The sequence below is a fragment of the Xenophilus azovorans DSM 13620 genome (assembly GCF_000745855.1).
Lineage (GTDB): Bacteria > Pseudomonadota > Gammaproteobacteria > Burkholderiales > Burkholderiaceae_C > Xenophilus > Xenophilus azovorans.
Genome location: NZ_JQKD01000004.1, coordinates 56,092 through 112,701, shown reverse-complemented (window position 1 = coordinate 112,701; position 56,610 = coordinate 56,092). Strand labels below are relative to the sequence as shown.

Annotated in this window: 50 protein-coding genes (2 of these 50 cut by a window edge); 19 read left to right on the top strand and 31 right to left on the bottom strand. The window is 70.1% G+C overall.

Going from position 1 to position 56,610, the window contains the following annotated elements; all coding sequences use genetic code 11:
- The 3 genes from badI to Q392_RS01925 form a co-directional block, all read right to left on the bottom strand.
- Window positions 1-746 carry the 5' portion of a 2-ketocyclohexanecarboxyl-CoA hydrolase gene (gene badI, locus Q392_RS01935; protein WP_038200712.1) on the bottom strand. The gene continues 40 nt to the left of window position 1, outside the view, so only the first 746 of its 786 coding nucleotides appear in the window; the start codon lies at window positions 744-746; its stop codon lies beyond the left edge, outside the window.
- A 14-nt stretch (window positions 747-760) separates the two neighbouring features.
- Complete coding sequence (locus tag Q392_RS01930) at window positions 761-1,555, bottom strand: SDR family NAD(P)-dependent oxidoreductase (RefSeq protein WP_038200711.1); 795 nt, start codon at window positions 1,553-1,555, stop codon at window positions 761-763.
- A gap of 116 nt (window positions 1,556-1,671) precedes the next feature.
- Window positions 1,672-2,643, bottom strand: a complete 972-nt coding sequence (locus Q392_RS01925; protein WP_038200710.1) for a Bug family tripartite tricarboxylate transporter substrate binding protein — start codon at window positions 2,641-2,643, stop codon at window positions 1,672-1,674.
- Between the two features lie 165 nt (window positions 2,644-2,808).
- Between Q392_RS01925 and Q392_RS01920 the strand changes: the two genes are divergently transcribed.
- Window positions 2,809-4,728 (top strand): flavin-containing monooxygenase, encoded by a 1,920-nt coding sequence (locus tag Q392_RS01920; protein ID WP_051952699.1) that lies wholly within the window; start codon window positions 2,809-2,811, stop codon window positions 4,726-4,728.
- On the opposite strand, the gene Q392_RS01915 is transcribed toward Q392_RS01920, so the two are convergent.
- Genes Q392_RS01915 through Q392_RS01905 form a run of 3 tightly spaced genes read right to left on the bottom strand, consistent with a single transcriptional unit; the run spans window position 4,718 to window position 8,462 of the window.
- Entirely contained in the window at window positions 4,718-5,902 is a 1,185-nt protein-coding gene (locus Q392_RS01915) for an MFS transporter (protein WP_051952697.1), read from the bottom strand. The genes Q392_RS01920 and Q392_RS01915 overlap by 11 nt on opposite strands.
- On the bottom strand, window positions 5,899-7,050 hold the full coding sequence (locus Q392_RS01910; protein WP_137949715.1) for an acyl-CoA dehydrogenase family protein: 1,152 nt from the start codon (window positions 7,048-7,050) through the stop codon (window positions 5,899-5,901). Before Q392_RS01910 ends, Q392_RS01915 begins: the two co-directional genes overlap by 4 nt.
- Window positions 7,051-7,058: 8 nt before the next feature.
- Window positions 7,059-8,462 (bottom strand): MmgE/PrpD family protein, encoded by a 1,404-nt coding sequence (locus Q392_RS01905; protein WP_051952695.1) that lies wholly within the window; start codon window positions 8,460-8,462, stop codon window positions 7,059-7,061.
- Between the two features lie 122 nt (window positions 8,463-8,584).
- On the opposite strand from Q392_RS01905, the gene Q392_RS01900 reads away from it, so the two are divergent.
- A complete protein-coding gene (locus Q392_RS01900) occupies window positions 8,585-9,373 on the top strand; it encodes an enoyl-CoA hydratase/isomerase family protein (RefSeq protein WP_038200707.1) in 789 nt (262 codons plus the stop codon).
- Between the two features lie 76 nt (window positions 9,374-9,449).
- Here the strand turns inward: Q392_RS01900 and Q392_RS01895 are convergent, their stop codons facing one another.
- From Q392_RS01895 to Q392_RS01860, 8 genes are all read right to left on the bottom strand, one after another.
- Window positions 9,450-10,427 (bottom strand): Bug family tripartite tricarboxylate transporter substrate binding protein, encoded by a 978-nt coding sequence (locus Q392_RS01895; protein WP_038200706.1) that lies wholly within the window; start codon window positions 10,425-10,427, stop codon window positions 9,450-9,452.
- Window positions 10,428-10,449: 22 nt separating this feature from the next.
- Window positions 10,450-11,616, bottom strand: a complete 1,167-nt coding sequence (locus tag Q392_RS01890; RefSeq protein WP_038200705.1) for an acyl-CoA dehydrogenase family protein — start codon at window positions 11,614-11,616, stop codon at window positions 10,450-10,452.
- Window positions 11,617-11,635: 19 nt separating this feature from the next.
- On the bottom strand, window positions 11,636-12,439 hold the full coding sequence (locus Q392_RS01885) for an enoyl-CoA hydratase/isomerase family protein (protein WP_038200704.1): 804 nt from the start codon (window positions 12,437-12,439) through the stop codon (window positions 11,636-11,638).
- Window positions 12,440-12,483: 44 nt separating this feature from the next.
- A complete protein-coding gene (locus tag Q392_RS01880) occupies window positions 12,484-13,389 on the bottom strand; it encodes an SDR family NAD(P)-dependent oxidoreductase (protein ID WP_038200882.1) in 906 nt (301 codons plus the stop codon).
- A 66-nt stretch (window positions 13,390-13,455) separates the two neighbouring features.
- Window positions 13,456-14,607, bottom strand: coding sequence for an acyl-CoA dehydrogenase family protein (locus Q392_RS01875; protein WP_038200881.1), 1,152 nt, complete (start codon window positions 14,605-14,607; stop codon window positions 13,456-13,458).
- 11 nt (window positions 14,608-14,618) lie between these two features.
- Window positions 14,619-15,827, bottom strand: coding sequence for an acyl-CoA dehydrogenase family protein (locus Q392_RS01870; RefSeq protein WP_051952694.1), 1,209 nt, complete (start codon window positions 15,825-15,827; stop codon window positions 14,619-14,621).
- 18 nt (window positions 15,828-15,845) lie between these two features.
- Window positions 15,846-17,012, bottom strand: coding sequence for an acyl-CoA dehydrogenase family protein (locus Q392_RS01865; protein ID WP_038200703.1), 1,167 nt, complete (start codon window positions 17,010-17,012; stop codon window positions 15,846-15,848).
- Window positions 17,013-17,030: 18 nt separating this feature from the next.
- On the bottom strand, window positions 17,031-19,115 hold the full coding sequence (locus Q392_RS01860) for an NADPH-dependent 2,4-dienoyl-CoA reductase (RefSeq protein ID WP_038200701.1): 2,085 nt from the start codon (window positions 19,113-19,115) through the stop codon (window positions 17,031-17,033).
- Between the two features lie 171 nt (window positions 19,116-19,286).
- Here Q392_RS01860 and Q392_RS01855 point away from each other — a divergent pair, with 171 nt between their 5' ends.
- Genes Q392_RS01855 through Q392_RS01845 form a run of 3 tightly spaced genes read left to right on the top strand, consistent with a single transcriptional unit; the run spans window position 19,287 to window position 22,388 of the window.
- Window positions 19,287-19,979: a transglutaminase-like domain-containing protein gene (locus Q392_RS01855; protein WP_038200700.1), complete on the top strand. Its 693-nt coding sequence runs from the start codon at window positions 19,287-19,289 to the stop codon at window positions 19,977-19,979.
- 58 nt (window positions 19,980-20,037) lie between these two features.
- Window positions 20,038-20,886 carry an alpha/beta fold hydrolase gene (locus tag Q392_RS01850; RefSeq protein WP_051952692.1) on the top strand — a complete coding sequence of 283 codons (849 nt, stop codon included), beginning with the start codon at window positions 20,038-20,040 and terminating at the stop codon, window positions 20,884-20,886.
- Window positions 20,883-22,388, top strand: a complete 1,506-nt coding sequence (locus Q392_RS01845; RefSeq protein WP_038200699.1) for an AMP-binding protein — start codon at window positions 20,883-20,885, stop codon at window positions 22,386-22,388. Before Q392_RS01850 ends, Q392_RS01845 begins: the two co-directional genes overlap by 4 nt.
- A gap of 33 nt (window positions 22,389-22,421) precedes the next feature.
- Here the strand turns inward: Q392_RS01845 and Q392_RS01840 are convergent, their stop codons facing one another.
- Window positions 22,422-23,243, bottom strand: coding sequence for an SDR family NAD(P)-dependent oxidoreductase (locus Q392_RS01840; protein WP_038200698.1), 822 nt, complete (start codon window positions 23,241-23,243; stop codon window positions 22,422-22,424).
- 56 nt (window positions 23,244-23,299) lie between these two features.
- Between Q392_RS01840 and Q392_RS01835 the strand changes: the two genes are divergently transcribed.
- The 4 genes from Q392_RS01835 to Q392_RS01820 are packed head-to-tail and all read left to right on the top strand — an operon-like array spanning window position 23,300 to window position 27,017.
- The gene (locus tag Q392_RS01835) at window positions 23,300-24,472 is read left to right on the top strand and encodes an acetyl-CoA acetyltransferase (protein WP_038200696.1); all 1,173 of its coding nucleotides are present in this window, start codon (window positions 23,300-23,302) and stop codon (window positions 24,470-24,472) included.
- A 16-nt stretch (window positions 24,473-24,488) separates the two neighbouring features.
- On the top strand, window positions 24,489-24,890 hold the full coding sequence (locus Q392_RS01830; protein WP_038200694.1) for a Zn-ribbon domain-containing OB-fold protein: 402 nt from the start codon (window positions 24,489-24,491) through the stop codon (window positions 24,888-24,890).
- Window positions 24,891-24,904: 14 nt separating this feature from the next.
- Entirely contained in the window at window positions 24,905-26,140 is a 1,236-nt protein-coding gene (locus tag Q392_RS01825) for an acyl-CoA dehydrogenase family protein (protein ID WP_038200690.1), read from the top strand.
- Between the two features lie 49 nt (window positions 26,141-26,189).
- Entirely contained in the window at window positions 26,190-27,017 is an 828-nt protein-coding gene (locus Q392_RS01820) for a TauD/TfdA dioxygenase family protein (protein WP_239656135.1), read from the top strand.
- A 22-nt stretch (window positions 27,018-27,039) separates the two neighbouring features.
- On the opposite strand, the gene Q392_RS01815 is transcribed toward Q392_RS01820, so the two are convergent.
- The 15 genes from Q392_RS01815 to Q392_RS01745 all read right to left on the bottom strand — a co-directional run bounded on the left by Q392_RS01815 (window position 27,040) and on the right by Q392_RS01745 (window position 46,462).
- Window positions 27,040-27,828, bottom strand: coding sequence for an alpha/beta fold hydrolase (locus Q392_RS01815; protein WP_038200688.1), 789 nt, complete (start codon window positions 27,826-27,828; stop codon window positions 27,040-27,042).
- 14 nt (window positions 27,829-27,842) lie between these two features.
- Complete coding sequence (locus Q392_RS31150; protein WP_057595079.1) at window positions 27,843-28,265, bottom strand: MerR family transcriptional regulator; 423 nt, start codon at window positions 28,263-28,265, stop codon at window positions 27,843-27,845.
- Complete coding sequence (locus Q392_RS01805) at window positions 28,266-29,462, bottom strand: acyl-CoA dehydrogenase family protein (RefSeq protein ID WP_051952688.1); 1,197 nt, start codon at window positions 29,460-29,462, stop codon at window positions 28,266-28,268.
- A gap of 38 nt (window positions 29,463-29,500) precedes the next feature.
- Complete coding sequence (locus tag Q392_RS01800; RefSeq protein ID WP_038200687.1) at window positions 29,501-31,282, bottom strand: acyclic terpene utilization AtuA family protein; 1,782 nt, start codon at window positions 31,280-31,282, stop codon at window positions 29,501-29,503.
- Window positions 31,283-31,331: 49 nt separating this feature from the next.
- Window positions 31,332-31,823, bottom strand: coding sequence for a PaaI family thioesterase (locus Q392_RS01795; protein ID WP_038200686.1), 492 nt, complete (start codon window positions 31,821-31,823; stop codon window positions 31,332-31,334).
- A 34-nt stretch (window positions 31,824-31,857) separates the two neighbouring features.
- A complete protein-coding gene (locus Q392_RS01790) occupies window positions 31,858-33,507 on the bottom strand; it encodes an MBL fold metallo-hydrolase (RefSeq protein WP_038200680.1) in 1,650 nt (549 codons plus the stop codon).
- 13 nt (window positions 33,508-33,520) lie between these two features.
- Window positions 33,521-34,927: a vWA domain-containing protein gene (locus Q392_RS01785; protein WP_038200679.1), complete on the bottom strand. Its 1,407-nt coding sequence runs from the start codon at window positions 34,925-34,927 to the stop codon at window positions 33,521-33,523.
- Window positions 34,911-35,879 (bottom strand): AAA family ATPase, encoded by a 969-nt coding sequence (locus Q392_RS01780; protein WP_137949714.1) that lies wholly within the window; start codon window positions 35,877-35,879, stop codon window positions 34,911-34,913. Before Q392_RS01780 ends, Q392_RS01785 begins: the two co-directional genes overlap by 17 nt.
- A complete protein-coding gene (locus Q392_RS31145) occupies window positions 35,863-37,053 on the bottom strand; it encodes an acyl-CoA dehydrogenase family protein (RefSeq protein ID WP_051952686.1) in 1,191 nt (396 codons plus the stop codon). Before Q392_RS31145 ends, Q392_RS01780 begins: the two co-directional genes overlap by 17 nt.
- A complete protein-coding gene (locus Q392_RS01770; RefSeq protein ID WP_038200678.1) occupies window positions 37,050-38,198 on the bottom strand; it encodes an acyl-CoA dehydrogenase family protein in 1,149 nt (382 codons plus the stop codon). Before Q392_RS01770 ends, Q392_RS31145 begins: the two co-directional genes overlap by 4 nt.
- A 37-nt stretch (window positions 38,199-38,235) precedes the next feature.
- A complete protein-coding gene (locus Q392_RS01765; protein WP_038200677.1) occupies window positions 38,236-40,206 on the bottom strand; it encodes an acetyl/propionyl/methylcrotonyl-CoA carboxylase subunit alpha in 1,971 nt (656 codons plus the stop codon).
- 11 nt (window positions 40,207-40,217) lie between these two features.
- Window positions 40,218-41,837 carry an acyl-CoA carboxylase subunit beta gene (locus tag Q392_RS01760; RefSeq protein ID WP_038200674.1) on the bottom strand — a complete coding sequence of 540 codons (1,620 nt, stop codon included), beginning with the start codon at window positions 41,835-41,837 and terminating at the stop codon, window positions 40,218-40,220.
- 55 nt (window positions 41,838-41,892) lie between these two features.
- Complete coding sequence (locus Q392_RS01755; protein WP_038200660.1) at window positions 41,893-44,028, bottom strand: 3-hydroxyacyl-CoA dehydrogenase NAD-binding domain-containing protein; 2,136 nt, start codon at window positions 44,026-44,028, stop codon at window positions 41,893-41,895.
- 25 nt (window positions 44,029-44,053) lie between these two features.
- Entirely contained in the window at window positions 44,054-45,262 is a 1,209-nt protein-coding gene (locus Q392_RS01750; RefSeq protein ID WP_038200658.1) for an acetyl-CoA C-acetyltransferase, read from the bottom strand.
- A 63-nt stretch (window positions 45,263-45,325) separates the two neighbouring features.
- Window positions 45,326-46,462: an acyl-CoA dehydrogenase family protein gene (locus Q392_RS01745; protein WP_038200655.1), complete on the bottom strand. Its 1,137-nt coding sequence runs from the start codon at window positions 46,460-46,462 to the stop codon at window positions 45,326-45,328.
- Between the two features lie 81 nt (window positions 46,463-46,543).
- Between Q392_RS01745 and Q392_RS01740 the strand changes: the two genes are divergently transcribed.
- From Q392_RS01740 to Q392_RS34120, 9 genes are all read left to right on the top strand, one after another.
- The gene (locus Q392_RS01740; RefSeq protein WP_057594928.1) at window positions 46,544-47,215 is read left to right on the top strand and encodes a TetR/AcrR family transcriptional regulator; all 672 of its coding nucleotides are present in this window, start codon (window positions 46,544-46,546) and stop codon (window positions 47,213-47,215) included.
- A complete protein-coding gene (locus Q392_RS01735; protein WP_038200653.1) occupies window positions 47,212-47,961 on the top strand; it encodes an electron transfer flavoprotein subunit beta/FixA family protein in 750 nt (249 codons plus the stop codon). The genes Q392_RS01740 and Q392_RS01735 overlap by 4 nt, the downstream gene beginning before the upstream one ends.
- A gap of 2 nt (window positions 47,962-47,963) precedes the next feature.
- On the top strand, window positions 47,964-48,905 hold the full coding sequence (locus Q392_RS01730) for an electron transfer flavoprotein subunit alpha/FixB family protein (protein ID WP_038200650.1): 942 nt from the start codon (window positions 47,964-47,966) through the stop codon (window positions 48,903-48,905).
- Window positions 48,906-49,007: 102 nt separating this feature from the next.
- On the top strand, window positions 49,008-50,168 hold the full coding sequence (locus Q392_RS01725) for an acyl-CoA dehydrogenase family protein (RefSeq protein ID WP_038200649.1): 1,161 nt from the start codon (window positions 49,008-49,010) through the stop codon (window positions 50,166-50,168).
- Window positions 50,169-50,179: 11 nt separating this feature from the next.
- Window positions 50,180-51,355 carry a CaiB/BaiF CoA transferase family protein gene (locus Q392_RS01720; protein WP_038200646.1) on the top strand — a complete coding sequence of 392 codons (1,176 nt, stop codon included), beginning with the start codon at window positions 50,180-50,182 and terminating at the stop codon, window positions 51,353-51,355.
- Window positions 51,356-51,395: 40 nt separating this feature from the next.
- On the top strand, window positions 51,396-52,766 hold the full coding sequence (locus Q392_RS01715) for an MmgE/PrpD family protein (protein WP_038200644.1): 1,371 nt from the start codon (window positions 51,396-51,398) through the stop codon (window positions 52,764-52,766).
- Window positions 52,763-53,590 (top strand): HpcH/HpaI aldolase/citrate lyase family protein, encoded by an 828-nt coding sequence (locus Q392_RS01710; protein WP_038200642.1) that lies wholly within the window; start codon window positions 52,763-52,765, stop codon window positions 53,588-53,590. Before Q392_RS01715 ends, Q392_RS01710 begins: the two co-directional genes overlap by 4 nt.
- A gap of 45 nt (window positions 53,591-53,635) precedes the next feature.
- Complete coding sequence (locus Q392_RS01705) at window positions 53,636-54,424, top strand: citryl-CoA lyase (RefSeq protein ID WP_038200640.1); 789 nt, start codon at window positions 53,636-53,638, stop codon at window positions 54,422-54,424.
- The gene (locus Q392_RS34120; protein WP_137949713.1) at window positions 54,324-54,695 is read left to right on the top strand and encodes a pantoate--beta-alanine ligase; all 372 of its coding nucleotides are present in this window, start codon (window positions 54,324-54,326) and stop codon (window positions 54,693-54,695) included. Before Q392_RS01705 ends, Q392_RS34120 begins: the two co-directional genes overlap by 101 nt.
- Before the next feature lie 158 nt (window positions 54,696-54,853).
- On the opposite strand, the gene Q392_RS01700 is transcribed toward Q392_RS34120, so the two are convergent.
- Window positions 54,854-55,957 (bottom strand): DNA-binding protein, encoded by a 1,104-nt coding sequence (locus Q392_RS01700; protein ID WP_038200637.1) that lies wholly within the window; start codon window positions 55,955-55,957, stop codon window positions 54,854-54,856.
- A 365-nt stretch (window positions 55,958-56,322) separates the two neighbouring features.
- Between Q392_RS01700 and Q392_RS01695 the strand changes: the two genes are divergently transcribed.
- On the top strand, window positions 56,323-56,610 hold the 5' end (the start) of the coding sequence (locus Q392_RS01695; protein WP_157007717.1) for a tyrosine-type recombinase/integrase. 927 nt of this gene lie beyond the right edge of the window; 288 of the gene's 1,215 nt are visible here — the first part of the coding sequence; the start codon lies at window positions 56,323-56,325; the stop codon falls past the right edge of the window.

The window sequence follows — 56,610 nt, the reverse complement described above, 5'->3', positions numbered from 1 at the left end:
TCGAGGAAGGCGCGCACGCCTTCCTTCGACTCGTCGGTGTCGTAGTACAGGCTCAGCGCCTGCATGCCCAGGCTGCCGATGCCGCGGATGTGCTCGGTGGAGGCGTTGAACGAGCGCTTGGCGATGGCGATCGCGGTGGGGCTCTTCTCGACCAGTTCGCGGCCCCACCTGGCCACTTCGGCGTCGAGCTGCTCGTGCGGCACCACCACGTTGCACAGGCCCATGGCCAGCGCCTCCTGCGCGCTGTAGCGGCGGCACATGTACCAGATCTCGCGCGCCTTCTTCTCGCCGACCACGGCGGCCAGGTAGGCCGTGCCCCAGCCGGGGTCGACCGAGCCGACCTTGGGGCCGACCTGGCCGAACACCGCCTTGTCGGAGGCGATGGTCATGTCGCACAGCGTGGCGATGACGTTGCCGCCGCCGATGGCGAAGCCCTGCACGCGGGCGATCACGGGCTTGGGCACGTCGCGGATGGCGCTGTGCAGTTCCTCGATCGGCAGGCCGGCGGTGCCACGGCCGTCGTACTGGCCGGAGTGCGCCGACTGGTCGCCGCCGGTGCAGAAGGCGCGGTCCCCGGTGCCGGTGATCACGATGGCAGCGATCTTCTTGTCCCAGCCCGCCTTCATCATCGCGTGCAGCATCTCCTCGATCGTCTGGCCGCGGAAGGCGTTCATCACCGAGGGCCGGTTGATGGCGATGGTCGCGATCTGGTCGCGCTCCTCGTAGAGGATGTCCGTGTAGTTCATCGTCGCAGTCCCCCTCAGCCGATCATGCTGTAACCGCCCGAGACGCTGAGCACTTGGCCGGTCACGTGGCCGGCCTTGCCCGAGGCGAGAAACACCACGGCATTGGCCACATCCTGCGGGCGGCCGACCTTGCGCAGCGGCATGGCCTTGGCGGCCTTCTCGATCTGCTCGGGCGAGAACATGCTGTCGGCGTTGGTCCACATGCTGCTGCCGCCCACCTCGTCGGCGCTGGAGGGGATCGTCACGCCCGGGCAGACCACGTTGCAGCGGATGCCGAAGCGGCCGTTCTCCTTGGCGATGGTCTTCATGAAGCTGTTGACCGCGGCCTTCACGCCGCCATAGACGGCCTCGCGCGGCTCGCCCTGGCGGCTGGCGTCGGAGCTGATCGAGACAATGGCGCCGCTGTTCTGCTTGACCATGACGTCCAGCGCGGTCTTGGTGCAGTTCAGCACCCCCACGTAGTTGATGTCGATGACCTTGCGCCAGAACTCGGGCGTGGTCTGGGTGAAGAACATCAGGTTGTCCCAGCCGACGTTGTTGACCAGCACGTCGACGCGGCCGTGCTTGTCGGTGGCGGCCTTGAACATCGCCTGCACCTGATCGAGCTGCGTGACGTCGGTCTTCACCACCTGGGCCGAGGCGGCGCCGAGCTTCTTCGCGAACTCGGCCGTTTTCTCGGCCTGCGCGATGTCGATGTCGCCGATGGTCAGATGTGCGCCTTCGGCGGCGAAGGCCAGCACGATGGCGCGGCCGATGTTCGAGCCGCCGCCGGTCACGATGACCGACTTGTCCTTGAGTTCGAGATCCATGTCGTCAACCTTTCGCTGTTTGTTTCTGCCGCGCACGCGGGGCGCAGTCCTGGAAGTATATCGACCAAACGCTTGGTAGGGAAATGTCCATTGACGAAATGGCCAGTGGCCGGGCGCTACTCGATCTTGATGCCCGCCGAGCTGATGAGCTTGCCGAAGCGCTCGTGGTCGGTCCGCAGCAGCGCATCGAATTCGGCCGATGGCCGGTACGCGGTGTCCAGGCCCTGCTCGGCCAACTGCTGCTTCACATCGGGCATGGCGAGGATGCGCGCGATCTCGGCCGACAGCTTCTCGATGATCGGGCGCGGCGTGCCCGCGGGCGCGAGCACGCCGAACCAGAGCTGGAAGTCGTACGCCGGCAGCCCGGCCTCGGCGAAGGTGGGCACGTCGGGCAGGGTGGCAAGCCGCCTGGTTCCGGTGATCGCCAGGGCGCGCAGGCGCCCCGCCTTGACGTGCGGAATCGAGGTCACCGGCGTGTCGAAATTGAGCTGGATCTGGCCACCGATCAGGTCGGTCAGAGCCGGCGCAGTACCTTTGTACGGCACATGTTGCATCTTCACCCCGGCCACGCTCTTGAAGTACTCGCCGGCGAGGTGGGTCGAACTGCCGGTGCCCACTGCCGCGAAGTTCAGCTCGTTCGGCCTGGCCTTGGCCAGCGCGATGAACTCCGACACATTGGATGCGGGCACCGACGGGTGCACCACCAGCACGAGCTGCGTCGTCACCAGGTTCGCCACCGGCGTGAAGTCGCGCAGCACATCAAAGGGCAGGCTGGACACGAGGTGCGGCACCGTCACGTGCGTCGAGGCGGCCAGCGAGATGGTGTAGCCGTCGGGCGCCGACCTGGCCAGCGCCTCCGTGCCGATGACGGTGTTCGCGCCGGGCTTGTTGTCGATCAGCACCTGCTGCCCCCAGGCCTCGGTCAGCTTCGCGCCCACCAGGCGCGCCACGTAGCTGGTGCTGCCGCCCGGGGCGTAGGGCACGATGAAGCGGATCGGCTTGCTGGGGTAGCTCACGGCTGCCGTCTGGGCGAGCGACGGGCCGGCGAGCGTCAGCGCAACGACGAAGGCGAGCAGGGCTCTGATCATGGTGGACCGCTCCTGGAGTCGACCCGCGCCGACCGTCGGGCGCATGCCGGCGCAATGTACGGAGCGCGCGCGCGGAGCTCCATGCGGAAATGTCCTAACGGCTGTTAGTTGGAATTAGAATGTGCCGCCACATACCTACCGTGACCGAAGGGGCTTGGGAGCACCATGACCGGAGCACGAATCGACCATCAGCAGCTCGAAGGCGCCGTGGCGGCTGCCGATCTGCGCGTGCTGCTCATGGTGCTGGTTCACGCCAGCGGCGATCTGGGCTGGCTTGAACCACCGTTCTGCCCGCGACGCGACGTGAACCTGGTCGCTGACCCGGCCGCGGGGCTGCCGCCGGACGTGCAGCAGCGCATCCGGCAGGCGGCGGTGGAGATGCTTGCAGTCGGCACCCCGCCCGCCATCCACGACCCTGGCGACACGCTGATGCAACGCATGATGTCCGTCTGCCTGGGCGAGAGCGTGCCGCCGGAGTACGCGCGCCTGACGCGCGAAGAGATGGCGCTGGTGCCGCGGCGTCTCGGCTGGCCGGCGAGCGTGACGCGCCCCGCGGGACGAGATGACCATGTGTTGATCGTTGGCGCTGGCGTCAGTGGCATCGCCCTGGGCGCCAGCCTGATCGAGCTGGGGGTGCCGTTCACCATCGTCGAGAAGGCCGGCGACGTGGGCGGTGCGTGGTTCGTCAACCGCTATCCAGGCTGCGGGGTCGATACCCCCAACCACGCCTATTCATTCTCGTTCGGGCCTCGCTTCCTGTGGCCGCGCCACTTCTCGCGCCGCGAGGAAGTGCTGGCGTACCTGCGGCAGGTTGTCGAGGCTGTGGGCTTGCGATGGCACATCCGCCTTTCGACCCAGTTGATGGGCGCCACCTGGGACGAGGAGGCGCAGCAGTGGGTCGCGCGCCTGCGCGGGCCGGAAGGCGACAGCGAGCTGCGCTCTCGCGTCCTCGTCAGCGCCATCGGCCAGCTGAGCGATCCGCAGCTGCCGCACATCGAGGGCGCCGGCACGTTCGCGGGCGAGAGCTTCCACTCGGCGAACTGGCCCCAGGGCTTGAAGGTCGAGGGCCGGCGCGTGGCCATCATCGGCACCGGCGCCACCGTGATGCAGCTCGCGCCGGAGATCGCCGACACGGTGCGCTCGCTGGCCATCTACCAGCGCTCGCCGCAATGGGCGCGCCCGATTCCCGGTTATCGTGATCCGATCGGGCCCGAGGCGCAGTGGCTGCTGGCGCACGTGCCGTACTACGCCGAGTGGTTCCGCTTCACGATGTTCTGGCGCTACGGCGACGGTTTGCTCAAGACGCTGAAAAAGGACCCGGATTGGCCGCACCCGCAGCGCGCCGTCAACGCAGTCAACGACCGCCACCGCCGCGAACTGACCGACTTCATCCACGCCGAATTGGAAGGCCGGCCCGACCTGCTGGCCAAGTGCATCCCGGACTATCCGCCCTACGGCAAGCGCATCCTGCTCGACAACGACTGGTACCGCATGCTGAGGAAGCCCGGCGTCGAACTGGTGACCGAGCCGATCCGGCGCATCGCCGGCGCCGGCATCGAAACCGCCGACGGAACGCTGCGCGAGGCCGACGTGATCGTCTACGCCACCGGCTTCAAGCTCACCGAGATGGCGGCGCGGCTGAACATCATCGGTCGCGGCGGGCGCAGCCTGGCGCAGGCCTGGGGTGACGATGACCTGCGCGCCTACCTCGGCGTGATGGTGCCCGGATTCCCCAACTTCTTCTGCATGATCGGGCCGGGCACTTCCTCCGGCCACGGCGGCAGCATCACCTTCCAGTCCGAGTGCCAGGCGCGCTACATCACCTCCTGCCTGGTGCGCATGGCCGAGCAGGGTGTCGGTGCGATCGACGTGCGGCCTCAGGTGCTCGACGACTACCAGCGCCGCTTCGACGCCGAACACGAGACGCTGATCTGGTCGCATCCCGGCATGTCCACCTACTACCGCAATCGCCACGGCCGTGTCTTCACGGTGCTGCCCTGGCGGCTGGTGGACTACTGGCAAGCGGCGCACGACGCCGATCTGGCGGACTTCCACTGCACGCGGCAGGCACCCGTCAGCGCCTGACCGCGGCCCGCGCAAGGCGCAGGCCGCAGACCAGCGCGGGAAGCCCCATCACCATGAAGGCCGTGCCATAGGTGAGGCCCAGCTGGAGTAGTGCGCCGAAGAGCGCGGGGCCGGCCATCACGCCGCCGAAGGTGATGACCAGTGCCGCGGACGTGGCCGTGCCCACACCGCCCGGCGGTGCCCGCCGCGCCACGTCGGCCAGGTAGACGCCGTTCCAGCCGATGGCGCTGGCGCCGAACAGCATGTAGAGCGCTAGCATGGCCGCCATCGGCCACGCGGCGGCGCCTGCGCTGGCGAACGCGCAGGCCGCCATCGACAGGCCCATGCCCGCCATCACGGGCCGGGCGCCCAGCCGGTCGGCCAGGGCGCCCGCCACCAGGCGGCCGGCGACCCCGGCGGCCTGCGTTGCGGCGAGCACCAGGCCGGCGAGCACGAGGTCGTAGCCCATTTGGCTGGTGAGGTAGGTCACCAGGTAGGTGCCCAGGCACAATTGCAGCGCCGCGAAGCAGAACGAACTGGCGGCCAACAGCCAGCCGGGGCGATCGGCCCATGCATGCTTCGCCGGTTGCGCCAGGTCCGAGAGCCGCACGGGGGCGCGCGGCTGCCGGTCATCGTCGAACGCCGCGCGCAGCGGCTGCAGCAGCGCCGCGAGCATGACGCAGGCGGCGGCCAGCGCTGCCACCGCCGTCGGCCAGCCGGCCTCCAGTGCCAGCGAGGGCAGCAGCGCGCCGGCCAGCACCGCGCCGAGCGGCACGCCGGTCTGCTTGATCGAGAAGATCGTGGCGCGCCGCTGCGGTGGTGCCACGCGATCGAGCAGGTGCGAACTGGCCGGGTTCAGTGGACCGTAGCCGAGACCCAGCACCAGGGCGCCGGACACGGTGGCCAGCGGATGGGGCAGCGCCACCAGCAGCAGCGCGGCGCAAGCGCACAGCAGGCTGACCTGGCTGGTCCGCACGGCGCCCCAGCGCCGCAGCAGCGAGCCACCGGCCAGGCCGCACACCATGCTGCTGCCGTACACCAGCGCCACGAACAGCCCCACCCAGGCCGCGGGCACGCCGAGGTCCGGAGCCGCCTTCGGCGCCAGCACCGGCAGGGCCACGGTGGCGGCCGACATCAGCGCCTGCGCCGCCAGCATGGCGATGACGGCCGCCGCGATGCCCGGGCGATGCGTCACACCGGGTTCCGCTGCACGAGTTGGCGCGCGATGATGATGCGCTGCATCTCGTTGGTGCCTTCGCCGATCAGCAGCAGCGGCGCGTCGCGGAAGTAGCGCTCGACGTCGAACTCGGGCGAGTAGCCGTAGGCGCCGTGGATGCGCATGCACTCCAGCGCATTCTCCATCGCCGCCTCGGTGGCGAAGTACTTGGCCATGCCGGCTTCCATGTCGCAGCGCTCGCCCCGGTCGTAGGCGCGCGCGGCCGACTGCACGAGCAGCTTGGCCGCCTCCACGCGCGTGCCCATCTCGCCGAGCTTCAACTGGATGGCCTGGTGCTCGCAGATCGGCTTGCCGAAGGTCTTGCGCTGCTGCGCGTAGGCCACCGCGTCGGTGAGCGCCGCGGTGGCCACGCCCAGGCCGCGCGCGGCGACGTTGATGCGCCCGAGTTCCAGGCCCGACAGCACCTGCTGCAGCCCGCGCCCCTCGACGCCGCCGACCAGCCGCGAGGCCGGCACGCGGTAGTCGTCGAAGCGCAGCTCGCAGGTGTCGATGCCGCGGTAGCCCAGCTTCTTCAGCTTGCGCGAGACGATGAAGCCCGGGCCCTTCTCGGCGATGAACAGGCTCATGCCCTTGTGGCGCGGCTCGGCCGCGTGGTCGGTCTTGACCAGCAGCGCGATGCAGCCGCCCTGGCCGCTGTTGGTGATCCAGGTCTTGTTGCCGTTGACGACGTAGTAATCGCCGTCGCGCACGGCGCGGGTGCGGATGGCCTGCAGGTCGGTTCCGGCGTCGGGTTCGGTCAGGCCGATGCCGCCGCGCAGCTCGCCGCTGGCGAAGCGCGGCAGCAGTTCACGCTTCTGCTCCGCGGTGCCGCTACGCAGCACCGCGGCGGCCATGATGAGGTGCGAGTTGATGATGCCCGACAGCGACATCCACACCGACGCGATGCGCGCCACCACGGCCGCGTAGGTCGCGGTGCTCAGGCCGAGGCCGCCGTACTCGACCGGGATGATGCAGCCGAACAGGCCCATCGCCTTCATGCCCTCGACGATCGCCGTCGGGTACTCGTCGGCCTGCTCCAGCCGCTTCACGTGCGGGCGCACCTCGACGCGCAGGAAGCGGTCGATCGCGTCGAGGATCGCGCCGTCGGTTTCGTTGCCAGCGTCCATCGTGCGCGTCATCCGCGCGCCGCGAGCCCAGCCTGCAGCTCGGCGGCGGCGCAGCCCTTGCCGATCGCGAGCACCCGTTCGCGCACCTGCGCCGCACGCGCCGGCGACGCGACCAGCGCCATGTTCTCGTCGTACTTGCGCACCACCTCGGCGTTCGTGATCGGGCGTTCCTCGCCGCCGCGGTTGACGTGCTCGCGATGGCGCAGTTCGCGCCCGTCGTCCAGCGTGACGATCACTTCGCCCGAGTAGTACTTCGGGAAGGGCGAGTCGGGGTCCACCTCGTACTCCACCTTCGCGGCGAGCGCGAGCGTGGCTTCGTCGCGCAGCGCCGATTCGTCCAGCTCGGCCAGGCCGAAGCGGCCCCGGATCAGCGCCGTCGCCACGATGTAGGGGATGCTGAACTGCGCGTCGTAGCTGTTCTGCGGGCGCTTCTTCGTGGCCACCGGCTCGCACACCGTCTTCACCACCTCGGCCGGCACGAGCGCGCGCACGCTGCGGATCTGCTGCGGGCGCGGGCCGTGGCGTTCGCGCAGGATCGCCGCCGCGTCGGCACAGGCGTGCGTGAAGTGGCAGGCCGGCAGCGGCTTGACGTTCACCTTCGCCAGTTCCCACACCTCGCCCAGGCCGGCGATGGCCAGGCCCAGGTCGCCGTCGCGCGCGAGCGGCCCGAGGTGGCTGTTGAAGAGGCCGAAGCGGCCCTCGTAGGCCTGCCTGGGGCCGACGAAGCCATGGCGCGCCATCGTCGCCGCGGTCAGCCCGGCGCCTGCCGCCCAGCCCGGGTGCATGCGCTTGGTCCAGGCGCCGTCCTGCAGGAACTCCAGGCTGCCCGAGCCCATCGACAGCGCGATGCCTTGCGCCGATGCGAGCTGCGCCGCGTTGAGCCCGAGCAGCCGCCCGGCAACCAGTGTGCAGGCGAACGCGCCGACCAGGCCCGTGGGGTGGAAACCGACCTGATGGAAGCCACCCTTGGACACCGAGGCGAGCCGCGCGCCGACCTCCATGCCGGCCACGTAGGCGTCCAGGAGCGCTTCGCCGTCCGCGCCGGCCAGCGCGGCGGTCCCGAGCGCGCACGGGAACGTGCTGGCGGTGGCATGGATGACGCCGGCGGCGTGCGTGTCGTCGTAGTCCAGGCCGTGGATCAGCAGGCCGTTCATCAGCATCGCGTCGCGCGGCGCCAGGCGCGCGGCCAACGCGATCACCGGCGTGGCGCCAGCGCCGCCCGACAGTTCCTGCGCCGCCGACAGGGAGCGGTGCGCGAACTCGTAGTGCGTGGACGCATGGGCGATGCCGACGGCGTCGAGGATCAGGTGGCGGGCGCGTTCGCGCACGGGCTCGGGAATGTCGTTCGGCCGCAGCGACGCGACAAAGTCGGCAAGCGCATCGGCGATGGTCGGCACGCGGTCGTTGCCCATGGACGAGCTCCTCGAAGTGGCCGCAGTGGCCGTGGTTGCGTGGTCCAGTATAGCCAAACGGTTGTTAGGTAACGCGGCCGTTTGGGCTACGATGTCCCCATCGACAGCAGCGAGGAGCGACGATGAACGACACTGCGGGCAGCCCGATCGTGGGCGTGGATTTCGAAGGCAACGTGGCACTGGTGGAGATCCGCCGCCCGCCGCACAACTTCTTCGACATCCCGATGATCCAGGGCCTGGCCGACGCGTTCGAGGCGCTGGACGCCGACCCGCGCTGCCGCGCCATCGTGCTGTGCGCGCAGGGCAGTTCGTTCTGCGCCGGTGCCAACTTCGCCAACCGCGACGCCACGCCGCCGCAGAAGAGCCCGCGCGCGGTGAACCCGCTGTACTTCGAGGCGATCCGCCTCGTCTCGTGCGCCAAGCCGGTGGTGGCGGCGGTGCATGGCCCGGCCATCGGCGGCGGCATGGGCCTCGCGCTGGTGGCCGACTTCCGCGTCACCTGCGCCGAGGCGCGCTTCTCGGTCAACTTCAACCGCCTCGGTTTCCACCCCGGCTTCGGACTGTCGTTCACGCTGCCGCGGCTTGTCGGCGCGCAGCAGGCCGCGCTGCTGTTCTACACCGGGCGGCGCATCGGCGGCGAAGAGGCGTTGCGCATCGGCCTGGCCGACAGGCTGGTCGAGCAGGCGCAGGTGCGCGCGAAGGCCATCGAACTGGCCGCGGAGATCGCGGTATCGTCGCCGATCGCGGTGCAGTCCACTCGTGCGACGCTGCGCGCCGGGTTCGTGGAACAGTTCCGCCTGGCGGTGGCGCGCGAAAGCATCGAGCAGAACGCGCACTTCAAGACCGCGGATTTCGCCGAAGGCGTCAAGGCGATGGCCGAACGCCGCGTGCCGCGCTTCGAAGGGCACTGAGCCCGGCGCAAGCGCCAGCAGGTATCGCATTCCGGACTCCGCCATCGATGCGCCCAGCGGACGCATACGATCGGTGCTACTGCGCGCTGAGGTTGAGTGACTTTGTCAGCGGGTCCCACAACGCGATCTCCGCGGCGATCACCCGCGTCATCTCCTGGGGCCCGGCGAACGCCACGTCCAGGCCCAGCGCCGCGAGGCGCTTGCCCGTGTCCGGCGCGGCGGCGGCCAACTCCAGTTCGCGTGTCAGCCGTTGGTGAACGCCCGGCGGCAACCCGGGCGGCGCCACCACGCCCATCCAGCCCCGAAACTCATACTCGGGCACGGTCTCGGCGATGGCGGGCAGGTCGGGGTAGAGTTTGTGGCGGCTGCGCCCCGTCGCGGCCAGCAGGCGCAGCTTGCCGGCGGCCGCCAGCGGCCCCGCGCTGTTGGGCGCGTCGAAGACGAACTGCAGGGCGCCGCCCATCAGGTCGTTGATCGCCAGCGCCGTGCCGCGGTAGGGCACGTGCGTGAGCTTCACGCCGGCCTTGGCCGCGAGCAGTTCGCCGCTCAGGTGGTTGGTCGAACCGATGCCGGCCGAGCCGTAGCTCAGCGTGCCGGGCTGCGCACGCGCGGCCGCGAGCAGGTCGGCCAGCGAGCGCCAGGGGCTGTCGGCGCGCACCGCCAGCACGTTGACGTAGTCGCAGACCTTGGCCACTGGCGTGAGGTCCTTGAGTGGTTCGTAGCCGACGCTCTTGTACAGGCTCGGCCCGATGCTGAGCGACGCCGTGTGCGCAAAACCGATCGCGTAGCCGTCGGCGGCCATCTTCGACAAGCGCGCGACGGCCAGCGTGCTGCCGGCGCCCGGCACGTTCTCGACGATGACGGTCTGGCCGAGCTGCGCCTGCAGGCGGCTCGCGAACAGGCGCGTCACGCCGTCAGCCGGCCCGCCGGGGGCGAAGCCGACCAGGAAACGCAGCGGGCGCGATGGATAGGCGGCTTCCTGCGCGCCAGCGGCCCGGGGCAGCAGCGCAGCGGCAAGGCCGCCGAGCAGGCAGTGGCGACGCGAACGGTCCATTCGAAGCTCCCGTGCAGCTCTCTCAATACGAGCGTGGCAATCCCATCACGTGCTCGGCGATGTAGTTCAGCACCATCTCGCGGTTCAGCGGCGCGGTGCGCAGCAGCCGCACCAGGCCGTACAGGTCGTAGATGCCGTACTCCTTGGTGAAGCCGTTGCCGCCGTGGGTCTGGATGGTGGCGTCCACCGCGTGGATGCCGGCTTCGGCACCGGCGTACTTGGCGATGTTGGCGAATTCGCCCGCCGGCAGCCCCTGGTCGAAGGCCCAGGCCGCCTTCAGCGCCATCAGCGAGGCCATCTCGATCTCGCTGCGCGCGATGGCCAGCGGATGCTGCACGCCCTGGTAGGCGCCGATCGGCGTCTTGTTGAAGAGTTTGCGGTCGTTGGCATAGGCCACCGCCTTCTTGAGCGCGAAGCGGCCGACGCCGGTGCACAGGCCCGCCAGGATGATGCGCTCCGGGTTGAGCGTGTCGAACAGGATGCCGAAACCCTTGCCGACCTCGCCGAGCACGTCATCCTCGGTCAGCGCCACGTCGTCGAAGAACACCTGCCACTGCGTCTCGGGCACCGGGAAGGCCACCGGGATCAGCGTCTTGCTGATGCCCTTCTTCTTCATGTCGACCATGAAGATGGTGAAGCCGTCGGTCTTCTTCTTCACGTCGGCGCGCGGCGTGGTGCGGGTGACCACCATCGCGTAGTCGGCGTGGTTGGCGTCGGTGATGAAGACCTTCTGCCCGGTCAGCCGGAAGCCGCCCTTGCCGTCGGTCTTGGCGATGCTGGTGATCTCCATCGAGTTCGAGCCGGCGTTCGGCTCGGTGATCGCGAAGCAGAAGCGGATCTCGCCGGCGCATCCGCCCGGCAGCAGTCGGCGCTTCATCGCCTCGCTGGCGTGCTTGGCCATCAGGCCCATGGTCATCGTCGGGCCGACCACGAGGTTCAGCAGCGGGATGCCGTTGTTGGCCAGGCCCTCCATGAACAGCAGCATCTCGGTCATGCCCTGGCCGGCGCCACCGTAGGCCTCGGGCACCATGATGCCGAGGAAGCCGTCGCCGGTGATCTGCTTGTACAGCTCGGCCGGCGGCTCGCTCTTCTCGGCGTACTTCTTCCAGTACGCATGGTCGAAGCGCTGCGACACGCGGTCGCCGTACTCGTAGACCATACGCTGTTCCTGGCTCAGGGCGAAGTCCATGGCGTTGCCTCCTGGAAACTCAGCGATTGGCCGAAGGGAAGTTGGGAGCGCGCTTCTCCTTGACGGCGGCGACGCCCTCCTTGGCATCCTCGCCCAGGAAGCACAGCATCTCCATCGCCAGCGAGCTCTCGAAGATCGGCCGCGCCATGTTCATCCAGCCGTTGAGCGAGCGCTTGGTGAAGCGGATCGCCTGCTGGCTGCCGGCGGCGAGCTTGTCGGCGACTTCCATCGCCTTGTCCATCAGCTGGGCGCGAGGCACGCACAGGCTGACCAGGCCGATGCGCTCGGCCTCCTTGCCCGAGACGAACTCGGCCGTCATCAGGTAGTACTTGGCCTTGGCCATGCCGCACAGCAGCGGCCAGCAGATGGCCGCGTGGTCGCCGGCGGCGACGCCGAGCTTGACGTGGCCGTCGGTGATCTTGGCTTCCTCGGCCATGATGCTGATGTCGGCCATCATTGCCACCGCCAGGCCGGCGCCGACCGCCACGCCGTTGATGGCCGAGATCACCGGCTTGTCGCAGGCCATCACGTTGTAGACGATGTCCGAGGCCTCGTTCATCACCATGTTGATGGTCTCGGCGTTGCCGACCATGTTGGTGATCCAGGACAGGTCGCCGCCGGCCGAGAACGCGCGGTCGCCGGCGCCGGTGATCACCGCCACCTTGGTCTTGGGGTCGTCGTTGACGACGCCCCATACCTTGGTCAGTTCCCAGTGCAGGCGGCCGTTGGTGGCATTCATCACCTCGGGGCGGTTGATGGTGATCAGCAGTACGCCGTTGGGCTTGGCGTCGAACTTGAGGAACTGGAAGTCGGCGTAGTTCATTGAAGCATTCCTTGTGCAAGAAGCTGGAAGGGGAGGGGGCGAATTCAGACGGGATCCCACGAGAACACGACGGCCGAGCTCTCGAGCGGGAAGAAGTTGGGCCTCATCGCGGGCAGCACGCGCTCGGCGATCGTCTCGGGCGTCCAGCCCTCGGAGGTGTGCATGCCGCGCACGGGCCGCGGCTGGCTCATCAGGAAGATCTCGTTGCCGCGCACGGCGAAGATCTGAGAGGTGACCTCGGCCGCAGCGTCGCTGGCCAGGAAGGCGGCCATCGGCGCGATCTGCGCGGTGTCGAGCTTCTTGAGCTTCTCCACGCGGGCCTGCTGCTCGGGCGTGTCGGTCGGGATCGAGCCGATCATGCGGCTCCACGCGAACGGCGAGATGCAGTTGGAGCGCACGTTGTAGCGCTTCATGTCGCCGGCGATCGAGCGCGAGAGCGCGACGATCCCCAGCTTGGCCGCGCCGTAGTTGGCCTGGCCCAAGTTGCCGATCAGGCCCGAGGTGGAGGTCATGTGCACGTAGGCGCCCGAGTTCTGGGCCTTGAAGTGCGTGGCTGCCGCGCGCGAGACGTAGAAGCAGCCGTTGAGGTGCACGTCGATGACGGCCTTCCACTCTTCTTCCGACATGGCGAAGAAGAAGCGGTCGCGCAGGATGCCGGCGTTGTTGACGACGATGTCGATGCGGCCGAAGTGGTCCAGCGCGCACTGCACGATGCGGCCGGCCGAAGCCCAGGTGGACACGCTGTCGGTGGACAGCGCGGCGTGGCCGCCCATGGCCTTGATCTCGTCGACCACCTGCTGGCCCAGGCTCGCGTCCTGGCCTTCGCCGGCGACCGAGGCGCCGATGTCGTTGACGACGACCTTGGCGCCCTGGGCGGCCATCTCGAGCGCGATGTCGCGGCCGATGCCCCGGCCCGATCCGGTGACCACGGCCACCTTGTCTTTCAGCATGCTGCCTTTGTGCACGGCGATGTTTCCTTTGTGCGGATGAACGAATGGGGGACGGCGTGCGCGCGATCAGCTGGCAAGCTGAAGCACCGCGCCTGCCAGGATGTTGCGCTGGACCTCGTTGCTACCGCCGTAGATCGTGGCCGGGCGCGCGTTGTAGAAGGTGGTGAGCACATCGATCGTGCCGCCGTCGGTGGGCACGTCGCCCGGCGTGCCGCCGCTGGCGCCGGCGATCTCGACCAGCAGGTTGGCCAGCCGCGAGTACGTTTCGGTGGCGAAGATCTTGAGCATCGAGACCTCGGGGCCAAGTGCCTCGCCGCGCTTGACCTGCTCGACGAAGCGCGCGTAGAGCGTGCCCAGGTCGGCCACGTCCAGCGCCAGCTGCGTGAAGCGGTCGCTGAACACCGGATCGTCGAGCAGCCCCAGCGCCGCTGCGGCCTCTTCGACGCGCGACAGCGCGTACTGGCTCTGCTTGGGGCTGCCCAGGAAGATGCGCTCGAAGCCGAGCAGCGCCTTGGCAGTCGTCCAGCCCTTGTTCAGCTCGCCGACGATGTTGGCGCGCGGGACACGCACCTTGTCGAGGAAGACCTCGCAGAAGTCTTCAGCGCCCGCGATGTTGCGGATGGGCCGCACCGTGATGCCGGGGCTGCCCATGTCGGCGAGCAGGAAGCTGATGCCTTCCTGCTTCTTGGCCGCCTTGTCGGTGCGCACGAGCAGGAAGATGTGGGTTGCGTCCTGCGCCAGCGTGGTCCAGATCTTCTGCCCGGTGACGATGAAGTCATCGCCGTCGGCCACCGCCTCGGTGCGCAGGCTGGCGAGGTCGGAGCCGGAGTTCGGCTCCGAGTAGCCCTGGCACCAGATGTCCTGGCAGGCCAGGATGCGCGGCAGGTAGTGGGCGCGCTGCGCGTCGGTGCCGTGCTGGATGAGCAGCGGGCCGACCATCTGGATGCCCATGTCGGGGGCGCGGGTCACGCCGTGGCGCTCCTGCTCCTCGATGAACGCGATCAGCTTGTCCGGCGCCAGCCCCATCCCGCCGTGCCGCGCGGGCCAGCTCGGGGCGAGCCAGCCGTGGGCGGCGAGCTTCAGCGTCCAAGGGCGGATCTCGTCCCAGCGCAGGCGCCGCTTGGGGTAGCGCAGGTGTTCGGGGTAGTGCTGCTGGAAGAAGGCGCGCACCTCGGCACGGAAGGCCTCGGTGTCCATCGCGTTCCAGTCTCGGACCATGCTCGACGCGCTCATCGTGCCGTTCCCTCCGCGCCAGCGCTGCCGCCATCGCCATGGTCTCGTGTCAGCGCGGCGTAGCGGCGCCGCTGCTGCGCGGCGTTGCCGAGCCAGGCTGACAGCACGAGCGCGCGCTGAAGGTAGAGCCCGAGGTCGTGTTCGTCGGTGACGCCGATCGCGCCGTGCATCTGCACCGCCTCGCGTCCGATGGTCAGCGCCCCCTCCGAGCAGCGCGCCTTCACGCGCGCCGCCAGTTGCGCGCGCTCGTCGCCGGTGATGCCGCGGTCGAGCTCGGCCAGCGCGTGCTCGAGCAGCGCGCTGCTCAGCTCGCGCTGGATGAGCAGGTCGACGGCACGGTGCTGCAGGGCCTGGTAGCTGCCGATCGGCTTGCCGAACTGCTTGCGCGTGCGCAGGTAGTCCAGGGTCATGTCCAGCATCCGACGCGCGCAGGCGAGCAGTTCCACCCCGGCCATGACGAGAGTCTCGTCGCAGGCGGCGGCGAAGGCCGCACGCGCCCGCTCGCCGCTGGCCAGCAGGTGGCTGGCTGGCAGAACCACGTTGTCGAGTTCGAGGCGGGCCGCGAAGCTGCCGTCGGCCTGGCGCTGCAGTTCGCGGCCGGACCCCACGGCTTCGGCCGGCAGCCAGACCAGCGCCAGACCGTCGGACGACGACGCGGTGACGATGTAGCCGTTCGCGCCCGCTCCGGGCCGCACATGCAGCTTGCGGCCGCTCAGTCGCAGCCCGGACTCGTGGCGCGCACACACAACGGCCGGCTCTGCGGGGTGGCCATGGCGGTCGAAGCTGGCGGCCCCGGCGGCGTCCTCCTGCCAGGCCACGGCAGGCAGCAACTGCCCCGCTGCCGTCCGTTCCAGCAGTTGCGCGGCCAGGCCGCCGTCACCGCAGCGCGCCAGCAGGCGACCGGCGAACACGATGACCGGCGTCACCGGCTCGGGCGCTGCCTGCGCCGACAGCGCCGAGACCACCTCGGCCATTTCGGTCAGGCCCTGACCATAACCACCGGCCGACTCCGGCGCGAGCAACCCGGTCCAGCCCTGCTGGGCCAGCGCCGCCCAGAACCGCAGGTCGAACCCGGGGGCCTTGCCGCGCAGGGCGCGGGAACGGGAGGCGGGAGCTTCCTTGCCGACGAAGGCAGAGGCACTCGCGCGCAGCAGGGCGCGTTCTTCGAATCGATCGGCCGGTGAGGCCAGGGTGGCAGCGGTCATGAGGCGAAAGCTTGTCGATCAATACGACTTGGGCAGGCCGAGTACTTTCTCGGCGATGAAACACAGGATCAGCTGCGGGCTGATCGGCGCGACGCGCGGGATCAGCATCTCGCGCAGATAACGTTCGACCTGGTACTCCTTGGCGTAGCCGAAGCCGCCCAGCGTGGCCATGGCGCGCTGGCAGGCGGCGAAGCCGGCTTCCGCGGCCATGTACTTGGCGGCATTGGCATCGGCGCCGCAGTCGAGCTTCTGGTCGTACTTCCAGGCCCCGCGCATCGCCATCAGCCACGCCGCTTCCAGCTCCATCCAGCTCTGCGCCAGCGGATGCTGGATGGCCTGGTTCTGGCCGATCGGGCGGTCGAAGACGATGCGCTCGCGCGCGTAGCGGGTGGCGCGTTCGAGCGCGGCCTGCCCGAGCCCGACCGCCTCGCCGGCGATCAGGATGCGCTCCGGATTCATGCCGTGCAGGATGTACTCGAAGCCCCGGCCTTCTTCGCCGATGCGGTCTTCCACCGGCACTTTCAGGCCGTCGATGAAGAGCTGGTTGGAGTCCACCGCGTGGCGGCCCATCTTCTCGATCTCGCGCACCTCGACGAACCGGCGGTCGAGGTCGGTATAGAACAGGCTCAGCCCCAGCGTGGGCTTGGCGCACTGTTCCACTGGCGTCGTGCGCGCCAGGATCAGCATCTTGTTGGCGACCTGCGCGGTGGAAATCCACACCTTCTGGCCGCTCAGCACGTAGTGCTCGCCGCTGCGCTCGGCGCGCGTCTTGAGCTTGGTGGTGTTGAGGCCGGTGTTCGGCTCGGTCACCGCGAAGCAGGCCTTGTGCTGGCCGGCGATCAGCGGCGGCAGCATGCGGCGCTTCTGCTCGTCGGTGCCGAACACCACGACCGGCTGCAAGCCGAAGATGTTCATGTGCACCGACGAACAGCCCGACAGGCCCGCGCCCGAACGCGCGATGGCGGCCATCATCACGGTGGCCTCGGAAATGCCCATGCCGCTGCCGCCGTACTCGGCCGGCATGCAGATGCCCAGCCAGCCACCGGCGGCGAGCGCGTCGTACAGCTCGAATGGGAAGCCGCCGTTGCGGTCGTGCGCGAGCCAGTAATCGTCGCCGAAACGATCGCAGATCTTGCCGATCGCTTCGCGGATCGCCTCGTGCTCGCGGTTGTCGGTAAAGTCCATCGTCGGGGCGCTCCAAACTCAAAACGTCATGGCCAGGCGCGTGCCCTGGTCGATGGCGCGCAGCGCGTCGAGTTCGGCCGCGAGCTCGGCGCCGCCGATCACCGCCGGCTCGACGCCGAGCTCGCGCAGCTCGTCAGCCAATCCGGCCTCGGGCTCCTGGCCGGCGCACACGACCACCGTGTCAACCTCCAGCAGCCGCGGCTCGCCGTTGATGCGCAGGTGCAGCCCGGCATCGTCGATGCGCTCGTAGGTGCATCCGCTCAGCGCCTTCAGCCCGCGCTGCTCCAGGCGCGCGCGCAGCGCCCAGCCGGTGGTGAGGCCCAGCGTGGCACCGGGCTTGTTGGGCTTGCGCTGCAGCAGCGTCACCGAGCGCCAGGGGGCGGGGCGATGCGGCTCGCGCAACCCGCCCGGGTTCTGCTCGGCGAGGTCGACGCCCCAGTCGGCGAAGAACTGGTTCGCAGCGCCGTCGCCACCCGGCTGCTCAGGGGCCTGCCCCGGGTCCTGCGGATCGGCCGCGGGATCACACTCGGCGTGCAGCAGGTATTCGGCGACGTCGAAGCCGATGCCGCCTGCGCCGATGACGGCCACCCGTCGGCCCGCAGTGCGGCGCCCCGACAGCAGCTCGGCGTAGCCGACGACCTTGGGGTGGTCGATGCCGGCGATGTCGGGCCAGCGCGCACGCACGCCAGTGGCGACCACAACGCGGTCGAAGCCGCCGGCGGCTATCTCGGCGGCGGTCGGGCGCACGCCCAGCCGCAGCTGCACGTCCTGCTCGGCCACGCGCGTGTCGAAGTAGCGCAGCAGCTCATGGAATTCTTCCTTGCCGAGAACGGCGCGCGCCAGGTTGAGCTGGCCGCCAATGGCCGCTCCGGCCTCGAACAGGGTGACGGCGTGGCCTCGTTCGGCGGCCGTGACTGCGCAGGCCAGGCCGGCCGCGCCGGCGCCCACCACCGCCACCCGGCGCTTCGCCTTCGGCGCGGGCATGGCGGCGAACTCCAGCTCGCGCCCGGCGCGCGGGTTCACCAGGCACGACGTGGGCTTGCCGGTGAAGATGAAGTCCAGGCAGGCCTGGTTGCAGGCGATGCAGGTGTTGATGGCCTGCGGCCGGCCGGCCGCGGCCTTGCGCACGAAATCGGCGTCGGCGAGGAAGGGGCGCGCCATCGACACCATGTCGGCGTCGCCCGACGCGATGATGTCCTCGGCCACCTCCGGCGTGTTGATGCGGTTGGACAGGATCAGCGGAATCTTCAGCGCGCGCTTGATGCGCGCTCCGACGGTGCGGAAGGCCGCGCGGGGCACGAGGTAGGCGATGGTCGGCACCTTGGCTTCATGCCAGCCGAAGCCGGTGTTGATGAGGTCGGCGCCGGCGGCTTCGATGGCGCGGGCGAGCGCGATCACCTCGTCGGCCGGCGCGCCGCCGTCCACCAGGTCGAGCGCCGACAGGCGGTACATGATCAGCGCCTGCGGCCCCAGGCGCTCGCGCGTGCGCCGCACGATCTCCACCGGCAGGCGGTGGCGGTTCTCGACGCTGCCGCCGAACTCGTCGCTGCGGTCGTTGCAGCGCGTGGTGCTGAACTGGCTGATGAGGTAGCCCTCGGAGCCCATCACCTCCACGCCGTCGAAGCCGGCGTGCACGGCCAACTCGGCACAGCGAACGTAGTCATCGATGGTGCGCCAGACCTCCTCCGTGGCCAGCGTGCGCGGCACGCGTCGGTTGATGGGCGAGGGGATGCCCGAGGCGCCGACAAGGTTGCCGATCTTGCCGTAGCGGCCGGTATGCAGGACCTGCAGCACGATTTTGCCGCCCTCGGCATGCACCGCGTCGGGGATCGGGCGCAAGGCGTCGGCCTGCTCGGGCGTGGCCAGCATCGGTCCGTGTTCATCCAGCCGGGCCTCGGAGTTCATGGCGTAGCCGCCGGTGGCGATCAGGCCGGCACCGCCGCGCGCGCGCTCGGCGTAGAAGGCGGCCAGGCGCGCCGTGCTGCCATCCAGGTGCTCCAGGCCGGTGTGCATGGAGCCCATCAGCGTGCGGTTGCGCAGGGTGTGGCGCCCGGCCTGCAGAGGGGCGAGCAGATGGGGGAACGCGGGTGTCGACGGGCGCATCGCAATCCAGTTGAGCTGTGAGGCAACTAACGAATGTTCGATAGGTATGCTATCCTAGCGCTTTGCGACGGGTATCGTCGCTGCAATGCGCTACGGGTTTGCCCGCAGCGTCGAACAGGCAGCGCCGAGCCGCGCTGCGCCGCCTCCCTCCACCGCTTGCCGCCCACCCGCATGTCCAGCGCTTCGAACCCTTCCCCCGACCTCTACCTTGCGCCCGGGCGCTGCGTCGACAGCGATCACCCCGCGGTCCAGGCCTTCGCGCGCGAACACGTGAGCAGCTCGATGCCCGCGCGCGAAATCGCCGTGCGCCTGTACTACGCGGTGCGCGACGGCTTTCGCTACGACCCGTATTTCTTCGACATGTCGGAACAGGGGCTCAAGGCCAGCCACGTCATCGCCAACGGCCGCGGCTTCTGCGTGCCGAAGGCGGCGCTGCTCGCGGCATCGGCGCGTGCGATGGGCGTTCCGGCGCGCCTGGGCTTCGCCGACGTGCGCAACCACCTGACGAGCCCGCGGCTGCTGGCGATGATGAAGACCGATGTCTTCGCGTTCCACGGCTTCGCCGAACTGCTGATCAACGGCCAATGGGTCAAGGCGACGCCGGCCTTCAATCTGGCCTTGTGCGAGAAGGCCGGCGTCAAGCCGCTGGAGTTCGACGGCACGGCCGATTCGATCTTCCACGAGTTCGACACGCAGGGTCGCCGCCACATGGAATACATCCGCGAGCGCGGCAGTTTTGCCGACATTCCCCGGCGCGAGATGCTCGCCGTCTTCGCGCAGACCTACCCCGCCTTCGAAAGCTGGATGAGCAATGCCGGCGGCGGCGACTTCGAGCAGGAGGTGAGCCCTGGCGCCGCCAACTGAAGGGCCTGCGGCGCGGGCGCAGCGCGTCGAGTTTGCGGGCTTCGACGGCGGCGCCTGGGTGGCCGATGTCGCCGGGCCGCAGCAGGCGCCGACCGTGCTGCTGATGCACGGCGGGGGCCAGACCCGCCATGCCTGGCAGGGCACGGCGCTGGCGCTGACGCGGGCCGGCTGGCGCGCGGTGGCGCTGGACCTGCCGGGCCATGGCGAATCGGCGTGGTCGCCTCAGGGCGACTACCACGTCGACAAGCTGGCGGCCGATGTGGCGCGGCTGTGCGGTGAACTCGGTTCGCCGCTGGCCATCGTCGGCGCGTCGCTCGGCGGCATGATCGGCATGGCGCTGGTCGGCCGCGCCGATGCACCGGCCGTTGCCGCGCTGGCGCTGGTGGACGTGGGCCCCTGGCTCGAATCGGCGGGGGTCGATCGCATCGTCGGCTTCATGCGCGCCCACCCCGACGGGTTCGCCTCGCTCGAAGAGGCGGCGCAACACATCGCGGCCTACCGAGGCCGGCCGGTGCAGGCGCATCCGCGCGGGCTGGGCAAGAACCTGCGACGCAACGCCGCCGGGCGCTGGGTGTGGCATTGGGATCCGCGGCTCATGAACGACGAGAACCACAGCCACCGCAACGACCCGGACTACCTCGCGCGCTCGCTCGCGCGCTACCGCGGGCAGGTGGCGCTGGTGCGGGGCGGCCGCAGCGACGTCATCAGCGCCGCCGGGGCGGCGCGCTTTTGCGCCGAGTTCCCGCGCGCGCGCTTCTATGAGCTGGCCCAGGCCGGCCACATGGTGGCCGGCGACGCCAACGACGTGTTCACGGCGAGCCTGATCGACTTCCTCGACACCGCCATGCCCGCCGCCCGCGCGGGCGCTACGGCAGCGTCTGCAACGCCCAAGGAGAGCACCGCGTGAGCCTTCGCTCCTTCACCCTGTTCGATCGGATCGAGCGCAACGCCCGCCTGCACGGGCGGCGCACGGCCTACAGCGCCGACGGTGTCCGCGTGACGCACGCCGAGTACGCCCAGCGTGTGCAACGGCTGTCCTGCGGCTTGGCCGCCGCCGGGGTGTCCGCAGGCGACCGCATCGCCATCGTCGCCCACAACGGAGCGCTCTACCTGGACCTGTTCGGCGCCGCTGCGCGCCTGGGCGCCATCGTCGTGCCGGTGAACTGGCGCCTGGCGGCCGACGAGGTGGCCCATGTGCTGGCCGACACCGCGCCCCGGGTGGTGATCGCGGCGCCCGACCTCCTGGCGTCGTTGGCGAACGCCGATCTCTCCGCCATGCGCACGTTTTCCGCCGGGGTCGACGCGGCCGGCTGGCCGGCAGCGGCCACGCTGTACCGGGATGGCGCTGCGCCACCGCCGGCCGTCATCGACGACACCGCCGGGCTGCTCATCGTCCACACCGCAGCCGTCGGCGGCAAGGCGCGTGGTGCCCTGCTGTCGCACCGCGGCCTGCTCGAGGGCGCGGCACGCGCCGCGCAGGGCTGGGGGCTGACGCCGCAGGACGTGCATGTGGGCGTGCTGCCGCTGTTCCACATCGCCGGGATCGCGATGTGGATGGCACTGCAGGCGGCCGGCGGCTCCACGATCGTGCTGCCGCGCTTCGACCCGACGGCGGTGGTGGAGGCGATCGAGCGCGAAGGCGGCAGCGTGATGGGATCGTTCCCGCCCATGCTGGCCGGCGTGCTGGACGCGGCGGCGGCGGCCGGGTCGGCGCTGAAGGCGCTGCGCGTGGTCAGCGGACTGGAGTCGCCCGAGACGCTGGCGCGATTTGCCGCCGCTTGCCCGCACGCCGAGTTCTGGGTCGGCTACGGGCAGACCGAGACCTCGGGCTCGATCTCCACGGCGCGGCTGTCCGAACGCCCGGGCAGCGCCGGGCTTCCAGCGGACGGCCACGTCGTGGCCATCGTCGACGACGAAGACCATTCCTTGCCCACTGGCGCCACCGGCGAGATCGTCGTGCGCGGCCCGATGGTGTTCCTGGGCTACTGGCAGCGCGATCCAGACAACGCGTTCACCTTGCGCAACGGCTGGCACCACACCGGCGACATGGGGCGCCTGGATGCCGACGGCTACCTCTGGTACACGGGGCGCTCGCCGGCCAAGGAACTGATCAAGCCGGGCGGCGAGAACGTCTACCCGGCCGAAGTGGAACGCACCCTCGCCGAGCACCCGGCGGTGGCCGCCGCGGTGGTGTTCGGCGTGCCCGACGCGCAGTGGGGCGAGGCGGTGAAGGCCGTCTGCGAGGCCAGGCCGGGCACGAGCGTCGCGAGCGAGGCGCTGATCGAGTTCGTCGGCCAGCGCATCGCGCGCTACAAGAAGCCCAAGCACGTGGTCTTCGTCGAGCGGCTGCCGCGCACCGCCGCCGGCGCGGTCGACCGGGCAGCCGTGAAGGCCGCGCACGGCGGCTGAGCGACGCTGCCGGCGCTCGGCTACCCGCCCCGCTCAGCCCGGCGTGCTCAGCCCGCCGTTGACGCTGAGCGTCTGCCCGGTGATCGCGTCCGACTCGGGCCCGGCAAAGAAGGCCGCCGCCTGCGCGATGTCGGCGCAGTGCACCGGGAACAGCATGCGCTTCTTCAACTGCTGCAGCATGCCGCGCTCGTGGCTCGCCAGCTCCGGCGAGGCGCCGCCCCAGCGCGGCTCGGCGTCGGCGATGTAGCTCATCGCCACCGCGTTGATGCGGATGCCGTCGCGGCCAAGTTCGCGCGCCAGCACGCGGCACATCTGCATCATGCCGCCGGTGGCGCCACCGATGAACGACTCGCCCACCGTGGCCACGCGGCCGGCGTCGGTGCCGATGGCGACGATCTTGCCGTGCTGGTTGGCGCGCATGGCCGCCGCGGCCGCCTGGATGACGTGTGCGCGCGCCAGCCAGTGCGAGCGGATGTAGGTGTCGAAGTCCTCGCCGCTCATGTCCATGAACAGCTTGAAGGCCAGCGAATCACTGCTGGCGCCGGCGCCGCTGGCGGCCAGCACGTCCAGCCGGCCGTGGCGCTGCACGATGCCACCGACCAGCGCCTGCACGGCGGCGCGATCGGTCAGGTCGGCAGCAGCGAACTCGGCGCGCCCGCCGGTGGCGGCGATCTCGTTGGCCACCGCCTGACCGGCGGCAGCGTTGCGCCCGCTGACCACCACGTGGGCGCCGCGCCGCGCCAGCTCGAGCGCGATGGCGCGGCCGATGTAGGCGGTGGCGCCGGTGACCAGTGCGATGGCGGCGGAGAGCGGGGGCGATGGCCGGGGCGATTGCCGGGACGGTGTGGACGTCATACACTTCAACCTAACATTTGTTTGACAGACGGCCATTGTGAAGGAGAGCCACGGTCATGGGCAAACGTGAGGCGGTGATCGTCGGCGTGGCCGACCTGCCGTTGAAGGACGGCAAGGTGATGGCGCCGATGTCGGTGCTGCAGGCGCAGGCGCTGTGCGCACGCGACGCGCTGGCCGACGCGGGCATCGCCATGCGCGAGGTGGACGGTCTGCTCACCGCCGGCATGTGGGGCGTGCCGGGCCCGGGCCAGCTGGCCACGGTGACGCTGTCGGAGTACCTCGGCCTCGCGCCGCGCTTCGTCGATGGCACCAACATCGGCGGCTCGGCCTTCGAGGCGCATGTGGCGCACGCTGCCACGGCCCTCGAGGCTGGGCGCTGCGAGGTGGCGCTGATCACCTACGGTAGCCTGCAGCGCAGCGAGGCCAGCCGCAACCTCGCGGGGCGGCCCTCGGTGCTGACGATGCAGTACGAGACGCCCTGGGGCATGCCCACACCGGTGGGTGGCTATGCACTGGCGGCCATGCGGCACATGCATGAGCACGGCACCACGTCCCAGCAACTGGCCGAGATCGCCGTCGCCACACGCAGGTGGGCAGCGCTGAACCCGGCGGCGACGATGCGCGGGCCGCTGTCGATCGACGACGTGCTGGCCAGTCCGATGATCTCGGACCCGCTGCACCTGCTCGACGCCTGCCTGGTCACCGACGGCGCCGGCGCCGTCGTGATGACCACCGCCGAGCACGCGCGCGCCATCGGTCACCGCAAGCCGGTGCACGTGCGCGGCTATGGCGAGGCGCACACGCACTGGACGATTGCCGCGATGCCCGACCTCGCGCGCCTGGCGGCCGCCGAGATCGCCGGCCGCGAGGCCTTCGCGATGGCTGGCGTACGGCCCGACGGCATCGACGTGGTCGAGGTCTACGACTCCTTCACCATCACCGTGCTGCTCACGCTCGAGGCGCTAGGCTTCTGCAAGCGGGGCGAAGGCGGAGCCTTCGTGGCCAACCAGCGCACGGCGCCGGGCGGCGCGTTTCCGATGAACACCAACGGCGGAGGACTGTCGTATGCGCACCCGGGCATGTACGGCATCTTCCTGCTGATCGAGGCCGTTCGGCAACTGCGCGGCGAGTGCGGCCCGCGGCAGGTGCAGGACGCTGCCACCGCGCTGGTGCACGGCACCGGCGGCACGCTCTCCAGCGGCGCCACCTGCATTCTTTCGACGCACTGACATCGGACCACCTGCCATGTACGAGAAGCCCCTGCCCGTCGTCGACCCCGAGAGCGCGCCCTACTGGGCCGCGCTGAAGGAGCGCCGCCTGATCCTCAAGCGCTGCCGCGACTGCGGACGGCACCACTTCTACCCGCGCGCACTGTGTCCGCACTGCCACAGCGACGCGCTGGAGTGGTCCGACGCCCGTGGCACCGGCAGCATCTACAGCTACACGGTGGCGCGACGCCCGGCCGGCCCGGCCTTTAAGGCCGACGCGCCCTATGTGGTGGCGGTGGTCGAGCTCGACGAAGGCGCGCGCATGATGACCAACATCGTCACCGAGGACGTCGATTCGGTGCGCATCGGCCAGCGCGTGGCGGTGGCCTTCGAGGCGGTCACCGACGAGATCACGCTGCCCAAGTTCAAGGCGGCCTGAACGAGCTTACGGTCATGGACTTCGAAGTCGACGCCGACACCCGGGCCATCGGCGAGGCCGTGCTGCGCTTCGTCGAGCGCGAAGTGCTGCCACTGGAGGACGAGCACCGCACGGTGCTCGCCAACGAACGCACGCTGTTTCAGCCCGATGGCCGCTTCGTGCCCGAGCTGCTGGCGTTGCGACGTCGCATCCGCATGCGCTCGGCGGAACTGGGCTACTACAACCTGTTCGGTGCCGAGGCGCTGGGCGGTGCGGGGTTGGGGGCGCAGGCGATGGCGCACATCCAGGAGGTGCTGAACCACCGCTTCGGACCCGGCCGGCCGCTGATCCAGACCGTGGTGCTGCCATCGCCCTTCACCAATGGCCTGTCGCCGGTGCTGCGGCAGCTGACGCCGGCCGCCTTCGCGCGCTATCGCGAGGGCATCGCCAGCGGCGACAAGACGCTGTGCTTCGGCCTGAGCGAACCCGATGCCGGCTCCGACGTGTTCGCAATGAAGACGCGCGCCGTGCGCGACGGCGACCACTGGGTGCTGAGCGGCACCAAGCAGTGGATCACCAACTCGCCTTACGCCGACCACGCGATGATCTTCGCGCTGACCGACCCCGAGGCTGCGGCCCGCCACCAAGGTGGCGTGACCGGGTTTTTCATCGACACGAAGACGCCTGGCTTCTCGGTGCCGCGCCTGATCAACACCATGGGCCATCTGGGCGGTGACACCGGCGTCGTGGTGCTCGACGGCGTGCGGGTGCCCGACGACCACCGGCTGGGCGCCGTGGGCCGCGGCCTGGCGGTGGCGATGGACGGCGTGAACGCCGGCCGTATCGGCATGGCAGCCACCTGCCTGGGGCTGGCGCGCTGGGCGCTGGACCAGGCGCTCGCGTACGCCAAGGTGCGCAAGACGCAGGGCGTTCCCATCGCCGAGCATCAGGCGATCCAGTTCATGCTGGCCGACAGCGCGATGGACATCTACGCCGCCAAGTCGATGATCCAGAACTGCGCCTGGCGCATCGACCGAGGCGAAGCGGCCACCGCGCAGGTGAGCATGGTCAAGGCCTTCGCCACCGAGATGCTCGGTCGCGTGATGGATCGCAGCATCCAGGTGCATGGCGCGATGGGCTTGACCAACGAGCTGCGCATCGAGGAGGGCTGGCGCTTCGCGCGTGTGATGCGCATCCCCGACGGCACGGCCGAGATCCAGCGGCGCACCATCGCGCGCCAGCTGCTGGGCGGGCGGGCAACGGATCTGTAGAACGCCGATACTGAGCTCTGGAGGCGAAGCGACGATGGGGAAATCCGCGATGGAGATCAGGCGCCTGGCCGGAGCCATCGGCGCCGAGGTGACCGGGCTCGATCTGCGCCGGCCCCTTGCAGCGGCGCAGACGGTCGAGCTGCGGCGCGTGTGGCTCGAGCACGGCGTGATCGTGCTGCCCGGCCAGATGCTGAGCAGCGACGAGTTCATGGCCTTCGCCGCCACCATCGGCACGCCGGTGGAGTATCCCTTCGTCAAGGGCCTCGACGGTTGGCCAACCATCATCGAAGTGAAGAAGCTCGAGCACGAGCGTGTCAACTTCGGCGGCGTCTGGCACAGCGACACCGCCTACCTGGAACAGCCGCCGATGGCCACGCTGTTGCTCGCGCGCGAGGTGCCGCCACACGGTGGCGACACCCTCTTCGCCAGCCAGACGGCGGCCTACGAAGCTCTGTCCGAGGGCATGCAACGGCTGCTGGCCGGTCTGCGCTGCGTCAACAGCTCGGCCAAGGCCGACACCTCGCGCACGCGCGAGGACCGTATTGCCGAAGCCGGCCGCAGCGAACGCCGCGTCTACGACGCCGAACATCCGGCGGTGCGGCTGCACCCCGAGACGGGACGCCGCGCGCTGTACATGAACGTGGCGCACACTGTGCAGTTCGCTGGCCTGACCGAGGAGGAAAGCGCGCCGCTGCTGCGCTTCCTGCACGAGCACCAGCGCAAGGAGGAGTTCACCTGCCGCGTGCGCTGGGCGCCCGGCACGCTGGCCCTATGGGACAACCGCAGCACGCAGCATTACCCGATCAACGACTACCACGGGTTCCGCCGCGTGATGCACCGCATCACGCTGGCGGGTGACGTGCCGCGCGCCGTCTGACGGACCGCAGGTCCGCGAGGCATCAGCGCTCGATGGCGATGCCCGCCGCGCTAGCGACGCGGGCCAGCGCCGCCAGCACTTCGGCGCGAGCCCGGTGCTGCGGATCGTGGCCGACCGCAGGGATTGCCGTCAACTCCAGCGGCATGCGGCCGTGGTCCACCAGCAGCCGCGCGCTCGCACGCCAGCCGTAGTCGTCATCCTGACCGAACAGCGCGGCCACCGGGCAGCGCACTTCGGCCACCTGTTTTGCCATGGACCACGCGATCGCGGCTTCGTCGGCCCAGGGCTCGTACCAGGCCCAGAACATCGCATCGGTCTTGTCGCCATGGTGGCGAACGAGTTTCTCCCGCAGGCCGCCGTGCTCGAAGGCTTGGCGCGCCGAGGCCATGGCCCGCACCATCGGCAGGTCCAGCGCCACGGTGGGCGAGCAGGCGCAAACGCCGCGCACCGCGTCAGGGTGGGCGGCGGCGGCGAGCAGGCCCATGGCGCCGCCATCGCTGTGGCCGAAGACCACGCTGTGCCGAATGCCGAAGTGGCGCAGCACCTCGGCAAACACAGGCCCCGACTCCTCGAAGCGATAGGAGCGTTCGCGCCGACCGACGTAGGCCTCCGAGCCGCCGTAGCCCCAGCGGTCGTAGGACAGCACGGCCAGACCGCTCGTCCGGGCAATGGCCTCGGGCAGGTCCTTCCAGGTGCTCGTGCAGTCCAGGCCCCCGTGCATCATGACGATCACCGGCGCTTCACTGTCGATCCGGCCCCAGGCGGTCGCCGCCAGGCTGCGACCGCCGGCAACCAGGAGGTGCTGCTCCATGCGCGGCCCCTCGCTCAACACCGTTCTCCTGCCGCCAGCGCTGCCGATGCGGCATCGCGGATGACACGCAGCTCCGCAAGCATCGAACCAACCGCGTCGCGGCGGTGCTGCAACGAATCGACGAAGGCTTGCAGCCCGGTTCCGGGATCGGTGGGTGGGCCGGACGTCGGCTGACCCAACCCATGCAGTCCGATGCGGCACTCCTGCAAAGAGAACCCCAGGGCCTGGAAGCGTTGCAGCAGTTCCAGCGTCCGAAGCTCGGCCGCGCCATACACACGCGCACCGCCCATTCGCTGCGGCAGCACCAACCCCAGCGATTCGTAGTGCCGGATGGCGCGCAGCGTGATGCCGACGCGCCTGCAGGCCTCGGAGATGCCCAGCGGCGCGGATGCCTGCGCCTGCCCAGCCCGCTCGGCTCGATGTTTCGGCACGGCCACTCAGTACGACTTGGGCAGGCCGAGCACGTGCTCGCCGATGTAGTTCATCAGCATCTCGTTGTTGATGGGCGCGATCTCGAGCAGGCGCGTCATCGGCCACAGCGTCACCACGTCGTAGTCGCGGTCGAAGCCGTAGCCCCCGTGCACCTGCAGCGTGGCCTCGATGGCCGCCACCGCGGCGCGCGAGGCCAGCAGCTTGGCCATGTTGGCCTGCGCGCCGGCGTCCTCGCCGTTGTCGAAGCGGTCGGCGGCGTCGTAGGTCATCAGCCGCGCGGCTTCGAGTTCGGCCTTGGCCAGGGCCATGCGGTGCTGCAGCGACTGGTAGCTGCCGATGGGCTTGCCGAAGGGCTTGCGGTCCTTCGAGTACGCCACCGCCTTGCTGAGCGCGTAGTCCCCCAGGCCAAGCGCCGCGCCGGCGGCCAGCAGCCGCTCCGAGTTCAGGCCCTCGAACATCAGCTTGGCTCCCTTGCCGGGCTCGCCGATCACCGCGTCGGCGGGCAGCTGCACGTTGTCGAAGAACACCATGTACTGGCGCTCGGCGGTCTCGACCTGGATGTTGAGCTGCTGCAGCTTGATGCCCGGCGTCTTCATGTCCAGCACGAACAGCGACATGCCGTCGGTGCGGTGCGCCACCTCGCCGACCTTGGAGGTGCGCGCCACCACCTGCATGTAGTCGGCATCGCGCGCGCCGGAGATGAAGACCTTCTGGCCGTTGAGCGTCCAGCCGCCGTCGGCGTTGCGGGTGGCCAGCGTGGACATGGCGAAGCTGTTGGTGCCGGCGTTGGGCTCGGTGATGGCGAAGCACATCTTCTTCTCGCCGGTGCAGGTGGGCGTCACGTACCGGGCGATCTGCTCCTGGGTGCCGTGGCGCACGATCGGCACCCGCGCCAGGCCGGTGACGACGAGGAACAGCGTCGGCACGCCGGCCAGCGCCAGCGCCTCATTGAGCGCGGTGATTTCGAGCACGCCGCCGCCGGAGCCGCCGTGCTCCTCCGGGATCGACAGCCCGAGAAGACCGAACTTGCCCAGCTCGCGCCACAGCTCGTCGGGGAAGCGGTCTTCCTTGATGCACTGCAGGATGTAGCTGCGAGGGTATTGCTTGGTGACGCCGCGCGCGGCCTCCTGAATGTCGCGGATGCGCGACTGGATGATCGAGGAGGCGGTGGTGCGGCCGGTCGGCGTGGTCGGGGCGTTCATGGATCACTCCTTGGGGTTTCGGGGCAGGGCGGGTGGGGTCAGAGAGCAAGTTCGGCGGGGATCTCCACCGGATGGTCGAGCAGCATCTGCGCATAGGCCTTGCCCTGCGGATCCATGCGCACCGAGGCGATGCCGCCGCCGCCCAGTGCTTCCTGCAGCGTGAAGTTGAGCGCATGCGTGCCCGGCAGATCGTAGCGGCGCACCTCGCCGTGCACGAGGTGCGCGAACCAGCGCGCCACTGCCTGCTCGGTGATGGCGGCACGGATGAAGGGCAGGTATTCGGGCTTGCGGGCGATGATGCCGATGTTGGCGGCGTCGCCCTTGTCGCCGCTGCGGCCCCAGGCCAGCTGCACCAGCGGCACGCTGCGTGCGCCGCGGGCGAAGGCATCGGCGGCGGGCAGCGGGCCATCCACCGCCCGCAGCGCCGCGGCGTCGAAGGGCACCCCGGCCAGCGCGGGCGCGGCGACCTTCTGCGCACCCATGTCGATGCTCACCGCGAGCTTCGCTTTCGGCACGAGGCAGGAGAAGAGCCGCACCACGGGCTGCACCTTCGGCCGCCCGCCGGTGAAGCCGGTGATCGCCGGCGCGGACATCAGCGCCATCGGCGCGACCTCGCGCGAGAACAGCTCGAGCGCGTCTTTCAACGGGTGGCGCACGCCCACCTTGAGCATCACCTCGCGCGCGGACACTCGGCCATGAGGGCCGTAGGTATCCTCGGCGCCGATGGCTTCGACGCAGGCCTCGGTGAAGTCGGGCCAGCCACGCTCGGCGAACTTGCGCCGCATGCGCGCCAGCATCGAAGCGCCGACACGGCGCGCCTTGGCGCCGGCGTCGATGCCGCCGATCATGAAAAGGCTCATCGCGCGGAAGCCGTCGGCACAGGTGACGCTCACCTTCGCCTGGTCGGTGGGCGGCAGCCCGCGCGCGCCGCGCACTTCCACGCGGTCGGGCCCCACCTGCGTGAGCGTGACGTCGGTGAAGTCGCACACCACGTCGGGCAGGATGTAGGCGCGCGGGTCGCCGATCTCGTAGAGCATCTGCTCGCCCACGGTGGAGGGGCACACCAGCCCGCCGGTGCCCGGCGGCTTGGTGATGACGAAGCCGCCTTCGGCGCTGCACTCGGCGATCGGGAAGCCCATGTCGTCCCAGCCGGGCACGCTGGCCCAATCGGTGTAGTTGCCGCCGGTGGCCTGCGTGCCGCATTCGATCAGGTGGCCGGCGAGGCTGCCTTGCGCCAGCTTGTCCAGGTCGTCGGCGGTCCAACCGAAGCGCGCGATCAGCGGAGCCAGCGTCACCGCGCTGTCCACGCAGCGTCCGGTGACCACGATGTCGGCGCCCGCGGACAGCGCTGCGGCGATGGGGAAGGCGCCCAGGTAGGCGTTGGCGCTCATGACCTTGGCGGGGAAAGTTGCGCCGGAGAACATCTCCTTCGTGCCGGCCGCGCGCAGCGCCTCGACTTGCGGCATCAGGTCGTCGCCGAGGACGGCGGCGATCTTCAGGTCCACGCCCTCGGCCGCGGCCGCAGCGACGAGCGCATCGCGGCAGGCCGACGGGTTCACCCCGCCGGCATTGGCCACCACCTGGATGCCGCGCGCCTTCAACTGCTTCATCAGGGGCTTCATGGTGGCGACGAAGTCCGGCGCGTAGCCCTGCGCCGGATCTTTCGCACGGGCGCGGATCAGCAGAGACATCGTGATCTCGGCCAGGTAGTCGAAGACCAGCACGTCAATGTCGCCGTGCTCGACCAGTTGTGCAGCGGAAAACTCGGTGTCGCCCCAGAAGCCGGAGGCGCAGCCGATGCGCAGGGTGTCCTTGCTCATGCCGATAGGTCCTTTCGCGAGCGGTTGTTGGAGGGCGTGCGCAGCCGTTTCAGCGGCCGGCGCCGTCCGGTTGCGGCCACATGACGCGCCAGATGCCCTTGGCGGTGGCGCAGACGCGACCCTGGCCGTCGCGCAGCTCGCCTTCGGCAAAGGCCACGCTGCGCCCCGAGCGCACCACCCGGCCATGGGCTTCGAAGCGCGGGCCGGTGGCGGCATCGACGTAGGTGATGTCGAGGTTGATGGTCGACTGGCGCAGTTCGTGTGGCGCGATGCTGCGCATCTCGGGCCGTGCCAGGTTGGCCGAGGCGATGGCGCAGCCGAGCGCGGCGTCGAACATGTAGGCGATGACGCCGCCGTTGATCACGTCGGCCGAGCCGCCGCCGCCGCGCTGCATCACGGTGGGCTTGCGCAGGTGCACGACGGCACGCCCCACGCCGGCGAGTTCCAGCTCCAGGCCCTGCGCGCTGAGGAAGGTGTTGCTGCCCCAGCGCTGCCAGAAGGCGTCGACGACGGCGGGGGGAAGGGGGGGCTGATCGGTCAAGGTCGGGTTCCTGTTGCAGAGAGTGACTTGGACGTCAAGGGCGCGCGAGTCCGAGCGCCTCGATGCGCTCGACATGCGCGATCAGCGAGCGCTTGGCCACCGGCCAGAGCTGCCTGGGCGTGTCGGCATAGGCGATCGGAACCCAGTCTTCCGGGTCACCGTCGGGACGCTGGCGCATCGCGGCGAGCACCTTCGCCTCGCGCGCCAGCCGGTGCGCCTTCAGCCACGCGATGGCCTGCGGCGCCGAGCCGACGACGTGGCCGTGCGCCGGCAGGATGAAGCGGATGTCGTGCTGCGCGCATTCGCGCAGCAGCCGGTCGAGCGAGTCGATGTAGGCGGCCATGTTGCCGTCGGGCGGGTCGATCACCGTCGTGCTGCCGTTGAGCACGTGGTCGCCGGAGAACAGCAGCCCATCCTCCTCGAGCACCAGGCACACGTGGTTGGCGGCATGGCCGGGCGTGTGCGCCGCGCGCAGCGTGACGCGTTGCTCCGGGGCGTCGAGCACGACGCGTTCACCATCGGCGAGCACGCGGTCGGGCGTGAATTCGGAATGCGCACGCGCCGTGGCCTCCGACGGCAGGCCGAGGATCGGCGGGCGGTGCCCGGTAGCGGCTTCGCACGCCTGCGCCAGCGGCCGCGCGGCGGGCGAATGGTCGGGGTGCGAGTGCGTGCAGACGATGGTCTGCACCTTGCCGCCGGTGAATTCGAGCAGGCGTGTGACGTGGGCGTCGTCCGGGGGCCCGGGGTCGATGACAATGAAGCCTGCCGCCGCGCTGCCCAGGATGTACGCATTCGTCCCCGGCCCCGTCATCACGCCCGGGTTGGGCGCGGTGAAGCGCCACAGGTGCCGCAGCAGCTGCACCGGACGTTCGCTCTGCCAGTCGAGTACATGCAGCAGTTGCCCGTCGGGGCAGACGAGTTCGAGCTCGCCGAACGGCAGGTCGCTCTCCATGTAGCGCTGCGGCTTGCCGCCGACGAGCGCACCGCGCGGGCACGACTCCCAGTGCGGCCGGTTGCTGGCGCAGGCGGCCAGCGCGGCGTCGACGCTGGCAAAGCCCGCCAGCCAGCGCAGCGTGCGCAGGGTCGGGAAGATCATCGGCAGCGTGCCCGCCTCGTGGTGCGCCAGCGCGTCAGTGGCGCGCAGCCACACCGGCTCGAACTGCTCGCTGTCGTCGGCCACCGGCGTCTGGGCTTCGGGCATGCGGCCGATCAGGAACAGCGTGTCGAAGCGGCGCGGCTGCACGTCGCGGTCGGTGGTCCAGCGCACGGCGACGCGCAGCGCGTCGGCGGCCAGGCGCAGGCCGCGTGTGCGCAGCTGCGGGTACAGCGGCTCCCGGCGCTCCAGCGTGGCCAGATCCTGCGCGGTCAGCGGGCGGCCATCCGCGTCGTGCGCATGCAGCACGCCGAGTTCCTCGAAGCTCTCGCGGAGCGCGGCCATCGCGGCGGGCAGGTGGGGCAGCGCGGCTGCGGCCGCGCCTGCGAGGTCGGCCACCGCCGCATCGGCATCGTCGACGCGGCCACCCGGGAACACGAACACGCCGGGCAGGAAGCTGGCGCTCGGCGAGCGCCGCGTCAGCAGTACTTCGGGGCCGGAGGCCGTGTCGCGCAGCCACATCAGCGTGGCTGCCGGCCGCGGCGCGACGGGCGTGCGCGGTGGATGGAGCTGGGTGGCGGCGCGGACCATGACTCAACGGCCTTCAGGCGCTCGCGCTGTTCGAACGAAGCAGCTCGTCGAGAGTGCGCTCCAGGTGCCGCAGCGAGTTGCACTCGCGCGCGATGTGGCAGTAGGGCGCGTAGCGCTTCATCTCCGAATCGCCCAGGCCCCAGAACGAGCGCGGCTCGGGATTGAGCCAGATGACGCGCCGCGCGCGGCCATGCAGCGTCTTCATGATCTCGCTGCGCGGATGGCCGCGGTTGTTGCGCGCATCGCCGAGCACGAGCACGGTCGTGCGGTGATCGATGCGGTGCATCAGCTGCGCGTCCAGGTCGAGCAGCATCTGGCCGTAGTCGGTGCCCGAGCCGCCCACGGCCTGCATGACCCTGTCCACGGCCTGCTCCACCGACAGCGACTCGAACGTGGCGCTGACGTCGACCAGGTGGTTCGTGAACGCGTAGGACTGCACGTCCGACAGCAACTCGTCCAGGCTGTACAGGAACAGCAGAAGGAAGCGCGCGTACTGGCGCACCGAACCGCTCACGTCGCAGATGGCCACCACCTTGGGTCGCTCGACGCGCGTGCTGCGCCAGTGGGTCTCGAACATCACGCCGCCATAGGCCGCATTGGCGCGCATGGTGCGGCGGAAGTCGAGCTGGCCGCGCTGCTCGCGGCGCTTGCGCCGGGCGTGGCGCTCCGCCAGCCGACGCGCGATCTTGCGCACGATCTCGTGCATCCGCGCGAAGTCGCGGCGATCGATGGTGGACAGCTTCTGCGACTGCAGGAATTCGTCGTGCAGCTCGCGGGTGGCCGCGGTGCCGTACATCGCGAGCTTGCGCTCGACGAAGTTGCGCACCTCGTTGAAGAGCCGCTTGCGCGCCAGCTCCAGGTCGGCGTGGCGCTGGGGAGCCAGCGTCTGGCGGCGCGCCTCGCTGATCTCGCGGTCCAGCAGCTCCAGCCCCATGGCCTGCTGGATCTTCTGCGTGTAGTGGCCCTTCTGGGTGAAGAACCAGATGTCGGTCAGGCCGACCTCGCGCGCCGCCTGCTGCATGCGGCGCGACAGTGCCGCCGAGTCGCCCGACATCAGCAGCTGGGACAAGGCCTGCCCGGCGCTGCCGTGGCAGCCGCCGGGGCCACCGCTGCCCTGGCCACTGCTTTCGCGTGTCGGCGTCTGCGTCTGCGGCTGCGAGGCGTCGACGGCCGGCGGGCCAGCCGATGCGGCGGTGGTGCCGAAGGAATCGAAGTGGAAGAAGCGATCGAAGGTCTCGTCGAAGATGGCGCGGTCGGGCAGCGTCTTGGCCAGCGTCGCGCCCAGCGCCGACTTGAGCAGCTCGCGCTCGCCCCAGCCCACCAGCGCGGTGGCGCGCGCTGCGTCGATCTGCGCGTTCAGGCTCACGTCGAGGTCGCTGCCGCGCAGCGCCTTGAAGAAGTCCTCAAGCGTGGCTTGCATGAGGGAACTCCGCGTTCTTGCGCGCCTTGTCCATCAAGGTGGGCAACTGTTCGGCGGCGGTGGCAATGTCCTGCTCGAACTTCAGGAACACGTTGAGCGTGTCGCGCACCAGGTCCAGGCTCAGGTGCTCGGAGTTCAGCAGCAGCAGCGTCCTGGCCCAGTCGATCGTCTCGCTGACCGAGGGCTGCTTCTTCAGCTCCAGCTCGCGCACCGCCTGCACGAAGGCGACGAGATCGCGGTTGAGCTTGCTGCTCAGCCCCGGCACCCGCCGCTCGAGGATGCGGCGCTCGATGGCGGCGTCGGGGAAGGGGATGTGCAGGTGCAGGCAGCGGCGCTTGAGCGCATCGCTCATCTCTCGCGTGTTGTTGCTGGTGAGGAAGACCAGCGGCTTGACCTTGGCCGCGATGGTGCCGAGCTCGGGCACCGAGACCTGGAAGTCCGACAGCACCTCGAGCAGGAAGGCCTCGAACTCGGGATCGGACTTGTCGACCTCGTCGATCAGCAGCACGCAGCCGCGCTCCTGGTGCAGCGCCTGGTACAGCGGCCGCGGCTCAAGGAAGTGCTCGGAGAAGAACAGGTCGTCGTGCGCGTGCAGCTTCTCGATCGAGGCCGCCAGCCCCACTGCGCCCTGCATCAGCTCGGCCAGCTTGTCCTTCAGCAGCTGCGTGTACAGCAGTTGCTTGCCGTACTTCCATTCGTACAGCGCCTTCGATTCGTCCAGGCCCTCGTAGCACTGCATGCGAATCAGCGGCACGTCGAGGATGCCGGCCATGGTCTTGGCCAGCTCGGTCTTGCCGACCCCGGCCGGGCCTTCGACCAGCACGGGCTTCTCGAGGTTGAAGGCCAGGTAGACCGCAGTGGCGAGTTGCCGGCTGGCGATGTAGTCGGCGTCCGCCAGGCGAGACGAAACCACGTCCACGCTCGCGAAGTGGGTGTCATGCAGGGACTTCATCGGACTCCTCTGTGAGCAGCATGCGTTGGCCGGCTTCGAGCTGGCGCGTCTCGCCGACGCTGCGGGCGATGCCCAGCACGCAACGGATGTCGCGGCTCAGAGACGCGATGGCGTCGCCCAGATCGTCGAGCGTTGCGGCGAGAGATTCGAACTCGGCCTGCCAGCGTTCCAGCAGGCGCCGGCTGCCGGCGTTGAACTGCGCCAGGCCTGTGCCCGGGCCTTCGGCTTCGAGGCGGCGGGCCGCCTGGTCGGCCACCGCCTGCAGGGCATCGAGCTCGAGCCGCAACGCGCCCAGCCGGCGCAGCAGTGCCGGCGCGGGCTGGGTCGGGCGCAACCAGCGCGCCAGTGCGTCAAGCTCGGCGCGCATCGCGCCGACCACCGCGCTCGTGAGCAGCGCGTCCTCGACCACGCGCACGGGCCTGGCGATGCGGTCGAAGGCGGTGCCACCCGGGCCGAGCCGGGAGCCGGCGGGCACGGCGCAGGCTTCGAATTGCAGGCCGGCGTGCTGCAAGGGCGCCAGCACCGCGGCAGCGGGTGCGCTGATCGGGCCAGAGCCGGCGCCAGCCGAAGGCTGAAGCGCAAGGCCCGGCGTGCCGGCTTCGACCAAGAAGGCGTCGAAGGCCTTGCGCAGGCCGTCATCCGCCGTGACCGCCAGCACCACGAAGACATCGGCCGCCGGGCCATTGCTGACGTGCGACTTGCTGCCGTCGAGCAGCCAGCGCTCGCCCTGCGCGTCCTGTTCTCGGCGGGCGCTGCAGCGCAGGCGTTTCGGGTGCGCGCCGGCGTCGGGCTCGGAGACGGCCAGGCCCACGATGGCCTGGCCGGCGGCCATGCGCCGCAGCAGTGCGCGCACCCGTTCCGATTCGATCCCCGCGCCGCCGATGACGCAGCGCCCCAGCATCTCGTTGAGCATCCAGCCGAGCGTGAGGCCGAGGCTGCCGGTCTCGCGCGCCATGCCGCCGGCAAGCCGGGCGATGGTGGGCCAGTCGGCACGTGGGCCGCGCCCGTCGAGATCGAACGACAGGCCCAGCAGGCCCTGCTCACCCAGGTGGCGCCACCAGGTGCGCGGAAAGCCGGCTTCGCGCGCCACCGCGGGCGCACCACGCAACGCCTGGCGCAGCGCCCGCACCAGGCCCTCGGCCGGCGGGAGCTCGGCAGCTGGCGAGGTCTTCATGCGTGGAACCCCAGCTGCCGCGCCGCCAGGTCGCGCATCACCTCCTCGGCCCCACCGCCGATGGCGTTGACCTTCACCTCGCGGTAAATGCGCTCCACCGTCACGCCGCGGATGAAGCCCGCGCCGCCGTGCATCTGCACCGCCTCGTTGGCGCAGAAGGCCATGGTCTGCGTGGCCTGGTTCTTCAGCAGGCAGATCTCGCCCACCGGCGCGTCGCCGTGCTCGACGCGCCAGGCCAGCGTCTCGAGCATGGCCTGCGTGGCTTCGATGCGCATCGCCATGTCGGCCAGCTTGTGGCGCGTGACCTGCTGGTCGATCAGCTTGCCGCCGAACATCTCGCGCTGCTTCGCCCAGGCCAGCGCTTCGTCCAGGCACACCTGCGCGAAGCCGTTCGCACCCGCAGCCAGGAAGATGCGCTCGCGGTTGAAGTTCTGCATGATGGCCTTGAAACCCTGGTTCTCGGTGCCCACGAGGTTGTCCACCGGCACGCGCACGTTGTCGAAGTGCAGCGTGGCGGTGTCCGAGCACAGCCAGCCCATCTTGGACAGCGGCGTCTGAGTGAAGCCCGGCATGCCCTTCTCGATGAGCAGCAGCGACACGCCGGCCGGACCCTGGCCGCCGGTGCGCACGGCCACGGTGTAGAAGTCGGCGCGGATGCCCGAGGTGATGAAGGTCTTGGAACCGTTGACGACGTAGTGGTCGCCGTCGCGCCGGGCGGTGGTCTTCAGGTTGGCGACGTCGGAGCCGCCCGAGGGCTCGGTGATGCCCAGCGCGCTGATCTTCTCGCCCCGCATCACCGGTGGCAGCACCTTGCGTTTGAGCGCCTCGCTGCCGGCGTTGACGATCGGCGGGCAGCCGATGGTGTGCGACAGCAGGCTGGCCAGCACACCGCCGCCGCCGCAGCGTGCGAGCTCCTGGGCGGCGATGATGGTCATGAAAAGGTCGCCATCGTTGCCGCCGTACGCCTCGGGAAAGCCCAGGCCCAGCAGCCCGAGTTCGGCGGCCTGTCGGTACAGCTCGCGCGGGAAGCTCGCCTGGTTCTCCCAGGTCTCGACGTTCGGCGTGATTTCGCGCGCGACGAAACGCCGCACGGCGGCCCGGAAGGCCTCGTGCTCGGCGGTGTAGAAGGGGCTGGATCGGCTCATCGTGGGTCTCCGGGCCAATGCGGGTAATTCAGTCTGTTCAAGCGGCTTCCTCGATCAGCTTCACGACCAGCGCGCGCGTGGCCAGCTGTTCGCCCACCGCGGCACCGACACGCTCGACGACGCCGTCGCGACGCGCCAGCAGTTGGTGTTCCATCTTCATGGCCTCGAGGACCGCGACGCGCTGGCCCTTCACCACCCTGTCGCCCGCCGACACCAACACGGCGAGCAGGCGGCCGTTCATCGGTGCCAGCACGCTCGATTCGCCGGCGGCGTCGTCGCGCTGGGGCGGAGCGTAGGTGAGGTCATCGAAACTGCGTGTCTGGCCGTCCAGCGCCAGATGCAGGCGGCCGCCGGCGAACACCGCCGTGGCCTGCGTGTGCAGCCCGTCGATGGCCAGCCGATGGTGGGCAGCGTCGCGCCCGAGAAGGGCGATGTCGTGTGCGGCACCCGCGGGGCACTCGACGCGGAACCGCCCGGCACCGAGCACGGTGACGTGGGCGTTGACACGGTCCCCGTCCGCGCCCAGCACCAGTGGCCAGCGCGCCGGCCCGTTGGAGCGGAAGCCGAACTGCGCGCCTCGGTACGCGCTGGCGTCGAACCACAGGGCGGCGGCGACCGCCAGCGCCCGCGAATTCGCCTCGGCTGCGCGCAGCCGCTCCGGGGGAAAGTTCCTGCCGATGAAGGCGGTGGTCGCCTGGCCGGCCACGAACTCGGGGTGCGCCGCCGCGTCCGCGAGGAAGCGCAGGTTGGTGGGCAGGCCCAGCACGCAGGTGTTGCCCAGCGCTCCGACCAGGCGCCGCCGCGCTTCATCGCGCGTGGCGCCGTGGGCGATGATCTTGGCGACCATCGGGTCGTAGAAGGGGCTGACCGCCTGCCCCTGCGCCAGGCCGTGGTCGACGCGCACGCCGCTGCCCGCAGGCGGCTGCCACAGCGCCACCTCGCCGCTTTGCGGCAGGAAGTCGCTGGCCGGGTCTTCGGCATACAGGCGCACTTCGATGGCGTGGCCGGTGAGGTGAACCTCGTCCTGCGTCAGCGGCAGCGCCTCGCCGCGCGCCACGGCGAGCTGCCAGGCCACGAGGTCGAGCCCGGTGATGCATTCCGTCACCGGGTGCTCGACCTGCAGCCGCGTGTTCATCTCCAGGAAGTAGAAGTTGCCGTCGCGGTCGAGCAGGAACTCCACCGTGCCGGCGCCGACGTAGTCCACTGCGCGCGCCGCGGTGACGGCCGCCGCGCCCATGCGTTCGCGCAGCGCGGCATCGACGGCCGGTGAGGGCGCTTCCTCGAACACCTTCTGGTGGCGCCGCTGCACGGAGCAGTCGCGCTCGCCGAGGTGGATGACGTGGCCGTGGCGGTCGCCGAAGACCTGCACCTCGACGTGGCGCGGCTCGATCACCGCGCGCTCCAGAATCAGTTCGTCAGAGCCGAAAGCGTTCGCGGCCTCCGAGCGGGCGCGTGCCAGCGCATCGGGCAGGTCGGCCAGGTCGTGCACCAGCCGCATGCCGCGGCCGCCGCCGCCGGCCGCCGCCTTCACCATGATCGGCGCGCCGATCTCGCGCGCCTGGCGCAGCAGGTTGGCGTCGGACTGATCGCTGCCCTGGTAGCCCGGCACGCAGGGCACACCGGCGGCGAGCATCAGCCGCTTGGCGGCGGCCTTGTTGCCCATCTGTTCGATCGAGTGCGGATCGGGGCCGATGAACACCAGGCCGGCAGCCTGCACGGCGCGCGCGAACTCGGCGTTTTCGGACAGGAAGCCGTAGCCGGGATGGATGGCGTCGGCACCGCTGGCGGCCGCGGCGCGCAGCACGACGTCGATGCTGAGGTAGCTCTCGCGCACCGGCGCCGGGCCGATGCACAGCGCCTCGTCGGCCTGCTGAACGTGCAGCGCGCCGGCATCGGCCTCGCTGTACACCGCCACCGTGCGGTAACCCTGCGCGCGGGCGGTGCGCATGACGCGGCAGGCGATCTCGCCGCGGTTGGCGATGAGGATCTTGTGGAAGGAGGTTCGCATTTCCGTCGCCCTCACATCCGCGCCACGCCGAAGCTGTTGGGCCGCACGCTGCGGGCACGGCCCTCGCGGCACGCGGCCAGCGCCAGCGACAGCACGGCGCGCGTGTCGCGCGGGTCGATGATGCCGTCGTCCCACAGCCGCGCGGTGGCGAACAGCGAGTGCGACTCCATGTCGAAGCGCTTCAGGATCTCGGAGCGCATGCCCTCGAGCAGGTCCTCGGGCGGCGCCTTGCCGGCGCGCGCCATCTTCTCCTCGGTGACGATGCGCATCACCATCGCCGCCTGCTCGCCGCCCATCACCGCCACGCGCGCGTTGGGCCACGCGAAGACGAACTGCGGGTCGTAGGCGCGCCCGCACATGCCGTAGTTGCCGGCACCAAAGGAGGCGCCGATCATCAGCGTGATGCGCGGCACCTTGCAGTTGGTGACGGCCTGGATCATCTTCGCGCCGTGCTTGATCATGCCGACCTGCTCGACCTCCTTGCCGACCATGAAACCGGTGGTGTTCTGCAGGTAGATCAGCGGCGTGCCGGACTGCTCGCACAGCTGCATGAACTGCGTGGCCTTGTTCGCGCCCTGCGGGTCGATCGGGCCGTTGTTGCCGATGAAGCCGCAGGGCTGGCCCTCGATGGCGCCGTGTCCGCACACGGTGGCGGCGCCGAACTCGGGCTTGAAGTCGAGGAAGTCCGAATCATCGATCAGGCGCGCGAGCAACTCGCGCACGTCGTAGGGCTGGCGGTAATCCGGCGGCACCAGGCCGGCAATCTCCTCGGCGGCGTAGCGCGGCGGCTTCCAGCCGCGCCCGGTGCCCTGGCCGGGCTTGTCGTTCCACGGCATGCGCGCGAGCACGTCGCGCGCGATGCGGATGCCGTCGGCATCGTCCTCGGCCAGGTACTCGGCCACGCCGGAGACCCGGGTGTGCATCTCGGCGCCGCCCAGTTCCTCGTCACCGGCAATCTCGCCCGTGGCCGCCTTCAGCAGCGGTGGGCCGGCCAGGAAGGCCTTGGCGCGGCCGCGCACCATGATCACGTAGTCGGACATGCCCGGCAGATACGCGCCGCCGGCAGTGGAGTGGCCGTGCATCACGGTGACCTGCGGAATGCCGGCGGCCGACAGCCGCGCCTGGTTGGCGAAGCCGCGGCCGCCTTCGATGAACACCTCGCCCACGTGCATCAGATTGGCGCCTCCCGATTCGACCAGCCGCACCACCGGCAGGCGGTTCTCCAGCGCGATGGCCTCGGCGCGCAGGCTCTTGCGCATGCCCATCGGCGTGATGGTGCCGCCCTTGATGGCGCTGTCGGAGGCGATGACCATGCAGCGGATGCCCGAGACGATGCCGATGCCGGTGATCAGCGCCCCGCCGAGCACGTTCTTCTCGCCGTCGTCGTCGTGCAGGCGCAGGCCGGCCAGCGTGGACAGCTCCAGCCACGGCGAGCCGCGGTCCAGCAGCAGCGACACGCGTTCGCGCGGCAGCAGTTGCCGGCGCTCGCGAAAGCGCGACTCCATCGCGTTGGAGGTGTCGCGCACGCGACCTTCCAGGTCGCGGAAGTTGTCGATCAAGGCCAGCATCTGCTGGCGCTGTGCCTGGAAGGCTTCGGACTGCCGGTCGATGGCGGACTCGATGGTGGACATGCGGTCTTGGTTTTCTCGAAGAGGGCGTTGGGCGGACAGCGCGCGGATGGGGCCCTCAGCGCGCGAAGAAGGTCTTGCCTTCGGCGGCCATCGCGCGCAGGCTCTTCGGCGGCTCGAAGCGCGGGCCGTGGCGGCGTGCCAACTCGTCGCAGTCGGCCACGAAGGCAGCAACGCCGCGGCTGTGGATCTGTCCGATCGGGCCGCCAAGGTAGGCCGGGAAACCCCAGCCGAGGATGGCGCCGACGTCGGCGTCGATCGGCGCTCGCAGCACAGCTTCCTCGAGGCAGCGCACGGTTTCGATGGACTGGATCGCCATCAGCCGCTGCTTGACCTCGGCCACGCCCGGCTGCACCGACGCCGGCTTCCACAGGCCGGCCAGGCCGGACCACAGGTGCTTGGTGGCACCCTGCGGATACTCGTAGAAGCCCTTGCCGGCCTTCTTGCCAAGGCGGCCGAGGGCGCTGTCGACCATGCGCTCGCAGACCTCGTCGATGGCGCTGCGCTGGTAGGCCGAGCCCAGGTCGGCGGCGGTCTGGCGGCGGATGCGGGCCATCAGTTCGAGTGAGACCTCGTCGGCCAGGGCCAGCGGCCCCACCGGCATGCCGGCCATGCGGCCGGCGTTCTCGATCAAGGCCGGCGCCACGCCTTCGGCCAGCAGCGTCAGGCCTTCGCCGACATAGGTGGAGAACACGCGGCTGGTGTAGAAGCCTCGGCTGTCGTTCACGACGATGGGCGTCTTGTGCAGCGCCTTCACGAAGTCGAGCGCGCGGGCCAGGCAGGATTCGCTCGTCGCCTTGCCGACGATGACCTCGACCAGCGGCATCTTCTCGGCCGGCGAGAAGAAGTGCAGGCCGATGAAGTTGGCCGGCCGCGCCGAGGCCTGCGCCAGGCCGCTGATGGGAAGCGTCGAGGTGTTGCTGGCGAAGATGGCGTCGGGCGCGAGCTGGGCCTCGGCCTTGCGGGTCACGTCGGCCTTCAGGGCGCGGTCCTCGAACACGGCCTCGACCACGATGTCGCAGCCGTCCAGCGCCGCGAAGTCGGCCGTGGGGCAAATGCGGGCCGCCAGCGCGGCGCATTTCTCGGCGCTCAGGCGGCCCTGCTCGGCCTGCTTGGCCCAGCGCGCCTCGCCATAGGCCTTGCCGCGCGCCGCGAGCTCGGACGTGGTATCCAGCAGCACCACATCGAGCCCGGCCTCGGCCGCCGCGCAGGCGATGCCGGCACCCATCATGCCGGCGCCGAGGATGCCGACGCGGCGGTAGCTGGCCGGCGGCACGCCCTTGGGCCGGGCGGCGAGCTTGTTGGCTTCGCCGATGCCGAAGAACAGCGTACGGATCATGTTCTTCGACACCGGGCCGACGGTGAGCTTGACGAACTCGCGCCCCTCGATCTTCAGGGCGGTGTCGATGTCGACCTGGCAGCCGTTGTAGACGCAGCTCATGATCGCTTCGGGCGCCTGGTAGTTGCCGAAGGTCCTGGCGCGCAGCAGCGCATTGCCGGCGGTGAAGGTCTCGTATCCGGCGGGGCTTTGCACCGGACCGCCGGGAAGCTTGAATCCCTTGCGGTCCCAGGGCTGCACCGCGTCCTCGGGCTTCGCCGCCAGTAGCCAGGCGCGTGCGCGCGCCAGCAGCTCGGCCGGCGGCACGACCTCGTCCACCATGCCGGCCTTCAACGCCTGCGCCGGCGAGACCTTCTTGCCTTCCAGCAGGTAGGGCAGGGCGGGCCGGATGCCGATCAGCCGCGGCAGACGCTGCGTGCCGCCGCCGCCGGGCAGCAGGCCCAGGCCCACCTCGGGCAGGCCGATCTGCGCCTTCGGGTTGTCGGCGGCGATGCGGCGGTGGCAGCTCAGCGCCACCTCGTAGCCGCCGCCCAGCGCGCTGCCGTTGAGCGCCGCGACGAAGGGCTTGCCGCTCTTCTCGATGCCGCGCATCAGGGCGTGCAGCTCTTCGGTGAAGCGGGTCATGGCCTGCGCGTCGCTGAAGGCCAGCAGCATGTTCAGGTCGCCGCCGGCGATGAACTCCGGCTTGGCCGAGGTGACGATCACGCCCTTGACGGCGGGATCGGCGATGGCGCGCCGCACCGCGGCCGCATAGGCGGCCATCGAGGCCGCGTTGAGGACGTTCATCGGCGCATCGCTCATCTGCCACGTCAATGTGGCGATGCCGTCGGCGCCTGCTTGGTAGTCGATGCTCATGGTGAGGATTCCCGATCGGCGCGGTTCAGACGCGCTCGATGATGGTGGCGGTGCCCATGCCGGCGCCCACGCACAGCGTGGCCAGCCCGGTGGCAAGGTTGCGGCGCTCGAGCTCGTCGAGCAGGGTGCCGAGGATCATGGCCCCGGTGGCACCCAGCGGATGGCCCATCGCGATGGCACCGCCGTTGACGTTCATGCGCGCGTGCGGCACGTTCATCACCTCCATGAAGCGCAGCACCACCGATGCGAAGGCCTCGTTGAGCTCGAACAGATCGATGTCGGAGCAGGACATGCCGGCGAGCTTGAGCGCCTTCTCGGCCGAGAACGACGGGCCGGTGAGCATGATGGTCGGCTCGCTGCCGACGGAGGCGAACGAGCGGATGCGCGCGCGCGGCTCCAGGCCCAGCCGCTGGCCGACCTCGGCGTTGCCGATCAGCACGGCGGCAGCGCCGTCGACGATGCCCGAGGAGTTGCCGGCGTGGTGCACGTGTTCGATGCGTTCGAGCTGCGGGTAGCGCTGCAGCGCCACCGCGTCGAAGCCGGCACGCTCGCCCTGGAGCTTGAACGAGGGTTCGAGCTTGGCCAGCGATTCGATCGTGGTCTCGGGGCGCATGTGTTCGTCGCGGTCCAGCACCACCAGGCCGTTGACGTCGCACACCGGGACGATCGAGCGCGCGAAGCGGCCCTCGGCCCACGCGGCGGCGGCGCGGCGCTGGCTTTCCAGCGCATAGGCGTCGACATCGGCGCGCGAATGCCCGTACAGCGACGCGATCAGGTCGGCGGAGATGCCCTGCGGCACGAAGTAGGTGGGCAGCGCCACCGCCGGGTCGGCCGGCCAGGCGCCGCCGCCGGTGCCCATGGGCACGCGGCTCATGCTCTCGACGCCGCCGCCGACGGCCAGCGGCGACTGGCCCGACATCACCTTGGCCGTGGCCATGTTACAGGCCTCCAGGCCCGAGGCGCAGTAGCGGTTGATCTGCACCCCCGGCGCCGACTCGTCGTAGCCGGCCACCAGCGCCGCGACGCGGGCGATGTTGGCGCCCTGTTCGCCGACCGGCTCCACACAGCCGAGGATCACGTCGTCGACCAGCGCGGTGTCGAGCCGGTTGCGATCGCGCAGCGCCTGCAGCGCGGTGACGGCCAGGTGGATCGGCGTGCTGCCGTGCAGCGCGCCGGAGGCGCGGCCCTTGCCGCGCGGGGTGCGCACGGCGTCGTAGATGAATGCTTCGGTCATGGGCTGATGGGGTTGGGGTGAGGGTGGGACGACGGCCCACCGGCGCTTCGGCCGCGCGGCGCGTCACAGCGTGCGGCCGACGATCTCCTTCATGATCTCGTTCGTGCCGCCGTAGATGCGGGAGACGCGGGCGTCGGCATAGGCGCGCGCGATCGGGTACTCCCACATGTAGCCGAAGCCGCCGAACATCTGCAGGCAGTCGTCGAGCAGCCGGCAGTGCAGGTCGGTGGTCCAGTACTTGGCCATGGCGGCGGTCGCGGCGTCGAGCTGTCCGTGCAGCAGTTCGTCCATCAGCCGATCGACGAAGACGCGCATCACCTGCACCTGCGTCTTCCATTCGGCCAGGCGGAAACGGTTGTGCTGGAAGTCGATGATGCGCTGGCCGAAGGCCCTGCGCTCCTTGGTGTAGTCCAGCGTCCACTGCAGCGCGGCCTCGGCGCCGGCGGCTGCGCCGATGGCGATCTGCATGCGCTCCCAGGCCAGCTCCTGCATCAGCAGGACGAAGCCCTTGCCTTCGCCGCCGAGGATGTTGGCGGCCGGCACGCGCACGCCGTCGAAGAACAGCTCCGACGTGTCCTGCGCCTTCATGCCGATCTTCTCGAGGTTGCGGCCGCGCTTGAAGCCGGCCCGGTCGGTCTCCACCAGCACCAGCGAGGTGCCCTTGGCGCCGACGGACGGGTCGGTCTTGGCGACCACGATCACGAGGTCGGCGTTCTGGCCGTTGGTGATGAAGGTCTTCTGGCCGTTGACGAGGTAGTCATCGCCGTCTCGCAGCGCGGTGGTGTGCACCGCCTGCAGGTCGCTGCCGGCGCCGGGCTCGGTCATCGCGATGGCGCCGATGACCTCGCCACGCGCCATCGGCGGCAGCCAGCGCCGCTTCTGCTCCTCGTTGCCGTAGGCCAGGATGTAAGGGGCGACGATGTCCGAGTGCAGCCCGAAGCCGATGCCGCTGGCGCCGGCGCGGGCCACCTCCTCGATCAGCACCGCGCTGTGCAGCCGGCTGCCGCCGCCGCCGCCATAGGCCTCGGGGATGGCAGGGCAGAGCAGCCCGGCCTCGCCGGCCGCGCGCCAGACGGCTCGCGGCACGATGCCCTCGGCCTCCCAGCGCGCGTGGTGGGGCGTGACCTCGCGGTCGAAGAAGCGCCTGACCTGCTCGCGGAAGAGGTCGTGCTCGGCGGTGAAGAGCGGGCGTTGCAGCATGGCATCAACTTGGGCGACTGAAGAAAGGCGCCGGCCGACAATTTATCGACCTAACGCTTGTTAGCTGCTACAGTGTACGCCATGGCGGAAAAGTCAGAAAGCCATCGTCGGCGCGACATCCTGCATGTCGCGGCGGGCCTGTTCAGGCACCGCGGCTACGAGCGTACGTCGGTGCGCCAGATCGCCGACGCGCTGGGCATCAAGTCGGGCTCGCTCTTCTATCACTTCGCCTCGAAGGAAGAGATCCTGGTGGCGGTGATGGAAGAGGGCATCCGCGACGTGTTCGGCGCGGTTCAGCTGGGCGTGGCCAAAGAGCGCGAGCTGCCGCGGAGGCTGCTGGCGATGGTGCGATGCCACCTGGCTGGCCTGCTCGGCCCCAACCTCGACGCCTTGATGGTGCTGGTGTACGAGTGGCGCAGCCTCTCGGCCCCGGCGATGCGGCGCGTGCTGGAGTGGCGCAATCGCTACGAGGATCTCTGGGACCGCGAACTGTCCGCCGCCGCGGCTTGGCGTTGGGTCGATTCCGACACCGTGCTGGTCCGTCAGACCGTGCTCGGCGCCCTGAATTGGACCGGGCAGTGGTACCGCTCCGACCGCCGTTTGCAGGTGGACGAGCTGGCGCTGCGCATGTTCGAGATGCTCTTTCCCCGCCTCTTCGTGCTGTTGGACGAAGAGGCTGCTGTCCAAGCCGTCGTTCCGACCGGAGCGGAACGCTGCGAAGTCCGATCCCCAGAAGGAGAGATTGCAAAGTGAAAGTGCTTGTCGCCGTGAAGCGTGTGCTCGACTACAACGTCAAGGCCCGCGTGAAGTCCGACGGTTCGGGCGTCGACCTCGCGAACCAGAAGTTGTCGATGAACCCCTTCGACGAGATCGCCTGCGAGGAGGCGGTGCGCCTGAAGGAGGCCGGTGCCGTCACCGAGGTGATCGCCGTCTCCTGCGGCTCCGCCGGCTGCCAGGAGACGCTGCGCAGCGCGATGGCCATCGGCGCCGACCGCGCCGTGCTGGTGCAGACCGACGCGCCGCTGGAGCCGCTGGCCGTGGCCAAGCTGATACGCCACGTGGCGCAGAGGGAAGGCGTGCAGCTAGCCATCTTCGGCAAGCAGGCGATCGACGACGACGCCGGGCAGGCGGGCCAGATGTTCGCCGCGCTCATGGGCTGGGCGCAGGCCACCTTCGCATCCAAGGTGAGCATTGCCGATGGCACCGCGTCGGTCACGCGCGAGATCGACGGCGGCCTCGAGAAGCTGCGCATGAAGCTGCCCGTGGTGGTGACCACCGACCTGCGCCTGAACGAGCCGCGCTTCATCACGCTGCCGAACATCATGAAGGCCAAGAAGAAGCCGCTCGAGGTGATCGACGCCGCGGCGCTGGGCATCGACATCGAGCCGCGCACGAGCACGCTGCGCGTGGAGGAACCTGCGGCGCGCAAGGCCGGTATCAAGGTGGCCGACGTGGCCGACCTGGTCAAGCGGCTCAAGGAAGAAGCGAAGGTGATCTGAACATGACTATCCTCATCATTGCCGAACACGACGGCGCCGCGCTGAAGGCCGCGACGCTCAACACCGTGGCCGCGGCCCAGCGCCTGGGCGGCGACGTCCACGTCCTGGTGGCCGGCCACGACTGCGGCGCTGCCGCGAAAACGGCGGCGGCCGCGTCCGGCGTGGCCAAGGTGCTGCACGCCGATGCCGCGCACTACGGCGACCAGGGCGCCGAGAACCTCGCGGCGCTCGTGGAGGGCTTCATCCAGGCCGATGCCGGGTACACGCACGTGCTCGCGCCGGCCACGCCGTTCGGCCGAAACGTGCTGCCGCGCGTGGCGGCGCTGCTGGACAGCTCGCAGATCTCCGACGTCATCGCCATCGAGTCGCCGGACACCTTTCGCCGGCCCTTCTATGCCGGCAACGCCATCGCGCTCGTGCAGTCCAAGGACAAGGTGAAGGTGCTGAGTGTTCGCACCACGGCCTTCGATGCGGTGGCCGCCAGCGGCGGCAGCGCGGCCGTGCAGAGCTTGCCCGCAGGGCCTGACCTCGGGCTCACCGAACTGGTAGGCCGCGAGGTCGTCAAGCTCGAGCGCCCCGAGCTGACGGCGGCCTCGATCATCGTCTCCGGGGGGCGCGGCCTCGGCGCCGCGGACAAGTTCCATGCGGTGCTCGAGCCGCTGGCCGACAAGCTCGGCGCGGCGCTCGGCGCGTCGCGCGCGGCGGTGGACGCCGGCTACGCGCCGAACGACTACCAGGTCGGCCAGACGGGGAAGATCGTCGCGCCGCAGCTCTACGTGGCGGTGGGCATCTCGGGTGCGATCCAGCACCTCGCCGGCATGAAGGACAGCAAGGTGATCGTGGCGATCAACAAGGATGCCGAGGCGCCGATCTTTCAGGTGGCCGACTACGGACTGGTGGCCGACCTGTTCGTCGCGGTGCCCGAGCTTACCGCCGCGATCTGAGGCCCAACCCGGCGCCGCGCAGCGATGCGCCGGGTCCGCCACGACCGGCCTAACGTTTATTTTTTTGGACTGTCGACCCCACCGCGCCCCGGCTGCCCCAGCATGACCTCCCCGACCGAACGCCACCCCGAACTGCGCGCCGCGCTGCGCGACCTGTTCAAGCGTTTTCCCGACGAGTATTTCCGCCGCGTCGACGCGGCACGCGGCTACCCGGAGGAATTCGTCGATGCGCTCACCGGCGCCGGCTGGCTGGCGGTAATGATCCCCGAGGAGTTCGGCGGCGCCGGGCTCGGCCTGGCCGAAGCCTCGGTCGTGATGGAGGAAGTCAATCGCTGCGGCGGCAACGCGGGCGCCTGCCACGGCCAGATGTACAACATGGGCACGCTGCTGCGCCACGGCTCGGCCGAGCAGAAGCGGCTGTACCTGCCGGGCATCGCGAGCGGCAAGCTGCGGCTGCAGAGCATGGGCGTCACCGAGCCGACCACCGGCACCGACACGACGCAGCTCAAGACCACCGCCGTCCGCAAGGGCGACCGCTACGTGGTCAACGGGCAGAAGGTGTGGATCTCTCGCATCCAGCACAGCGATCTGATGATCCTGCTCGCGCGCACCACGCCGCTGGGCGATGTGAAGCGCAAGTCCGAGGGCATGTCGATCTTCCTCGTCGACCTGCGCGAGGCCGTCGGCAAGGGCCTGACGGTGCGCCCGATCCCGAACATGGTCAACCACGAGACCAACGAGCTGTTCTTCGAGAACCTGGAGATCCCGGCCGAGAACCTGATCGGCGAGGAGGGCAAGGGCTTCAAGTACATCCTCGACGGGCTCAACGCCGAGCGCACGCTGATCGCGGCCGAGTGCATCGGCGACGCGCGCTGGTTCGTCGCGCGCAGCGCGGCCTATGCGCGCGAGCGGCGCGTGTTCGACCGCCCGATCGGCCAGAACCAGGGCGTGCAGTTCCCGATCGCCGAGAATCACATCGAGACCGAGGCCGCCGACCTGATGCGCTGGCGGGCCTGCGACCTCTTCGACGCCAAGCAGCCCTGCGGCGCCGAGGCCAACATGGCCAAGTACCTCGCCGCCAAGGCGTCGTTCGAGGCCGCCAACGTGGCCATCCAGACGCACGGCGGCTTCGGCTTCGCCTGCGAATACGACGTGGAGCGCAAGTTCCGCGAGACGCGGCTGTACCAGGTGGCGCCGATCTCGACCAACCTTATCCTGTCGTACGTGGCCGAGCATGTGCTCGGGCTGCCGCGCTCGTTCTGAAGGCCTGCACCATGCTTCCGTTGCAAGGGATGCTCGTCGTCACCCTCGAGCACGCCATCGCCGCCCCGTTCTGCACCCGCCAGCTCGCCGACCTGGGGGCGCGCGTGATCAAGGTCGAGCGCCCCGGCGAAGGGGACTTCGCGCGCGCCTACGACACGCGTGCGAAAGGCTCGGCCTCGCACTTCGTGTGGTGCAACCGCGGCAAGGAGAGTCTGACGCTCAACCTCAAGCATGCCGCCTCGCGTGCAGTGCTCCAGGAACTGGTGGAACGCGCCGACGTGCTGGTGCAGAACCTGGCGCCGGGCGCTGCGGCGCGCATGGGCCTGGACCACGCCAGCCTCGCGCCGCGCAATCCGAAGCTCGTGGTCTGCGACATCTCGGGCTACGGCGACGGCGGGCCGTTCACCGAGAAGAAGGCCTACGACCTGCTGATCCAGAGCGAATCGGGCTTCGTGTCGGTGACCGGCACGCCGGAGCAGCCGTCCAAAGCGGGCCTGTCGATCGCCGACATCGCCGCCGGCATGTACGCCTACAGCAGCGTGCTGGCGGCGCTGCTCGAGCGCGGCCGCACCGGCCGCGGCAAGCGGCTCGAGATATCGATGCTGGAGGCGATGTCCGAGTGGATGGGCTTCCCGCTCTACTACACGCTCGACGGCCAGCCTCCGCCGCCGCGCGCCGGCGCCTCGCACGCGGCGATCTACCCCTACGGCCCGTTTGCCTGCGGCGACGGGCGCAAGGTCGTGCTCGCGGTGCAGCACGACCGCGAATGGGCCACCTTCTGCGACAAGGTGCTGCACCGGCCGGAGCTGGCCGGGCAGTACAAGGGCAATGCCAAGCGCCTGGCCGAGCGCGAGACGCTGCGCGAGGTCATCGAGCAGGTGTGCGCGGGCCTCACCGGCGAACAGCTCGTCGAACGACTGGAGGATGCGCAGATCGCGTACGGTCGCCTCAACGAGATGGCCGATCTGTGGCAGCACGCGCAGCTCCGCGCCCGTGCGCGTTGGACCGAGATCGGCACCCCCGGCGGCCCGGTGCCGGCGCTCTACCCACCGCACCACGTGGCCGGCGAGGCCCCGCCGCCGATGGGGTCGGTGCCGGCACTGGGCGCGCATACCGACGCCATCCTGGCCGAGCTCGGGCGCTCTGCCGACGAGATCGCACGGCTGCGGGCTGAGCGCGCCGTTTGAACGCGGGATCGAACGCGCAGCGGCGCAAGCGGAGAACGACATGAACGACCACCCGTCGGCCACGCTGGCCGCCTTCGCCGCCACGCTGCGCGTGCAGGATATCCCGGCGCCGGTGGTGCGCCGCACTGAGGACTTGTTCCTCGACTGGTTGGGCTCCACGCTTGCGGGCAAGAGTGCCCGTGCCGTGCAGGCCATCGAGCGCTACGCGCTGGCGATGGGGCCCGCGCTGCGTGCCGGCGACGAGGGCGGGGCCGAGGTGCTGATCTCGCGCCGCCTCACGTCGCCGCACTTCGCCGCGATGGTGAACGCCGCGGCCTCGCACGTCGTCGAGCAGGACGACGTGCACAACGGCTCGGTGTTCCATCCGGCCGCGGTGGTCTTTCCGGCGGCGCTCGCCACGGCGCAGGCCATCGGCTGCAGCGGGCGCGAGCTGCTAGCGGCGTCGGTCGCCGGCTACGAAGTCGGCATCCGCGTCGGCGAGTTCCTCGGCCGCTCGCACTACCGCATCTTCCACACCACCGCTACCGCCGGCACGCTGGCCGCCGCTGCGGCCACCGGCCGGCTGCTCGGCCTCGACGCCACGACGATGCTGCACGCGTTCGGCAGCGCGGGCACGCAGGCCGCTGGCCTGTGGGAGTTCCTGCGCGACGCGGCCGATTCCAAGCAGCTGCACTGCGCCCATGCGGCCTCGGCGGGCCTGGCCTCGGCCTGGCTGGCCAAGGACGGCTTCACCGGCGCGCGCCGCATCCTGGAGGGCGAGCAGGGCCTGGGCGCCGGCATGTCGAGCGACGCCGACCCGGCGCGGCTGGTCGCGGGACTCGGGCAGCGCTGGGCCACCGCCGAGACCTCCTTCAAGTACCACGCCTCGTGCCGCCACACCCACCCGAGCGCCGACGCCTTGCAGGCGCTGATGCGGCGCGAGCGCCTCGCCGCCGACGACATCGCCGCGGTGACGACGCTGGTGCACCAGGGTGCGATCGACGTGCTGGGCCGCGTCGTCGTGCCGGCCACCGTGCACCAGGGCAAGTTCTCGATGGGGACCGTGCTCGGCCTGGTGGCCGAGTTCGGCCAAGCCGGCCTCGACGAGTTCGACCGCCACTTCCTCGCCCCGCGCGTGGCCGCCTTCCGCGACCGCGTGGCGATGCGGCTGGACGCCGAGGTCGACGGCGCCTATCCGCAGCGGTGGATCGGCAAGGTCGAGGTGCGCACCACCGACGGGCGCCTGCTGCACGCACGTGTGGACGAGCCCAAGGGCGACCCCGGCAACACGCTGAGCCGCGCCGAGCTGGAGGACAAGGCACGCCGCCTGGCTGCCTACGGCGATGCCGCCACGCCGGCGGAAATGGACGGCTTGATCGCCCGGACCTGGGGGCTGGCCGACACGCCGCGCCTCGGTCGCCTGCTGCCATGACGGCCGCGGCAGCGGCGCCGCGCGCCTACCTGTTCGTGCCGGCCGACCGGCCCGAGCGCTTCGCCAAGGCGCGCGCTTCGGGTGCCGATGCGGTGATCGTCGACCTCGAGGACGCGGTCGCGCCCGACGCAAAGCCGCGCGCCCGCGACGCGCTCGCGGCGGCGCTCGACAAGGCCGCTCCGTTGATCGTGCGCGTCAACGCGGCGGGCACGCCGTGGTTCGACGACGACCTCGAGCTGTGCCGCCATCCCGGCGTCTCCGCCGTGATGCTGCCCAAGGCCGACGGGATCGACGCCGTGTGCCACGCGTTCGAGACCTCGTTCAAGGACGTGCTGCCCATCATCGAGTCGGCCCGCGGCATCGAGGAGGCCCGTGCGATCGCTCGCGTGCCCGGCGTGACCCGGCTCGCGTTCGGCAGCATCGATCTCGCCGTCGACCTGGGCATCGACTGCGCGCCCGACGGCGCGGAAGCCGAACTGCAGCCGTACCGCGCGCAGGTGGTGCTGGCATCGCGGCTCGGCGGCCTGGCTGCCCCGGCCGACGGCGTGAGCATCGCGCTCGACGACGCCGCGCGCCTGCAGGCCGATGTCGAGCGCGCGCGCCGCATGGGATTCGGCGCCAAGCTGTGCATCCACCCCCGGCAGATCGCCGTCGTGCAGACCGCGTTCACGCCCGAGCCCGCGCGCGTGGCCTGGGCGCAGCGCGTCTGCGCCGCGTTCGCCGCCTCCGGCGGCGCGGCGGTCGCCGTGGACGGCCAGATGATCGACGTGCCCGTCGTCGAGCGCGCCCGGGCAGTGCTGCGCAGCGCCGGGCTGGCGGGCTGAGTTCTTCCCTCCATTCTTCCTTCTTCGATTCACCGAGGACTTCCCATGCCCCGCAAGACCAAGCCGATCCGCTCCGACATCGCCTGGAGCACGCCCGACCGCATCGAGGTGCGCGGCCGCAGCCTGCCCGACGACCTGCTGGGCAACATCAGCCTCGGCGACATGGCCTGGCTGCTGCTCGTCGGCCGCATGCCGACGCCGCAGGAGTCGACCGTGTTCAACGCCATCGCGGTCACGCTGGTGGAGCACGGCATCACGCCGAGCGCGCTGGCGGCGCGCATCACCTACGCCGGGGCGCCCGAGTCGCTGCAGGCCGCCGTCGCCGCGGGCCTGTGCGGGCTTGGCTCGGTGTTCGTCGGCTCGACCGAGGGCACCGCGAAGATGCTCTACGAGGCGCTGCCGCCCGGCACCCAGGGCGCCGACCTGGAAAAGATCGCGCGCGATGTGGTGGCCGGCTACCGCGAGCGCGGGCAGATCGTGCCCGGCCTCGGCCACCCGCTGCACAAGCCGGTCGACCCGCGTGCGCCGCGGCTGTTCCGCATCGCCGCGGACAACGGTTTTTCGCGCGACTACGTGCGGCTCGAGCAGCTGATCTGCGCCGAGGCCGAGCGAACCACCGGCAAGATGCTGCCCGTCAATGCCACCGGCGCCATCGGCGCGATCTGCTGCGAGCTCGGCCTGCCGTGGAAGATCGTGCGCGGCGTGGGCGTGTTCGCCCGCGCGATCGGGCTCGTTGGCCACATCCTCGAGGAAAGCAACAGCCCGATGGCCGTGGAGATCTGGCAGCGCGTCGAGGACGAGGCCACGGCGCACATCCGCCCCGGCGCGCGTTGAAGAGGTCGGCCATGAACGAGAGCGGCTCCCTGTCCACCATCCGGATCGTGCCCCCCGGCGGCACGCGCAGGGTCTCAAGGCGTCCGCCGTGGCGGAGCTCCGGAACGGCGGCTGGGTGCCGGACTACGTGAGCATCCGGCGACAGTCGGATCTGGTGGTGCCGACATCGCAGGATCGTGCGGTCGGCGCGCCGGTCGTTGTCCTTGCCGCTGCCCGAATGGGCTCGACACGATTGATCGACAACATGGAGGGAGGCACGGCAGCCTTGTAGAGTGAGGTAGACGTGCGCCCGAAAGAGAAAGAGGTAGATAGCGATCTCAAACTACTGAATGTGTCGACCAGAGTTGACATAATTATCCTTGTATATCGTAAGCCTTTGATTCAAAAGGATTTATTGACGACCAGGCCGCGCCGCCTGTCGCTGATCGCCTACGTAGCAGGTTTCTTCGCGCGTGGATTTTTCGGTGCGCCGGCGCTGGTCGTCTGTCGGGCTTCCAGTTGGCGCAGGGCCGCGGCCGTCGCTGCCTGGTGCTCGCGCAGTTGCGTGATCGCGCGCTCGGCCTGTTCGCCCTGACGCTGCAGTTGCGCGGCCAGGTCCTGCGCGCGCCCGTCCGCGCCGGCGGCCCGCTCGCGCCAGGTGGCTAGTTCGATCTGCAGGGCCTGTGCCTGCTGCGCAGCCGCGGATTCCACCTCGCGGCGAATGCCTTGCTCCTGATGCAGCGCCTGCTGCGCCGCGAGGAAGGAGGTGCGCGCGGCTTCTGCGTCGGCCGCATGCGCTTTCTGGGCCTTGGCCAATTCGGCCGCCACCTTGGCCGTGGCCATGCGCTCGCGGTCGACCTCGGTCAGCAGCCGCTGCTCGTGCACGCGCTGCCGCTTCTCGGCGTCCTCGGCCGCGCGCTGCTGCTGAGCGAGCGCCATCCCCATGGTCTCGCGCAGCGCCTCCTTGCTGCCCATGGCGTCCTCGAGCGCCTTGCGCAGGCGCCGCACCTCGGCCTCGGTGTCGGCCAAGCGCCGCGCGGCATCCTGCTGCTGAGCGTGCAGCTGCTCCTGCATGGTTGTGAGGGCCTGTTTAGCGGCGACAAGCGCCTCGTCGAGCTTCGCGCGGGTCTGCTCGAACGAAATCTCACGCTGCTGAAGCTCGGCTTGCTGCTCGACCAGGGCGGCGCGCTCGAGTTCGAGCGTGCGCCGCTCGGCTTCGGTCGCTTGACGCTGCGCCAGTTCGGCCTCGCGCCGCGCCACGGCCCAGAACTGCTCGGCGGCCTGGACCACGGCCAGCGGCGGGCCGTCGACTGGCGCGCGTGATTCCGGCGCCGTGACGCCGACCAGGCGCTGCGGTAACCGTGCGAACCATTCGTCCAGCAGCCGGCTCACGGTGTTGGGCGAGCCGCCGCCCATGTGCAGGCGCACGCGCTCGATGGTGGGCTTCAGGCCTTGCGCGATCAGCGCGTCAGCGGCAGCGCAGACATCCTCCAACTGGATGCCGGGGCGCCCGCGCCGCGCGGCGGGATTGGCTGTGGGGACGTGATCGATCAATGCGTGGTCCTTGAGTCGGTGTTGCTTACGGCTGGCGCAGTGGCGACACGCCGTTGCGAACGCGCATCTGGGTCACAAGTGACCAACATTTCTGCCGACCTGGCCGGATTCGCCGGATGTTGAAGGTTCACGTCACGAATGTTGGAAATTCATGTCACCTGGGTCGTGGGTGCTGTGTGCATGGCGCGCAGGGAGGCTAATGGCGAGCCTGATTTTAGATACGATAAGGCAATTTATGAGACTCTAATACCGAGTTATTGGCTAATATCATACATAACAAGATAATAAACATTCAGAAAATCATGGCCTCGGAATCTTCGTCTTCAGCTATGAGTCCAGCGGCGGTCGCGGCCCAAGTCGCGGTGGTGCCCGTGCTGCGCCCGGTGCTCGATCCGGCCGTGCTGTCCGCGCTCACGCAAGACTCGGCGCGCGAGCTCATCCGCCAGGGCGAATCGGCCAACACCCGCGCGTCCTACCAGGCCGCCATGCGCTACTGGGCCGCGTGGTTTGCGGCGCGCTACGGCCAAGCCCTCGCGCTGCCCGTGCCGGTGCCGGTCGTGGTGCAGTTCATTGTCGATCACGCGGCGCGCGAGGCCGTCGAGGTGGCCGAGGTGGACGAGCCTGGAGCCGCCCGGGCGGAGGTCGGGTCCGCG

Coding starts and splice junctions, on each gene's coding strand:
- Q392_RS01780 (WP_137949714.1), bottom strand. CDS start 35,879: ATGAAGTCCCTGCATGACACCCACTTCGCGAGCGTGGACGTGGTTTCG.
- Q392_RS01885 (WP_038200704.1), bottom strand. CDS start 12,439: ATGAACTACGCCGACTTCCAGTTCCTCAAGTTCGACGCCAAGCCCAAC.
- Q392_RS01715 (WP_038200644.1), top strand. CDS start 51,396: ATGAACGACCACCCGTCGGCCACGCTGGCCGCCTTCGCCGCCACGCTG.
- Q392_RS01770 (WP_038200678.1), bottom strand. CDS start 38,198: ATGAGCCGATCCAGCCCCTTCTACACCGCCGAGCACGAGGCCTTCCGG.
- Q392_RS01820 (WP_239656135.1), top strand. CDS start 26,190: ATGGAGATCAGGCGCCTGGCCGGAGCCATCGGCGCCGAGGTGACCGGG.
- Q392_RS01825 (WP_038200690.1), top strand. CDS start 24,905: ATGGACTTCGAAGTCGACGCCGACACCCGGGCCATCGGCGAGGCCGTG.
- Q392_RS01855 (WP_038200700.1), top strand. CDS start 19,287: ATGTCCAGCGCTTCGAACCCTTCCCCCGACCTCTACCTTGCGCCCGGG.
- Q392_RS01765 (WP_038200677.1), bottom strand. CDS start 40,206: ATGCGAACCTCCTTCCACAAGATCCTCATCGCCAACCGCGGCGAGATC.
- Q392_RS01905 (WP_051952695.1), bottom strand. CDS start 8,462: ATGGGCAACGACCGCGTGCCGACCATCGCCGATGCGCTTGCCGACTTT.
- Q392_RS01835 (WP_038200696.1), top strand. CDS start 23,300: ATGGGCAAACGTGAGGCGGTGATCGTCGGCGTGGCCGACCTGCCGTTG.
- Q392_RS01900 (WP_038200707.1), top strand. CDS start 8,585: ATGAACGACACTGCGGGCAGCCCGATCGTGGGCGTGGATTTCGAAGGC.
- Q392_RS01785 (WP_038200679.1), bottom strand. CDS start 34,927: ATGCAAGCCACGCTTGAGGACTTCTTCAAGGCGCTGCGCGGCAGCGAC.
- Q392_RS01920 (WP_051952699.1), top strand. CDS start 2,809: ATGACCGGAGCACGAATCGACCATCAGCAGCTCGAAGGCGCCGTGGCG.
- Q392_RS01890 (WP_038200705.1), bottom strand. CDS start 11,616: ATGGACTTCGCCCTGAGCCAGGAACAGCGTATGGTCTACGAGTACGGC.
- Q392_RS01865 (WP_038200703.1), bottom strand. CDS start 17,012: ATGGACTTTACCGACAACCGCGAGCACGAGGCGATCCGCGAAGCGATC.
- Q392_RS01830 (WP_038200694.1), top strand. CDS start 24,489: ATGTACGAGAAGCCCCTGCCCGTCGTCGACCCCGAGAGCGCGCCCTAC.
- Q392_RS01730 (WP_038200650.1), top strand. CDS start 47,964: ATGACTATCCTCATCATTGCCGAACACGACGGCGCCGCGCTGAAGGCC.
- Q392_RS01895 (WP_038200706.1), bottom strand. CDS start 10,427: ATGGACCGTTCGCGTCGCCACTGCCTGCTCGGCGGCCTTGCCGCTGCG.
- Q392_RS01815 (WP_038200688.1), bottom strand. CDS start 27,828: ATGGAGCAGCACCTCCTGGTTGCCGGCGGTCGCAGCCTGGCGGCGACC.
- Q392_RS01800 (WP_038200687.1), bottom strand. CDS start 31,282: ATGAGCAAGGACACCCTGCGCATCGGCTGCGCCTCCGGCTTCTGGGGC.
- Q392_RS01840 (WP_038200698.1), bottom strand. CDS start 23,243: ATGACGTCCACACCGTCCCGGCAATCGCCCCGGCCATCGCCCCCGCTC.
- Q392_RS01755 (WP_038200660.1), bottom strand. CDS start 44,028: ATGAGCATCGACTACCAAGCAGGCGCCGACGGCATCGCCACATTGACG.
- Q392_RS01705 (WP_038200640.1), top strand. CDS start 53,636: ATGCCCCGCAAGACCAAGCCGATCCGCTCCGACATCGCCTGGAGCACG.
- Q392_RS01875 (WP_038200881.1), bottom strand. CDS start 14,607: ATGGTCCGAGACTGGAACGCGATGGACACCGAGGCCTTCCGTGCCGAG.
- Q392_RS01725 (WP_038200649.1), top strand. CDS start 49,008: ATGACCTCCCCGACCGAACGCCACCCCGAACTGCGCGCCGCGCTGCGC.
- Q392_RS01760 (WP_038200674.1), bottom strand. CDS start 41,837: ATGTCCACCATCGAGTCCGCCATCGACCGGCAGTCCGAAGCCTTCCAG.
- Q392_RS01860 (WP_038200701.1), bottom strand. CDS start 19,115: ATGCGCCCGTCGACACCCGCGTTCCCCCATCTGCTCGCCCCTCTGCAG.
- Q392_RS01750 (WP_038200658.1), bottom strand. CDS start 45,262: ATGACCGAAGCATTCATCTACGACGCCGTGCGCACCCCGCGCGGCAAG.
- Q392_RS01925 (WP_038200710.1), bottom strand. CDS start 2,643: ATGATCAGAGCCCTGCTCGCCTTCGTCGTTGCGCTGACGCTCGCCGGC.
- Q392_RS01910 (WP_137949715.1), bottom strand. CDS start 7,050: ATGGACGCTGGCAACGAAACCGACGGCGCGATCCTCGACGCGATCGAC.
- Q392_RS01740 (WP_057594928.1), top strand. CDS start 46,544: ATGGCGGAAAAGTCAGAAAGCCATCGTCGGCGCGACATCCTGCATGTC.
- Q392_RS01720 (WP_038200646.1), top strand. CDS start 50,180: ATGCTTCCGTTGCAAGGGATGCTCGTCGTCACCCTCGAGCACGCCATC.
- Q392_RS01870 (WP_051952694.1), bottom strand. CDS start 15,827: ATGACCGCTGCCACCCTGGCCTCACCGGCCGATCGATTCGAAGAACGC.
- Q392_RS31145 (WP_051952686.1), bottom strand. CDS start 37,053: ATGAAGACCTCGCCAGCTGCCGAGCTCCCGCCGGCCGAGGGCCTGGTG.
- Q392_RS01745 (WP_038200655.1), bottom strand. CDS start 46,462: ATGCTGCAACGCCCGCTCTTCACCGCCGAGCACGACCTCTTCCGCGAG.
- Q392_RS01880 (WP_038200882.1), bottom strand. CDS start 13,389: ATGCTGAAAGACAAGGTGGCCGTGGTCACCGGATCGGGCCGGGGCATC.
- Q392_RS01790 (WP_038200680.1), bottom strand. CDS start 33,507: ATGGTCCGCGCCGCCACCCAGCTCCATCCACCGCGCACGCCCGTCGCG.
- Q392_RS01805 (WP_051952688.1), bottom strand. CDS start 29,462: ATGAACGCCCCGACCACGCCGACCGGCCGCACCACCGCCTCCTCGATC.
- Q392_RS01930 (WP_038200711.1), bottom strand. CDS start 1,555: ATGGATCTCGAACTCAAGGACAAGTCGGTCATCGTGACCGGCGGCGGC.
- Q392_RS01710 (WP_038200642.1), top strand. CDS start 52,763: ATGACGGCCGCGGCAGCGGCGCCGCGCGCCTACCTGTTCGTGCCGGCC.